Origin of the sequence: Pseudomonas sp. zfem001 (assembly GCF_032621725.1) — a bacterium.
In the GTDB taxonomy this organism is placed as follows: Bacteria; Pseudomonadota; Gammaproteobacteria; order Pseudomonadales; family Pseudomonadaceae; genus Aquipseudomonas; species Aquipseudomonas sediminis.
Genome location: NZ_JAVYJI010000003.1, coordinates 169043 through 226713, shown reverse-complemented (window position 1 = coordinate 226713; position 57671 = coordinate 169043). Strand labels below are relative to the sequence as shown.

The 57671-nt window shown below is 63.0% G+C and carries 47 protein-coding genes and 1 tRNA gene (2 of these 48 running past the window's edge); 21 read left to right on the top strand and 27 right to left on the bottom strand.

What is annotated here, in order from left to right:
• From RTH74_RS13165 to RTH74_RS13155, 3 genes are all read left to right on the top strand, one after another.
• Window positions 1-1691: the 3' portion of a phenylacyl-CoA dehydrogenase gene (locus tag RTH74_RS13165; RefSeq protein ID WP_316914951.1), read on the top strand. Its footprint begins 115 nt before the window's first position; only the last 1691 of its 1806 coding nucleotides appear in the window; its start codon lies beyond the left edge, outside the window; the stop codon is at window positions 1689-1691.
• 115 nt (window positions 1692-1806) lie between these two features.
• A complete protein-coding gene (locus tag RTH74_RS13160) occupies window positions 1807-3126 on the top strand; it encodes a GGDEF domain-containing protein (RefSeq protein WP_420713165.1) in 1320 nt (439 codons plus the stop codon).
• 165 nt (window positions 3127-3291) lie between these two features.
• The gene (locus RTH74_RS13155) at window positions 3292-5070 is read left to right on the top strand and encodes an acyl-CoA dehydrogenase C-terminal domain-containing protein (protein ID WP_316914950.1); all 1779 of its coding nucleotides are present in this window, start codon (window positions 3292-3294) and stop codon (window positions 5068-5070) included.
• A gap of 59 nt (window positions 5071-5129) precedes the next feature.
• On the opposite strand, the gene RTH74_RS13150 is transcribed toward RTH74_RS13155, so the two are convergent.
• A complete protein-coding gene (locus tag RTH74_RS13150; RefSeq protein WP_316914949.1) occupies window positions 5130-6434 on the bottom strand; it encodes an OprD family porin in 1305 nt (434 codons plus the stop codon).
• Window positions 6435-6701: 267 nt separating this feature from the next.
• Window positions 6702-7292 (bottom strand): HutD family protein, encoded by a 591-nt coding sequence (locus tag RTH74_RS13145; RefSeq protein ID WP_316914948.1) that lies wholly within the window; start codon window positions 7290-7292, stop codon window positions 6702-6704.
• Window positions 7293-7519: 227 nt separating this feature from the next.
• On the opposite strand from RTH74_RS13145, the gene hutI reads away from it, so the two are divergent.
• The 6 genes from hutI (at window position 7520) to hutC (ending at window position 15227) form a co-directional block, all read left to right on the top strand.
• A complete protein-coding gene (gene hutI, locus RTH74_RS13140) occupies window positions 7520-8737 on the top strand; it encodes an imidazolonepropionase (RefSeq protein ID WP_316914947.1) in 1218 nt (405 codons plus the stop codon).
• Complete coding sequence (hutG, locus tag RTH74_RS13135) at window positions 8727-9662, top strand: formimidoylglutamase (protein WP_316914946.1); 936 nt, start codon at window positions 8727-8729, stop codon at window positions 9660-9662. Before hutI ends, hutG begins: the two co-directional genes overlap by 11 nt.
• A gap of 86 nt (window positions 9663-9748) precedes the next feature.
• Entirely contained in the window at window positions 9749-11074 is a 1326-nt protein-coding gene (locus tag RTH74_RS13130) for a YjiH family protein (protein ID WP_316914945.1), read from the top strand.
• Window positions 11075-11112: 38 nt separating this feature from the next.
• Window positions 11113-12774 carry a urocanate hydratase gene (hutU, locus tag RTH74_RS13125; RefSeq protein WP_143499675.1) on the top strand — a complete coding sequence of 554 codons (1662 nt, stop codon included), beginning with the start codon at window positions 11113-11115 and terminating at the stop codon, window positions 12772-12774.
• Between the two features lie 115 nt (window positions 12775-12889).
• Window positions 12890-14425 (top strand): histidine ammonia-lyase, encoded by a 1536-nt coding sequence (gene hutH, locus RTH74_RS13120; RefSeq protein WP_316914944.1) that lies wholly within the window; start codon window positions 12890-12892, stop codon window positions 14423-14425.
• 88 nt (window positions 14426-14513) lie between these two features.
• Window positions 14514-15227, top strand: coding sequence for a histidine utilization repressor (gene hutC, locus RTH74_RS13115; RefSeq protein WP_106733253.1), 714 nt, complete (start codon window positions 14514-14516; stop codon window positions 15225-15227).
• A gap of 59 nt (window positions 15228-15286) precedes the next feature.
• Here hutC and RTH74_RS13110 read toward each other — a convergent pair whose 3' ends face one another.
• The 5 genes from RTH74_RS13110 to RTH74_RS13090 form a co-directional block, all read right to left on the bottom strand.
• Window positions 15287-15946, bottom strand: coding sequence for an endonuclease (locus RTH74_RS13110; RefSeq protein WP_316914943.1), 660 nt, complete (start codon window positions 15944-15946; stop codon window positions 15287-15289).
• Between the two features lie 383 nt (window positions 15947-16329).
• A complete protein-coding gene (locus tag RTH74_RS13105; protein WP_316914942.1) occupies window positions 16330-17208 on the bottom strand; it encodes an alpha/beta fold hydrolase in 879 nt (292 codons plus the stop codon).
• A gap of 1 nt (window position 17209) precedes the next feature.
• The gene (locus RTH74_RS13100) at window positions 17210-17785 is read right to left on the bottom strand and encodes a TetR/AcrR family transcriptional regulator (protein ID WP_316914941.1); all 576 of its coding nucleotides are present in this window, start codon (window positions 17783-17785) and stop codon (window positions 17210-17212) included.
• Between the two features lie 107 nt (window positions 17786-17892).
• Entirely contained in the window at window positions 17893-18447 is a 555-nt protein-coding gene (locus RTH74_RS13095; RefSeq protein WP_106733249.1) for an NADPH-dependent FMN reductase, read from the bottom strand.
• 55 nt (window positions 18448-18502) lie between these two features.
• Window positions 18503-19399, bottom strand: a complete 897-nt coding sequence (locus RTH74_RS13090) for a LysR family transcriptional regulator (RefSeq protein WP_316914940.1) — start codon at window positions 19397-19399, stop codon at window positions 18503-18505.
• 283 nt (window positions 19400-19682) lie between these two features.
• Here RTH74_RS13090 and RTH74_RS13085 point away from each other — a divergent pair, with 283 nt between their 5' ends.
• Both RTH74_RS13085 and speB read left to right on the top strand, forming a co-directional pair.
• Entirely contained in the window at window positions 19683-20756 is a 1074-nt protein-coding gene (locus RTH74_RS13085; protein ID WP_316914939.1) for an extracellular solute-binding protein, read from the top strand.
• Window positions 20757-20808: 52 nt separating this feature from the next.
• Window positions 20809-21774, top strand: coding sequence for an agmatinase (speB, locus tag RTH74_RS13080; RefSeq protein ID WP_316914938.1), 966 nt, complete (start codon window positions 20809-20811; stop codon window positions 21772-21774).
• Window positions 21775-21930: 156 nt separating this feature from the next.
• Here the strand turns inward: speB and RTH74_RS13075 are convergent, their stop codons facing one another.
• The 3 genes from RTH74_RS13075 to RTH74_RS13065 form a co-directional block, all read right to left on the bottom strand.
• Window positions 21931-23484: an acyl CoA:acetate/3-ketoacid CoA transferase gene (locus RTH74_RS13075; RefSeq protein WP_316914937.1), complete on the bottom strand. Its 1554-nt coding sequence runs from the start codon at window positions 23482-23484 to the stop codon at window positions 21931-21933.
• Between the two features lie 97 nt (window positions 23485-23581).
• Window positions 23582-24967, bottom strand: a complete 1386-nt coding sequence (locus tag RTH74_RS13070) for a GntP family permease (protein ID WP_316914936.1) — start codon at window positions 24965-24967, stop codon at window positions 23582-23584.
• A gap of 562 nt (window positions 24968-25529) precedes the next feature.
• On the bottom strand, window positions 25530-26990 hold the full coding sequence (locus RTH74_RS13065) for a sigma 54-interacting transcriptional regulator (RefSeq protein WP_316914935.1): 1461 nt from the start codon (window positions 26988-26990) through the stop codon (window positions 25530-25532).
• Between the two features lie 299 nt (window positions 26991-27289).
• Between RTH74_RS13065 and RTH74_RS13060 the strand changes: the two genes are divergently transcribed.
• The 4 genes from RTH74_RS13060 to RTH74_RS13045 all read left to right on the top strand — a co-directional run bounded on the left by RTH74_RS13060 (window position 27290) and on the right by RTH74_RS13045 (window position 31399).
• On the top strand, window positions 27290-28291 hold the full coding sequence (locus tag RTH74_RS13060) for a DctP family TRAP transporter solute-binding subunit (protein WP_099525858.1): 1002 nt from the start codon (window positions 27290-27292) through the stop codon (window positions 28289-28291).
• A 162-nt stretch (window positions 28292-28453) separates the two neighbouring features.
• Window positions 28454-28930, top strand: coding sequence for a TRAP transporter small permease (locus RTH74_RS13055; protein ID WP_106733241.1), 477 nt, complete (start codon window positions 28454-28456; stop codon window positions 28928-28930).
• Window positions 28920-30215 (top strand): TRAP transporter large permease, encoded by a 1296-nt coding sequence (locus tag RTH74_RS13050; RefSeq protein WP_106733240.1) that lies wholly within the window; start codon window positions 28920-28922, stop codon window positions 30213-30215. The genes RTH74_RS13055 and RTH74_RS13050 overlap by 11 nt, the downstream gene beginning before the upstream one ends.
• A gap of 83 nt (window positions 30216-30298) precedes the next feature.
• Window positions 30299-31399, top strand: coding sequence for a GGDEF domain-containing protein (locus RTH74_RS13045; RefSeq protein WP_125834858.1), 1101 nt, complete (start codon window positions 30299-30301; stop codon window positions 31397-31399).
• A gap of 7 nt (window positions 31400-31406) precedes the next feature.
• On the opposite strand, the gene RTH74_RS13040 is transcribed toward RTH74_RS13045, so the two are convergent.
• Window positions 31407-31775: a hypothetical protein gene (locus RTH74_RS13040; RefSeq protein ID WP_316914934.1), complete on the bottom strand. Its 369-nt coding sequence runs from the start codon at window positions 31773-31775 to the stop codon at window positions 31407-31409.
• 196 nt (window positions 31776-31971) lie between these two features.
• On the opposite strand from RTH74_RS13040, the gene RTH74_RS13035 reads away from it, so the two are divergent.
• Window positions 31972-33603, top strand: a complete 1632-nt coding sequence (locus RTH74_RS13035) for a hybrid sensor histidine kinase/response regulator (protein ID WP_316914933.1) — start codon at window positions 31972-31974, stop codon at window positions 33601-33603.
• A 3-nt stretch (window positions 33604-33606) separates the two neighbouring features.
• Here RTH74_RS13035 and RTH74_RS13030 read toward each other — a convergent pair whose 3' ends face one another.
• The gene (locus RTH74_RS13030) at window positions 33607-34242 is read right to left on the bottom strand and encodes a response regulator transcription factor (RefSeq protein ID WP_316914932.1); all 636 of its coding nucleotides are present in this window, start codon (window positions 34240-34242) and stop codon (window positions 33607-33609) included.
• Between the two features lie 160 nt (window positions 34243-34402).
• On the opposite strand from RTH74_RS13030, the gene RTH74_RS13025 reads away from it, so the two are divergent.
• Window positions 34403-34561 carry a YqaE/Pmp3 family membrane protein gene (locus tag RTH74_RS13025; RefSeq protein WP_003084988.1) on the top strand — a complete coding sequence of 53 codons (159 nt, stop codon included), beginning with the start codon at window positions 34403-34405 and terminating at the stop codon, window positions 34559-34561.
• Window positions 34562-34785: 224 nt separating this feature from the next.
• Here RTH74_RS13025 and egtD read toward each other — a convergent pair whose 3' ends face one another.
• Window positions 34786-35748 carry an L-histidine N(alpha)-methyltransferase gene (gene egtD / locus RTH74_RS13020; RefSeq protein ID WP_316914931.1) on the bottom strand — a complete coding sequence of 321 codons (963 nt, stop codon included), beginning with the start codon at window positions 35746-35748 and terminating at the stop codon, window positions 34786-34788.
• 2 nt (window positions 35749-35750) lie between these two features.
• Window positions 35751-37031, bottom strand: coding sequence for an ergothioneine biosynthesis protein EgtB (gene egtB, locus RTH74_RS13015; RefSeq protein WP_316914930.1), 1281 nt, complete (start codon window positions 37029-37031; stop codon window positions 35751-35753).
• A gap of 472 nt (window positions 37032-37503) precedes the next feature.
• Between egtB and RTH74_RS13010 the strand changes: the two genes are divergently transcribed.
• Window positions 37504-38664, top strand: a complete 1161-nt coding sequence (locus tag RTH74_RS13010; RefSeq protein WP_316915089.1) for a S8 family serine peptidase — start codon at window positions 37504-37506, stop codon at window positions 38662-38664.
• 137 nt (window positions 38665-38801) lie between these two features.
• Here the strand turns inward: RTH74_RS13010 and RTH74_RS13005 are convergent, their stop codons facing one another.
• The 9 genes from RTH74_RS13005 to rpsU all read right to left on the bottom strand — a co-directional run bounded on the left by RTH74_RS13005 (window position 38802) and on the right by rpsU (window position 51030).
• Complete coding sequence (locus RTH74_RS13005; protein ID WP_316914929.1) at window positions 38802-39470, bottom strand: HNH endonuclease; 669 nt, start codon at window positions 39468-39470, stop codon at window positions 38802-38804.
• 185 nt (window positions 39471-39655) lie between these two features.
• Complete coding sequence (locus tag RTH74_RS13000; protein ID WP_316914928.1) at window positions 39656-40786, bottom strand: Fic family protein; 1131 nt, start codon at window positions 40784-40786, stop codon at window positions 39656-39658.
• 125 nt (window positions 40787-40911) lie between these two features.
• On the bottom strand, window positions 40912-42246 hold the full coding sequence (locus RTH74_RS12995) for a type II toxin-antitoxin system HipA family toxin (RefSeq protein ID WP_106733230.1): 1335 nt from the start codon (window positions 42244-42246) through the stop codon (window positions 40912-40914).
• Window positions 42247-42248: 2 nt separating this feature from the next.
• Window positions 42249-42509, bottom strand: a complete 261-nt coding sequence (locus tag RTH74_RS12990) for a helix-turn-helix transcriptional regulator (RefSeq protein WP_099525845.1) — start codon at window positions 42507-42509, stop codon at window positions 42249-42251.
• A gap of 258 nt (window positions 42510-42767) precedes the next feature.
• Window positions 42768-42844: transfer RNA gene (locus RTH74_RS12985), tRNA-Ile, on the bottom strand.
• A gap of 16 nt (window positions 42845-42860) precedes the next feature.
• Entirely contained in the window at window positions 42861-46595 is a 3735-nt protein-coding gene (locus RTH74_RS12980) for an EAL domain-containing protein (RefSeq protein WP_316914927.1), read from the bottom strand.
• 156 nt (window positions 46596-46751) lie between these two features.
• Window positions 46752-48599, bottom strand: a complete 1848-nt coding sequence (rpoD, locus tag RTH74_RS12975; RefSeq protein ID WP_316914926.1) for an RNA polymerase sigma factor RpoD — start codon at window positions 48597-48599, stop codon at window positions 46752-46754.
• Between the two features lie 94 nt (window positions 48600-48693).
• A complete protein-coding gene (gene dnaG, locus RTH74_RS12970; RefSeq protein ID WP_106733211.1) occupies window positions 48694-50670 on the bottom strand; it encodes a DNA primase in 1977 nt (658 codons plus the stop codon).
• A gap of 144 nt (window positions 50671-50814) precedes the next feature.
• Window positions 50815-51030 carry a 30S ribosomal protein S21 gene (gene rpsU, locus RTH74_RS12965; RefSeq protein ID WP_003290642.1) on the bottom strand — a complete coding sequence of 72 codons (216 nt, stop codon included), beginning with the start codon at window positions 51028-51030 and terminating at the stop codon, window positions 50815-50817.
• Between the two features lie 204 nt (window positions 51031-51234).
• On the opposite strand from rpsU, the gene tsaD reads away from it, so the two are divergent.
• Entirely contained in the window at window positions 51235-52260 is a 1026-nt protein-coding gene (gene tsaD, locus RTH74_RS12960; protein WP_099525841.1) for a tRNA (adenosine(37)-N6)-threonylcarbamoyltransferase complex transferase subunit TsaD, read from the top strand.
• A gap of 93 nt (window positions 52261-52353) precedes the next feature.
• On the opposite strand, the gene plsY is transcribed toward tsaD, so the two are convergent.
• On the bottom strand, window positions 52354-52923 hold the full coding sequence (plsY, locus tag RTH74_RS12955; RefSeq protein WP_099525840.1) for a glycerol-3-phosphate 1-O-acyltransferase PlsY: 570 nt from the start codon (window positions 52921-52923) through the stop codon (window positions 52354-52356).
• A 74-nt stretch (window positions 52924-52997) separates the two neighbouring features.
• Between plsY and folB the strand changes: the two genes are divergently transcribed.
• Window positions 52998-53354 (top strand): dihydroneopterin aldolase, encoded by a 357-nt coding sequence (folB, locus tag RTH74_RS12950; RefSeq protein WP_316914925.1) that lies wholly within the window; start codon window positions 52998-53000, stop codon window positions 53352-53354.
• Window positions 53345-53878 (top strand): 2-amino-4-hydroxy-6-hydroxymethyldihydropteridine diphosphokinase, encoded by a 534-nt coding sequence (gene folK, locus RTH74_RS12945; protein WP_316914924.1) that lies wholly within the window; start codon window positions 53345-53347, stop codon window positions 53876-53878. The genes folB and folK overlap by 10 nt, the downstream gene beginning before the upstream one ends.
• 148 nt (window positions 53879-54026) lie before the next feature.
• Here folK and RTH74_RS12940 read toward each other — a convergent pair whose 3' ends face one another.
• The 3 genes from RTH74_RS12940 to RTH74_RS12930 form a co-directional block, all read right to left on the bottom strand.
• On the bottom strand, window positions 54027-55256 hold the full coding sequence (locus tag RTH74_RS12940) for a multifunctional CCA addition/repair protein (RefSeq protein WP_316914923.1): 1230 nt from the start codon (window positions 55254-55256) through the stop codon (window positions 54027-54029).
• Between the two features lie 120 nt (window positions 55257-55376).
• The gene (locus RTH74_RS12935) at window positions 55377-56942 is read right to left on the bottom strand and encodes a SpoVR family protein (RefSeq protein ID WP_316914922.1); all 1566 of its coding nucleotides are present in this window, start codon (window positions 56940-56942) and stop codon (window positions 55377-55379) included.
• 10 nt (window positions 56943-56952) lie between these two features.
• On the bottom strand, window positions 56953-57671 hold the 3' portion of the coding sequence (locus RTH74_RS12930; RefSeq protein ID WP_106733204.1) for a YeaH/YhbH family protein. 553 nt of this gene lie beyond the right edge of the window; the window shows 719 of its 1272 coding nt (coding positions 554-1272); the start codon falls outside the window, past its right edge — the gene reads right to left on this strand; its stop codon occupies window positions 56953-56955.

Below are 57671 nucleotides of genomic sequence, written 5' to 3'. Positions count from 1 at the left end.
TCGACGCCATCCTCGAAGAAGGCGCCAAGTTCTGCGAGCAGGTTCTGGCTCCGCTGAACCGTGTGGGTGACACCGAGGGCTGCACCTGGAGCGAATCCGGTGTGAAAACCCCGACTGGCTTCAAAGAGGCCTATCAGCAGTTCGTTGAAGGCGGCTGGCCGAGCCTGGCCCATGACGTCGAGCATGGCGGCCAAGGTCTGCCTGAGTCGCTCGGCCTGGCCGTCAGCGAGATGGTCGGTTCCGCCAACTGGTCCTGGGGCATGTACCCGGGCCTGTCTCATGGTGCGATGAACACCCTGAGCGAGCATGGTACCGACGAGCAGAAGCACACCTACCTGACCAAGCTGGTATCCGGCGAGTGGACTGGCACCATGTGCCTGACCGAGCCGCATTGCGGCACCGACCTGGGTATGCTGCGCACCAAGGCCGAACCCCAGGCTGATGGTACTTACAAGGTCTCCGGTACCAAGATCTTCATTTCTGCGGGCGAGCACGACATGGCCGATAACATCGTCCATATCGTTCTGGCTCGCCTGCCCGATGCTCCGGCCGGTACCAAGGGTATCTCGCTGTTCATCGTGCCGAAGTTCCTGCCGAACGCCGAAGGCGGCGTAGGCGAGCGTAACGCAGTGTCCTGTGGCTCCATCGAGCACAAGATGGGCATCCACGGCAACGCCACCTGTGTGATGAACTTCGACGGCGCCACAGGCTTCCTGATCGGCCCGGCCAACAAAGGCCTGAACTGCATGTTCACCTTTATGAACACCGCTCGTCTGGGTACCGCGCTGCAAGGCCTGGCCCACGCCGAAGTCGGTTTCCAGGGTGGCATCAAGTACGCCCGCGAGCGTCTGCAGATGCGTTCGCTGACTGGCCCGAAAGCACCGGAAAAAGCCGCTGACCCGATCATCGTGCATCCGGACGTACGTCGTATGCTGCTGACCATGAAGGCGTTCGCCGAAGGCAACCGCGCCATGGTCTACTTCACCGCCAAGCAGGTGGACATCGTCAAGTACAGCCAGAACGAAGAAGAGAAGAAAGCCGCCGACGAGCTGCTGGCGTTCCTCACTCCGATCGCCAAGGCCTTCATGACCGAAGTGGGCTTCGAAGCCGCTTCCCACGGCATGCAGATCTACGGTGGCCATGGCTTTATCGCCGAGTGGGGCATGGAGCAGAACGTTCGCGATTGCCGTATCTCGATGATGTATGAAGGCACCACCGGCATTCAGGCGCTCGACCTGCTGGGTCGTAAGGTTCTGATGACTCAGGGCGGCGCCCTGAAAAACTTCACCAAGATCGTCCACAAGTTCTGCCAGGCCAACGAAGGCAACGATTCCGTCAAGGAATTCGTCGAGCCGCTGGCCAAGCTGAATAAGGAGTGGGGCGATATCACCATGAAGATCGGCATGGCGGCGATGAAGGATCGCGAGGAAGTCGGTGCCGCTTCGGTGGACTACCTGATGTACTCTGGCTACGCCTGCCTGGCTTACTTCTGGGCCGACATGGCGCGCCTGGCTGCCGAGAAGCTGGCTGCCGGTACTGGCGACGAGGCTTTCTACAAGGCCAAGCTGCAGACCGCTCGCTTCTACTTCGCGCGCATCCTGCCGCGTACCCGCACGCATGTCGAAGCCATGCTGTCGGGCGCCAGCAACCTGATGGAAATGGATGAAGAGCACTTCGCGCTCGGCTTCTAAGACCTGATCGGTTGAACCACAACGCCGCCCCCTGGGGCGGCGTTGTCGTTTTTGCACCGGACACTGAAGGGAATGTCGCATCCTGTCGCTGTTTTCAAGAGTCGAAGCAGGCAGAATGCCTCCATCTCTCGCTCAGGATGTCAGCGTGATCCGTCTGGCCAATTTGCGCCTCAGTCACTTCTATTCGTCGTTGCCCTTGCTGGTCGGCGGGTTGGTGGCTGCACGCTTGCCGGTGCTGAGCGAGTTCTTCATCTCCCTGTTCAATGTATTGCCGACGTTGCTGTTGCTTCTCGGCGGTGCGTTCTGTCTGGTCTATGGCCGTCAGCGGGAAATTTTCCTGCTGCTGGTGCTGTATGTCGGCTACTTCCTGCTGGATATCCAGGTCGATCACTTTCGTGACAATGGCCAGATCCGCGACGATGCGGTTCTGGTCTTCCATCTGATCTGCCTGTTGCTACCGCTGCTCTATGCCCTCTACGGCTGCTGGGAGGAGCGTTCGCACCTGCTGCAGGACATGTTCGCCCGCGCCCTGATCTTGCTGGCAGTCAGCGCGGTGGCCTTTGGTTTGGCGCGCCGTTATCCGCAGGGTATTGCCGACTGGTTGGCTAAGATTCACTGGCCATCGTTGCATGGCGCCTGGATGAGCCTGGCGCAGTTGGTTTACGTGGCGTTCCTGGTCGCCTTCATCGCCCTGCTGGTGCAGTACCTGCGTCGGCCAAGGCCGCTGCATGCCGCGCAACTGGTGGGGTTGATCGGTTTGCTGTGGATGCTGCCGCAGGTGTTCATCCTGGCCAATGCGCTGCAGGTGATGATCAGCATGGTGATGCTCATGCTGGTCGCGGCGGTAGCGCACGAGGCCTACCAGATGGCCTTTCGTGACGAGCTCACCGGGCTGCCGGGACGGCGCGCGCTCAACGAGCGTCTGCAGCGCCTGGGGCGTGATTACGTGATTGCCATGGTCGATGTCGATCACTTCAAGAAATTCAACGATACCCACGGCCATGATGTGGGGGATCAGGTGTTGCGTCTGGTCGCCAGCCAGATGCGCAAGGTCGGTGGCGGTGGCAAGGCCTACCGCTATGGCGGTGAGGAGTTCACCTTGCTGTTTCCTGGCAAGACCGTGGAGCAATGCATGCCGCACATGGAAGCGGTGCGTATAGGCATCGAGCAGTACCGCATGCAACTGCGCGACTCGCAAAGCCGGCCGCGCGATGATCGTGAAGGCAAGCAGCGCCGGGCCGGCAAGACCGCCAGCGAGGTATCGGTGACCGTGAGCATGGGCGTCGCCGAGCGTCAGGCCGAGCAGCGCACTCCGCAGGAAGTGATCAAGGAGGCGGACAAGGCGCTGTACAGCGCCAAGGCCGCCGGGCGCAATTGCATCCGGAGCGCCGGTCAGCGTCGCGGCGCTGTGAAGCTGGCTGCCGGGCGCGAATAGCGGCGCTGGCAGACGAGCGGTCAGCAGGTTTTTTCCTCGCCCTTGGTCAATCAGATAGTTGGTGACCTTTTGTGAATTTATAGTCACAAAAAGACCCTATGTGTCTATAAAGTTGTTCAAGTAAACTCGGTCCTCTCACGTAAGTCCGTTTTTCGAGGATGTGTCATGGCCGATTACAAAGCCCCCCTGCGCGACATGCGCTTCGTGCTCAATGAAGTATTCGACGTCTCCACGCTCTGGGCAGAGCTGCCGGCCCTGGCCGAGGTGGTCGATGCCGAGACCGCCAGCGCCATCCTGGAAGAAGCTGGCAAGGTCACGGCGGGCAGCATCGCTCCGCTGAACCGTAGTGGTGACGAAGAAGGCTGCTCCTGGGACAACGGCTTGGTGAAAACCCCTGCCGGTTTCCCCGAGGCCTACCAGACCTACGCCGAGGGTGGCTGGGTCGGTGTTGGCGGTTCGCCGGAATTCGGCGGCATGGGCATGCCCAAGGTGATCGGCGCCCAGGTCGAGGAAATGGTCAACTCGGCCAACCTCTCCTTCGGCCTGTACCCGATGCTGACCGCCGGCGCCTGCCTGTCGATCCTCAACCACGCCAGCGAAGAGCTGAAGGCGCAGTACCTGCCGAACATGTACGCCGGCGTCTGGGCCGGTTCCATGTGCCTGACCGAGCCGCATGCCGGTACCGACCTGGGCATCATCCGCACCAAGGCCGAACCTCAGGCTGACGGCAGTTACAAGATCAGCGGTACCAAGATCTTCATCACTGGTGGCGAGCACGACCTGACCGAGAACATCATCCATCTGGTGCTGGCCAAGCTGCCGGACGCACCGGCTGGCCCGAAAGGCATCTCGCTGTTCATCGTGCCCAAGGTGATGGTCAATGCCGACGGCTCCCTCGGTGAGAACAACGCGCTGGGTTGCGGCTCCATCGAGCACAAGATGGGCATCAAGGCCTCGGCCACCTGCGTGATGAACTTCGACGGCGCCACCGGTTATCTGGTCGGTGAAGTGAACAAGGGCCTCAATGCCATGTTCACCATGATGAACTACGAGCGCCTGGGCGTTGGTATCCAGGGCCTGGCCCTGGGCGAGCGCAGCTACCAGAGCGCCATCGAGTACGCCCGCGAGCGTATTCAGAGCCGCGCGCCGACCGGCCCGGTGGCCAAGGACAAAGCCGCCGACCCGATCATCGTGCATCCGGACGTGCGTCGCATGCTGCTGACCATGAAAGCGCTGAACGAGGGCGGTCGCGCCTTCTCCAGCTACGTTGCCATGCAGCTCGACACCGCCAAATACAGCGAGGACAAGGCCACCGCCCAGCGCGCCGACGAACTGGTGGCGCTACTGACGCCGGTGGCAAAGGCCTTCCTCACCGACATGGCGCTGGAAACCACCGTGCATGGTCAGCAGATCTTCGGTGGCCATGGTTTTATTCGCGAGTGGGGCCAGGAGCAGCTGGTGCGCGACTGCCGCATCACCCAGATCTACGAAGGCACCAACGGTATCCAGTCGCTGGACCTGATGGGGCGCAAGATCGTTGGCAGCGGCGGCAGCTTCTACAAGCACCTGGCCGACGAGATCAAGGGCTTCGTCGCCTCGGCTGACGCCAACCTCGCCGAGTTCACCAAGCCGCTGGCGGCTGCCGTGCAGAACCTCGATGAGCTGACCGCCTGGGTGCTGGACCGTGCCAAGGGCAACCCCAACGAAATCGGTGCTGCTTCGGTGGAGTATCTGCACGTGTTCGGCTACACCGCCTATGCCTACATGTGGGCATTGATGGCGCGGGCTGCGATCGGCAAGGAAGGGCAGGACGAGTTCTACGCCAGCAAGCTGGGCACCGCGCGCTTCTACTTCGCTCGCCTGCTGCCGCGTATCCACTCGCTGAGTGCATCGGTCAAGGCCGGTAGCGAATCGCTGTATCTGCTGGACGCTGCGCAGTTCTGATTCAACGCGGTGCGTACACAAGCCCCGGCCTGAGTGCCGGGGCTTGTGCATTTACAGGGTCAGAAAATCTCGTACGGGAACTCTATGATCAGGCGAACCTGATCTGAGGACACGTCGGACTTGCCATTACCGATACGATGAGTGGCCTGACGTAGCTTGAAGGAAAGGTCCTTGGCCGGGCCGCTCTGCACCACATAGCCCACGGCGAGATCGCGTTCCCAGTGGTCTTCGCTGTCTGCGTAATAGGCATAGGGGCTGCTCGGGTCCATCTTGCTGCCATCGACGTCGGTACCGCGGATGTAGCGGGCGTGGAAGGTCAGGCCGGGCACGCCATAGCTGGCCATGTTGAGGTCGTAGAACAGGCCCCAGGAGCGCTCGTTCGGACCGTTGAAGTCCACCAGCTGCGAGGAGTTCGCCAGGTAGATGGAGTCGTGGAAGGTGCCTGGGCCCATGCCCAGGTAGTCGAACGGCTGGTCGCCGTTGATGCGCTGGTGGGTCACCTTGAAGGTGTGCGCGCCGACGGTATAGGAGGCGGCGAACGACCAGGCGGTGACGCCGATCTCGCCGGCCAGCTTGCGGCCTTCGTCATTCGAGCGATAGATGTTGAAGTCGAAGTTCAGGCTCTGGTCGTCACTCAGCGGGTAGGTGTAGTTGGTGTTGGCGTAGTACTGACGCCAGATGTCCTTGTACTCCGAGCCATAGAGGCTGACGCTGAGGTTGTCGGTGATGGCGTAGTTGCCGCCGACGAAGTCCACGGTATCGGTGCTGACGCCAGCATAGGATGCGTAGAAATCATCAGTGCTGTTGGTGCTGTTGAAGTCCTTGGAGGCGGTCATGTGTCCGGCTTCGAGGTCCAGGCCTGTCCACTCTGAGCTGGTCAGCCAAAAACCGGTAGCGGTTCCTGGAACCAGACGCGCATCGGCCGGTGCGAAAACCGGGTTGTAGGGACGCAGGTTGTTGCCATAACGCAGTTCGGTGTTGGACAGACGCATCTTCACCGAGGCGCCTGCAGAGCCTGCTGCGTCCTTGGTGCCTTCGCCATCCGGTACCAGTACGCCCGCCTGCCCAGAGTATCCACGACCGCCATCGAGCTTGATCGCCGAATAGGCGCTCAGGTCGACGCCGAAACCAACAGTGCCCTGGGTGTAGCCGGACGTGTAGTCGAGGCGAAAACCCTGACCCCATTCACGCCGGTCAGCAGCGCCGCCATGGCGGTCGTGATTCCAGTAGATGTTGCGAGTCATGAACTTCAGGTGACTGTCTTCGATGAAACCCTGGCTTTCGGCCTGATCGGCCAATGCCAGTGGTGCCCCCGTTGCGGTGCTGATGGCCAGGGCCAGTAGTGTTTTTCTGCGAAATGACATGGCTTGCTCTCCGTATGTTGTTAGACATCGTTGGCGGCAGAGAAAGGGGTGTCGCGTCCTCCCTTGGTAGGGCGAGAGTGTTGAAAGGGCCGGTGTGCTGGCCGTGAAGCAGCGAATCCCCCGAGTTCGCATGCGGCGAACCCGGGGGAGGGTACGGAGGTGACGGGTGAGGTAATGGGCGAGAGCGACGGTCAGCGATCAGATACCGACGTGATGGCGCATGGGCATCGGGTGGAGGTCGTTTTTGGCGTCCAGCGGTTCTGGCCCTCAGCCTCTGCGCATTCGGCCAACGTAGAGTGGTGATGGCTGATCACTTTCCAGTGTGAGGCGCCCCCGCTCGTTCTCCAGCAGCACACCGCTGTGTGCTGCCAGCACCTGCTGACCGCCCTCTGGCAGTTGATAGTGTAGAGCTTCGGGTGCGGCATTCCACAGCAGCAACAGCTCGGCGTCGTTCACCAGCACTTGCTCGCCCTGCAGCCGCACCAGGCGCAGCTCATGGCTCCAGACGCCGCGACGGGTCATCAGATTGAGGTCGGTGATCGGGCCGTCCAGCAAGTGCGCGCTGATCGCCTCTTCACCGCTGAACACCGCGATGGCGTCACCGCTAAGCAGCATTTCGCGCTGCCCGTCGGCGCGTTGCAGGCACACGCCGTTGCCGGCGAGCACGGCCAGGCTGCGGTCGATGCCCGGGAAGCTGGAGAAGGCACCATCCACTGCCACCTGAGCAGTGCTGATGCGCCAGGCGAAATCCTCCAGGCCGGCATCCACTGGCGAAATGGCCAACTCCACTGTGGTGCCGCCACCGTTCTTCCAGGGCATCGCGCGAGCGGTTGCGGGGTCTAGCAGGATGCAGGGCATGATCTCTCCAAATGTATATACATAGTGATTGAGCGACAAACGGTCTCGATCACCAGGTCGGTGAAGATGTCTTCAGATAGAGGCCGGTCAGGCTCTATTCAGGGCTATCAAGGCGTGCTGCATATGCCTTGCCTGGTCTTGTGATCATAGGGTCAGGCCGTTGCTCATGGCTTGACGCTGATTCGATCCACTCATATTGTATATACAAAACAAGCCGGGAGAATCCCATGTCGATGCATTCCACCTCGAAACAGCTCTGGCGCGATGTGCAGGTCTTCGATGGCCTGGCGCAGCTGGACGAGGCGATGAACCTGCTGGTCGAGGACGGTTGCATCGCCGGCCTGTGGCCGTCGCGCACCTTCGACGAGGCGCTGGCTCAGGGTGCAGTCGAAACTGGGCGTGGCGGCGTGATGACACCCGGTCTGGTCGATTGCCACACCCATCTGGTCTACGCCGGTGATCGTGCCGGTGAATTCGAGCAGCGCCTGGAAGGCGTCAGCTACGAAACCATCGCCCGCAACGGCGGCGGCATTCTCAGCAGCGTGCGCGCCACTCGCGCGGCAAGTGAAGACGAGCTGATCGCTGCCAGTCTGCCGCGTCTCGATGCGCTGCTGGCCGATGGCGTGACCACGCTAGAGATCAAGTCCGGCTACGGGCTGACCGTTGCCGACGAGCTGAAGATGCTGCGCGTGGCCCGCCGTCTCGGCGAACTGCGCCCGGTGCGGGTGATCACCACGCTGCTCGGCGCCCACGCCCTGCCGCCGGAATACGCCGGCCGCGCCGACGACTACGTGAGCCTGGTCTGTGACGAAATGATCCCGGCTGCTGCCCGTGAAGGGCTGGCCGATGCGGTGGATGTGTTCTGTGAGGGCATCGGCTTTTCTCCGGCGCAGTGCGAGCGCATCTACCAGGCAGCCCAGGCCCATGGTCTGGCGATCAAGGCGCACGCCGAGCAATTGTCCAACCTCGGCGGTAGTGCCCTGGCCGCACGCTACGGCGCGCTGTCCGCCGACCATATCGAATACCTGGATGAGCCCGGCGTGCGCGCCATGGCCGAAGCCGGCACCGTTGCCGTGCTGCTGCCCGGCGCCTTCCATGTGCTGCGCGAAACCCAGTTGCCGCCCATCGAACTGCTGCGCCAGTACGGCGTGCCGATGGCGGTGGCCAGCGACGCTAACCCCGGCACCTCGCCGATCTGCATGCCGACGCTGATGGCCAACCTGGCCTGCACCCTGTTTCGCCTCACCCCGCGCGAAGCCCTGGCCGGCATGACCGCCCATGGCGCCCGCGCCCTCGGCTTGCCAGATCTCGGCCGCATTGCTGTCGGCGCGCCAGCGGATCTGTGCCTGTGGGATATCCAGCAACCGGCCGAACTGGCCTACGCGGTACAGGCCGGGCGTCTGCGCCAGCGCGTGTTCAATGGAGTCGTGACCTATGCTCGCTGATCGTCACAGCATGGCCGCCTGGAGCGGCCGTACCGATCCGGAAACCGACAGCGCGCGCTGGCACCAGCGCATCCAGGCGCTGGCAGAAAACAGCCAGCCGGGCCTGGCCCTGCTCGGCTTCGCCTGCGACGAGGGTGTGCGCCGCAACCACGGTCGCGTTGGCGCCGCCGCTGCGCCACAAAGCGTGCGCAAGGCCCTGGCCAACCTGGCCTGGCATCGCCAGGCGCCGGCCTATGACGCCGGTGACGTGACTTGCGAGGACGGCGACCTGGAAGCCGCGCAGGCGCGCCTGGGCCATAACGTCTGCGCGCTGCTGGACGCCGGCCATCTGCCGCTGGTGATCGGTGGTGGGCATGAAGTGGCCTTCGGTAGCTGGTCTGGCCTGGCCGAGCACCTGAGCGGCCAAGCTGCCCCACGTATTGGCATCGTCAATTTTGACGCCCATTTCGACCTGCGCGACCCGGCCCATGTGCATTCCTCCGGCACACCCTTCGCGCAGATCGCCGAGCAGTGCGCTGCACGCGGCTGGCCGTTCCGCTATGCCTGCCTGGGCGTCAGCCGCGCCAGCAACACCCGCGCGCTGTTCGCCCGCGCCGCCGAGCTGAACGTGCTGGTACGCGAGGATCACGAAATTCGCGAGTCGACTCTCGATGCTATCGGCATAGAGCTGGACGCCTTCGCCGCCGAGTGCGACGCGCTGTACCTGACCATCGATATCGACGTGCTGCCGGCTTGCGAGGCGCCCGGCGTCAGCGCGCCAGCCGCCCGCGGCGTGCGCCTGGAGCTGCTGGAGCCGCTGCTCGAACGGCTCAAGGCCAGCGGCAAGCTGCGCCTGGCCGACCTGGCCGAGCTCAACCCCGAATACGACATCGACAACCGCACCGCCAAGGTGGCTGCGCGGCTGATCCATCTGCTCAGCCTCTGAGCCAAACGCCCGACGCTTCCCGCACAACAACAACTACGAGGAAACACCGATGTTCATCACCGCCCGCCGCGGCCAGGAGCCGTGTCATGTCTGAATCCCTGTCCTTGAGCAGCGGCGTATCGCGCCCACGCGCTCTGGCGCGCCTGCTGGGTTACAGCCTGATCGGCCTGCTGCTGTTCTTCGTGCCGTTCGAGATCGCCGGGCGCTCGACCATCCTTCTCGACCACGCGGCCAGCGCCTTGCAGCTGCATGCGCGACCCCTGGTGATCGGCGTGGCGCTGCTGTTCATGCTCTACGGCGCGCTGGCGCCCTGGCTCGACGGCAGTTGGCGGCGCAGCCTGACCCACAGCGTATTCAGTGTGCTCAAGGTGTTTGGTCTGCTGATCGGCGCCGCTTACCTGCTGCAGCTCGGCCCGCAGGCGCTGTACCAGCCGGACATGCTGCCGTTCCTGTTCGAGAAGCTGGTGCTCAGCCTGGCGCTGATCGTGCCGCTGGGTTCGCTGGCCCTGGTGTTCCTGATCGGCTTCGGCCTGCTGGAACTGATCGGCGTGCTGATGCAGCCGGTGATGCGGCCGATCTGGCGCACGCCGGGCAAGTCGGCCATCGACGCCGTGGCGTCCTTCGTCGGCAGCTACTCGGTGGGCCTGTTGATCACCGACCGCATGTACCAGCAGGGCCATTACAGCGTGCGCGAAGCGGCGATCATCGCTACCGGCTTCTCCACCGTGTCGGCGCCGTTCATGGTGATCATCGCCAAAACCCTGGGCCTGATGGGCCAGTGGAACCTGTATTTCTGGGGCGCCATGGCGGTGACCTTCGCCGTCACCGCGATCAGCGCGCGTATCTACCCGCTGTCGCGCCTGCCGTCCGAGTCCACGCCAGAGGCACAACTGCAACCCGGCGAAAGCCGCCTGGGCAGTGCCTGGCGCGCCGGCATGCAGCAGGCCAGCGTGGCACCATCGTTGGGCTCGGCGCTGCGCGAAACCTTCGTCGATGGCCTGCGCATGACCGCCGCCATCCTGCCGAGCATTCTCGCCGTCGGCCTGCTCGGCTTGCTCGCCGCCAAGTACACGCCGCTGTTCGACGCCCTCGGCGTGCTGCTCTACCCGCTGACCTGGCTGTTCGGCCTGGAAGAACCCATGCAGGTGGCCCGCGCCATGTCCGCCGGCCTTGCCGAGATGTTCCTGCCGGCGATGCTGCTAAAGGATGCCGACGTGCTGGTGAAGTTCGTCACCGCCATCGTTTCGGTCAGCAGCGTGCTGTTTCTCTCCGCCTCGATTCCCTGCGTGCTGGCCACGCGAATTCCGCTGAGCCTGGGCCACCTGCTGCTGATCTGGCTGCAGCGCACCTTGCTCAGCCTGCTGTTGGCCATTCCGCTGGCCTACCTCGCCCAATTTCTGGGTTGGCTCTGACCGCCCACCACTGACCCGTTCCCACAGGAGCCCGCAACATGACCAAGTTCCGCGACACCGAAATCCGCGCCCCGCGCGGCACCACGCTCACCGCCAAGAGCTGGCTGACCGAAGCGCCGCTGCGCATGCTGATGAACAACCTCGACCCGGACGTGGCCGAGAACCCCAAGGAGCTGGTGGTGTATGGCGGCATCGGCCGCGCCGCGCGCAACTGGGAGTGCTACGACAAGATCGTCGAGAGCCTGACCAACCTGAATGACGACGAGACCCTGCTGGTGCAGTCCGGCAAGCCCGTCGGCGTGTTCAAGACCCATAGCAACGCGCCGCGCGTGCTGATCGCCAACTCCAACCTGGTGCCGCACTGGGCGAGCTGGGAGCACTTCAACGAGCTCGACGCCAAGGGCCTGGCCATGTACGGCCAGATGACCGCCGGCAGCTGGATCTACATCGGCAGCCAGGGCATCGTTCAGGGCACCTACGAGACCTTCGTCGAAGCCGGTCGCCAGCACTACGCCGGCAACCTCAAGGGCCGTTGGGTGCTGACCGCAGGCCTGGGTGGCATGGGCGGTGCCCAGCCGCTGGCCGCCACCCTGGCCGGCGCCTGCTCGCTGAACATCGAATGCCAGCAGAGCAGCATCGATTTCCGCCTGCGCAGCCGTTACGTCGACGAGCAGGCCACTGATCTGGACGACGCCCTGGCGCGCATCGCCAAGTACACCGCCGAAGGCAAGGCTATCTCCGTCGCCCTGCTGGGCAACGCTGCCGAGATCCTGCCGGAGTTGGTGCGCCGTGGCGTGCGCCCGGATATGGTCACCGACCAGACCAGCGCCCACGACCCCCTCAATGGCTACCTGCCGATCGGCTGGAGCTGGGCCGAGTACAAGGACCGTGCAGCCACCGACCCGGCTGGCGTGGTCAAGGCTGCCAAGCAGTCCATGGCCGTGCATGTGCAGGCCATGCTCGACTTCCAGAAGATGGGCGTGCCGACCTTCGACTACGGCAACAACATCCGTCAGATGGCCAAGGAAGAGGGCGTGAGCAATGCCTTCGACTTCCCCGGCTTCGTCCCGGCCTATATCCGCCCGCTGTTCTGCCGCGGCATCGGCCCGTTCCGCTGGGCGGCGCTGTCCGGCAACCCCGAGGACATCTACAAGACCGACGCCAAGGTCAAGGAACTGATCCCGGACGATGCCCACCTGCACCGCTGGCTGGACATGGCCCGCGAGCGCATCGCCTTCCAGGGCCTGCCGGCGCGTATCTGCTGGGTCGGCCTGGGCCTGCGTGCCAAGCTTGGCCTGGCCTTCAACGAGATGGTGCGTTCGGGTGAGCTGAGTGCGCCCATCGTCATCGGCCGCGACCACCTGGACAGCGGCTCGGTGTCCAGCCCCAACCGCGAGACCGAGGCCATGCAGGACGGCTCCGATGCCGTGTCCGACTGGCCGCTGCTCAACGCCCTGCTCAATACCGCCAGCGGCGCCACCTGGGTGTCGCTGCACCACGGCGGCGGCGTGGGCATGGGTTTCTCCCAGCATTCGGGTATGGTCATCGTCTGTGATGGCACCGATGAAGCCGCCGCGCGCATTGCCCGCGTACTGACCAACGACCCGGGCACCGGCGTGATGCGTCATGCCGATGCCGGTTACCAGATCGCCATCGATTGCGCCAAGGAGCAGGGGCTGAACCTGCCGATGATCGGTTAATACACGTTCGACGCCGGCCCGCTGGGCCGGCGCATCAATCACTGCACGTATCGCGACTTCAGCCATTATTCGGCTCTGCTTCGCCAGGCGCGAACTCACCGTGGAAGAACAGAACATGAACACCCTGAACCTGAAACCCGGCCACCTGACCCTGGCCGACCTGCGCGCCGCCTACCAGGCCCCCGTGCACCTGACCCTGGACGCCAGCGCTCACGAAGCGATCGACGCCAGCGTCGCCTGCGTCAACCAGATCATCGCCGAGGGTCGCACCGCCTACGGCATCAACACCGGTTTCGGCCTGCTGGCCTCGACCCGCATCGCTAACGACGATCTGGAAAAGCTGCAGCGCTCGCTGGTGCTGTCCCATGCCGCCGGCATCGGCGAGCCGCTGAGCGACGCCATGGTGCGGCTGATCATGTTGCTCAAGATCAACAGCCTGGCGCGTGGCTTCTCCGGCATCCGCCGCCCGGTGATCGAGGCGCTGATCGCCCTGGTCAATGCCGAGGTCTACCCGCATATCCCGCTGAAAGGCTCGGTCGGCGCCTCCGGTGACCTGGCGCCGCTGGCGCATATGTCGCTGGTGCTGCTCGGCGAAAGCCAGGCGCGCCACAAGGGCCAATGGCTGCCCGCCAGCGAGGCGCTGGCCATCGCCGGCCTGGAGCCGATGACCCTGGCCGCCAAGGAAGGCCTGGCGCTGCTCAACGGCACCCAGGTATCCACCGCCTACGCCCTGCGTGGCCTGTTCGAAGGTGAAGACCTGTACGCCGCCGCCAGCGTCTGTGGTGCGCTCAGCGTCGAGGCGCTGCTGGGTTCGCGCTCGCCCTTCGATGCACGCATCCATGCCGCTCGTGGCCAGCGCGGGCAGATCGACGCGGCAGCGGCGTTCCGTCATCTGCTCGGCGACAGCAGCGAGATCGGCCGTTCCCACGCCGCCTGCGACAAGGTGCAGGACCCGTACTCGCTGCGCTGCCAGCCACAGGTCATGGGCGCCTGCCTGACCCAACTGCGCCAGGCTGCCGAAGTGCTCGGCGTCGAGGCCAACGCGGTCTCCGACAACCCGCTGGTGTTCGCCGCTGAAGGCGAGGTGATTTCCGGTGGCAACTTCCACGCCGAACCCGTGGCCATGGCTGCCGACAATATCGCCCTGGCCATCGCTGAAATCGGCGCGCTGTCCGAGCGCCGTATCTCGCTGATGATGGACAAGCACATGTCGCAACTGCCGCCGTTCCTAGTGGCCAATGGTGGGGTCAACTCCGGCTTCATGATCGCCCAGGTCACTGCTGCGGCATTGGCCAGCGAGAACAAGGCACTGGCCCACCCGCACAGCGTTGACAGCCTGCCGACTTCGGCCAACCAGGAAGACCACGTATCCATGGCGCCGGCCGCTGGCAAGCGCCTGTGGGACATGGCTGCCAACACCCGTGGCGTGCTGGCCGTGGAATGGCTGGGCGCCTGCCAGGGCCTGGACTTCCGCGAAGGGCTGAAGAGCACGCCGACGTTGGAACAGGCGCGTCAGGCGCTGCGCGCCAAGGTGCCGTACTACGTCGAAGACCGCTTCTTCGCGCCGGACATCGCCGCCGCTGACGCGCTGCTGGCCGAGCGCGTGCTGACGCCGCTGCTGCCGGCCGGCATGTTGCCGTCGGTAGGCTGATGCGCCTGGCTTGCGCCCGCGCCCGCAAGTGGGAGCGTGGCGCAAGCTCCGCTATCATCCGCGCACCGGGCATACCCAAGGAGCAGCCGTGACCAGTCCCACCCCGCGCTACAAGGCCATCGAGGATTTCCTCCTCGAGCGCATTCACGGCGGCGCCTATCCGGTCAATCACCAGATTCCGCCCGAGGAGCAATTGGCGCGGGATTTCTCCGTCAGCCGCATGACCGCCAACAAGGCGATCCAGAACCTGGTGCAAAAGGGTTATCTGGTGCGTCAGGCCGGGCTGGGCACCTTCGTCACCGACCGCAAGGCCGAGTCACCGCTGCACGAGGTGATGAACATCGCCAGCGAAGTGCGCGGTCGCGGTCACGAATACAGCAACGAAGTGGTGCGTTGCGAAGCCATCGCCGCCGATGACGAGGTGGCCCTGCGCCTGGGGCTGCGCCTGGGCGGCGAGGTATTTCACAGCATCCTCGTGCACCTGCAGGACGGCCTGCCGATCCAGCTCGAGGATCGTTTCGTCAACCCACGCTGGGTGCCGCATTACCTGCAGAGCGACTTCACTCAGGTCACGCCCAACGAGGTGCTGGTCGCCAGTTGCCCGATCTCGGATGTCGAGCATGTGGTGGAGGCGGTGCTGGCGGATGCGCGCACGGCCGAGCTGCTGCAGATCGACCCGGCCATGCCCTGCCTGAGCGTGATCCGCCGTACCTGGTCGGACGATCACCTGATCAGCTACGCGCGGCTGATCCATCCCGGTGACCGCTACAAGCTGCGCTCGCTGCACAAGCGCAGAGCGTAGGCTGTCCACCAACCGTAGGGCGATCCGCAGTGGTAAAGCCCCTCCCACAGTGATCGAAGTCAGTCGCTGATCAGCTGATCCACCAACGAAGGATCGTCGATAAAGCGATTGCGCGTGCCCTGCAGTACCTCGATCTTGTCGTTGCGCGCCTTCTCCTCGGCATCCGGCGGGTCCATGCGGTGCCAGGCCTTGTACATCGGCACCAGGCCGACGATGGGCAGGCCGTACTCGACATGCATGTAGAAGATCGCGCGGGCGATATTGCCCTTGGCTTCGCCCCGCGGCTCCACCAGTTGGAAGCTGGTTTTCAGGTCGCAGCCGATGTCGGCGAACTTGCTCGGCACGTCATCGCCCAGTTCGGCGAACTGGGCGTTGCGCCGTACCAGCTCGACGCGGGTCAGCGCCGGGTAGTAGTTGTGCAGGTCGGCGACGATGTACGGATAGCGCGGGTTCATGATGGTGCACTGGCGGTCGGTGACGCAGCGCATCGCGCTCTTGAGCTGCTTGCTGCTGTAGATCGGGCTGGCAGTCAGGGTGCCGCTTTCGCGGGCGAAGGTCTGGCCGCAATAGAGCGTGGTGCCACCACTGCCGTAGAGCTCCTGCCAGAACGCCTGATCGATGGCCTGTTTGGCATCGTCCAGTCGGGTCTGGCCGCTGGCCTGGGAGAAGGTACTGATGCCGGTTGCCAGGCAACCAAGAAGCAAGGTGACTGCGCGCATACTCGAGCCCCAGTGACCGCCGTTGTCGGGGTCTGTTGTTTTTGTAGGACAAACTGCAGTCTAGCAAGACGTACGTCACAAAAAACATGGCAAATGCGTTCTGCCAACACGAGAGGGTCGGGGCGAAGCGAGACGGCTGACAGGAAGCGGTTTCGTGTAAGCCATGGCTTACACGATGTGCCGAATATCGCCACTGTTGGTTGATCAGGTACGGGCGTACTCTGCCGCACATGGATTCAGCGCAGGAAGCGCCTAGACAAACAGGGACACGCTGGACAGCCGCCAGGATGGTGAGCAGATCAAGGATGTCAGGACTACAGTCTGCAAGGCCCCGCAATCGCGGGGTTTTCTTTTTTCTGGCCTAGAAATTTTCAGCAGCCTGCTCATGCCGCGCGTTGTTCGATGCGCAGTTGCTCGAACCAATCCAGCGTCTCGTCCCACAGGCGCTGCGCTGCCGGGCGGAAATACCCCATATGACCAATATTGCCCAGGCCTTCCGCCTGTGAGTCGAGCGTACGCGTCTGGTAGGGCGCGTTGACGTACGCAGCCATGAAGGCATCGCGTGAGGCAGGCGGTGCCCACAGGTCGTCCAGGCTGTTGAGCGCCACCATCGGCGTGTTCACCTGGGCGAAGCGCTCGGCCAGTCCCGGCATCTGTGGGTCGTCGAAGAAGTAGCGGGGGAAGCGGCACCAGCGTTTCCACTGGCGATAGACGCCCAGTGGCAGATCCTCGCCCATGCCCAGCTTGCTCCAGGCCAGATAGCCCTTGTAGCGCGTCATCAACGGGCCGATCACTCGCCACATGGCCAGCACGCGCACTTGCTCGGCCTTGGGCATCCAGCCGTGCCAGCCGGCGCCGGTGCCGAAGGTGTAGAAGCCGGCGACCTGATCATGATTGGGCAGCAGGCCGAAGGCATGGCCGCCGAAGGAGTGGCCGATCATGAACAGCGGGCGCTCGGCGTGCCGATGTTGATCCACCGCAGCGGCCAGATCGAGGTGCGCCCAGTCCAGATACTCCATCTCGAAGCCGCGCAGGCTGTCTGGCCTGGATTGGCCGATGCCACGGTAGTCCAGGGTCATAGTGTTGAAACCACGGCTGGCGGCATGTTCGGCAAAGCGCCGATAGAAACCTTGCGGCACGCCGGTAGCGCCGGCGATCAGCAATTGTGCCTGGGGGCGCTCTGCGTGGTAGCGCGTGGCGGCCAACGGATAGTCGTCGAGGGCCAGCAGGGGCTGGGTTTCGCGGCGAATGCTCGTGCTCATGTCAGGTAGGCTCCATGCGGTGCTGGCGGGTCAGGTGGAGCAGGGTGTCGACGGCCTGTTTCAGAGGCTCGCTGCTGCCGGCGACGCGGGCCTGCAGCAGGCCGCCTTCGTAGAGGGCGATGAACAAGGTGGCCAGGCCCTGCGGTTGCGGGTAGCCGTGACGCTGCAGTTGCTCCTGCAGGGCTGAACGGATGGCGCTGAAGGCATCGGCTAGCGCCTGGCGCACTTCGCTGTCTTCGGGGCCACTTTCCAGGGCGATGGCGGCTAACGGGCAACCGCGCTCGAAGACGCTGCCCTGCAATTGCTCGATGGCGCTCTGCAACCAGGTGGAGAAGGCTGCGAGCGGATCGGACTGAAGCTCGAATAGCTGGGCGAACCCCTGCGTGGCGCGCTGACCGACACGCTCGATGGCGGCCACGGCCAGCTCGGTCTTGCCGCCTGGAAAGTGGTGGTAGAGGCTGCCTTTAGGCGCTGCGGCGCTGGCCAGCAGCTCGGTCAGGCCGATGCCATGCAGGCCCTTGCGTTGCAGGGCGTCGATCATGGCGTCGATGAGTTTGTCGCGAGTGGTCTTGGTCATGGCCTGGATTATGTAGACCGGTCGGTCTAGTCGCCAGTGTCATTCAGGCCACGTATCAAGGCATATCGGCAGTGTGAAACGCCGCCCGGAATGGGCGGCGCAAGGCATCAGGCCTGCTTGGCCACCCACGCCGCATAGGCATCGATGAACTTCTGCAGGAAGGGTTTGATGCCGTCGCTGAGCACGCCGTTCTCGTCGAAGAAGTTGCCAGCGCCGCCGAGGTAGGCTTCCGGTTGCTGCAGCACGTGCACGTCGAGGAACACCAGGCACTGGCGCAGATGGTGGTTGGCGCCGAAGCCGCCGATAGCACCGGGCGAGGCGCTGAGCACGGCGCCCGGCTTGCCGCTGAAGCCGCTCTGGCCGTATGGGCGCGAGCCGACATCGATGGCGTTCTTCATCGCGCCGGGGATCGAACGGTTGTATTCGGGGGTGATGAACAGCACCGCGTCGGCTGCCTTGAGCTTGCTGCGAAACGGCGCGTAGGAGGCCGGAGCGCTGTCGCCGTCGGCGTCTTCGTTGTACAGCGGCAGGTCGCCGATCTCGAGGATTTCCAGATTCAGTGAGGCGGGCGCCAGATCGGCCAGCGCCAGGGCCAGTTTGCGGTTGATGGAGGCTTTGCGCAGGCTGCCGACCAGTACGGCGACGTTGTAAGTCTTGCTCATGTGTACTCCAGAAGGTGTGGTGAGGAAGGAACAACCACTATAGACCCCGGATGTTTCAGCAGGTGCTGAATGCATCCAGCAGATCTTCGCTGAAGGCCTTCTGCGCCTCGCTGGGCGGATGGCCGCGATGACTGGCCAGGCGAAACTGCACGGTGAAATCCCAGGTGCCGGGCAGCGCGCGCAGGCCGCCGCGGTTTACCCAGGGTTGGGCAATGTGCTCGGGCAGATAGCCCAGGTGCGCGCCGGAGAGGATGAATGCCAGGCTGCCCTCGACCTGCTCGCAACGGGCGCTGCTGCTACCGCCCTGCCAGGGCTCGTCGGCGGCGATGAAGCGATAGGGATGTACAACCCGGTCGCAGTCCTGCAGGTCGTCGGCGCTCAGCGTTTGTCGCTCGAACAGAGGATGTTGGCGGCCGCAGTACAGGCGCTGACGCTCGTCGAACAGCGGCTGATAGTCCAGCGCCGTCTGGCTGCCGGAAAAATAGCCGATGGCCAGTTGCAGCTGATCCTGCAGCAGGCGTCGTTCCAGCTCGGCGGGCATGGCGCTGAGCAGTTCGATCTGCACCGCCTGGTTGCGCTGGCGAAAACGTCCGACGGCCTTGCCGATACGCTCGATCACCTCGTCCGATAGCGCCTCCGATAGACCGATGCGCAGCTCGCCGAGCAGCTTGTCAGCCATGCCCTGGGCTTCGCCCTTGAAGGTCTCGATGGCGGCGAACAGCTTGCGTGTGGCAGCCAGCACCTGCTCGCCCTTGGGCGTCAGGCGAAAGCCGGCCTTGCCGCGCTCGCACAGGCGAAAGCCCAGGCGCGTTTCCAGCTTGGCCATCTGTGTGCTGATGGTCGACTGGCCGATGCCCAGCTCACCCTGCGCGGCGCTGAAGCCGCCGCTTTCCACCACAGTGACGAACAGGCGCAGCAGTTGCAGATCAAGGTCGCGCAATTGGCTGAGCATGTGGGCTCCATACATTGATGACTGTCGATGTTGGAGTAGAACACTTCGAATTTATCCGAAGCAACGCCGGGTGCAGGATGCCGGCATGCCCGGTTCTGTACGAAAAGTCGTCGAGCGAAGGTCAGGCGAGGCAAAAATGGGTGAGGAAGCGGAGTTTACGAGCTGTAAATGAGCATTCCGAACCCATTTTTAACGAAGCATCACCGAGCGCAGGCACTTTTCGTACAGAACCTAGCCTCCAGCAGAGAGGCACGGCCAACCGAATCTGCCCGAGGATAAAACCATGCGTCTTGCTGCAAGCCTGCTGCTTCTGGCTATCGCCACACCGCTGATGGCGGAGCCGAAACAGCTCAACCTGTACAACTGGGCCGACTACGTGGCACCGCAGGCGCTCGCGCGCTTTCAGACCGAAACCGGCATCCGGGTCAAATACGACACCTTCGACAGCACCGATGTGCTGGAGAGCAAGCTGATGACCGGGGGCAGTGGTTATGACGTGGTCTTTCCCGCGTCCAGCGGCCTGTCGCGGGCGATCCAGGCCAAGGCGCTGCAACCAGTGGGGGCGCTAAAAAACGCCAGCAACCTCGACCCCGAGCTGCTGGCCAAGCTGGCCAGCGTCGACCCCGGCAACCAGTACGGCGTGCCCTACACCTGGGGCACCGTAGGCCTGGCGATCAACAAACAGGCTGTCGAGCAGCGCCTACCCGGCGTGGCCCTGGACAGCCTCGACCTGCTGTTCAAGCCCGAGTACGCCAGCAAGCTGAAGGACTGCGGCATCTCTGTGCTCGACTCGCCGCAGGAGGTGATCGCCATCGCCCTCAATTACCTGGGCAAGCCGCCCTACAGTGCCAAGGCCGCTGATCTGGACGCAGCCAGCGCCTTGCTCGCCGCGCTGCAACCGAACCTGCGCTACATCGGCAATGCCCGGCAGATCGACGATCTGGCCAAGGGCGAAACCTGCCTGGCGCTGACCTACACCGGCGACGCCGGCATGGCCGCTGCGCGTGCTGCCGAGGCCGGGCAACCCTTCGAAGTGCTCTACCGCATTCCGCGCGAAGGCACGCTGATCTGGTTCGACACCATGGCCATTCCCGCCGATGCGCCGCACCCAGGCAATGCCCGCGCGTTCATCGACTTCATGCTGCAGCCAGAGGCCATTGCCGAACTGACCAACACCCTGTTCTTCGCCAACGCCAACCGCGCGGCCACGCCGCTGCTGGATGAGGCGGTGAGTGGCGACCCGGATATCTACCCGCCCGAAGCCGTGCGCGAGCGCCTGTTCGCCGAAGAAGTGCTGAGCCTGCGCGAGCAGCGTCAGCGCACCCGCCTGTGGACGGCCTTCCGCAGCCAGTACTGAGTCTGTAGGAGCGAGCTCTGCTCGCGAACATCACCGAAACGAGTACCCGACCATGGATCAAGCCTTCGATAACGACCAGGCCATCACCCGCGCCAGTCTCTACGGCACCGCCGCCGAGCCGACCTACGCCGGCATTACCAGCTTTATGCGTCGGCGCTACAGCCGTGACCTGACCGGCGTGGATCTGGCCATCAGCGGCGTGCCCTTCGACACCGCTACTACCAATCGCCCGGGCAGCCGCTTCGGCCCGCGGGCGATCCGCGCTGCCTCGATCCTGTCAGCCTGGGCGCGGCATTTTCCCTGGGAATTCGACCCCTTCGATGTGCTCGCCTGCGTCGACTATGGCGACTGCCTGTTCGACCACGGCACGCCGCAGGACACCCCGGCGGTGATCGAGGCGCACGCCACGCGCATTCTCGAGGCCGGCAGCGCGTTGCTGACCCTGGGCGGCGACCACTTCATCAGCTACCCGCTGCTCAAGGCTCATGCGAAAAAACACGGCACGCTGGCGCTGATCCACTTCGACGCACACAGCGACACCTGGCCGGACGAGGAGGGCAAACGCATCGACCACGGCACCATGTTCTATCACGCCGCGCGCGAAGGGCTGGTCGATCCGGCGCGCTCGGTGCAGGTCGGCCTGCGCACCACCAATGATGACGTGATGGGCTTCCAGGTGCTCGATGCGCGCGAGGTGCACCGCAGCACACCGGAGCAGATCGCCGAGCGCATTCGTGCGCGGGTGGGCGAGCATCCGGTGTACCTGACCTTCGACATCGACTGCCTCGATCCGGCTTTCGCCCCCGGCACCGGCACACCGGTGTGTGGCGGCCTTTCCAGCCATCAGGCGCTGGAGATCCTGCGCGGGCTGCGCGGCATCAATCTGGTCGGCATGGACGTGGTGGAAGTGGCGCCGCCCTACGACAACGCCGAGGTCACCGCGCTGGCCGGCGCCACCCTGGCGATGGAGATGGTCTGCCTATACGCCGCCCGGCATAAGCTGGGTGAAAGGACCTAGGGTGGGAATCGCGGTTTATTTCCACCTGGGGTATTCGCGCTGACTACTTAGGGTGGACCAGTGAAGCGTGGTCCACCCCACGATTCGCGCTGAGTTCCTGGCAAAAAAACGGGCCTGTTCAGGCCCGTAAGTTCACGCTCAAAGATTGTCCCGACGCTAGTCCAGGCACTGCGCCAGGCCGATGGGTTCGGGGCGGAACAGCCGTGCATCCATCAGCTTCGGTTCGCGCACGATGGGGGCGAAGTCCATGCGCGTGAGGATGTCGCGCTCGATGTCCACGCCCGGCGCCACTTCGATCAGTTCCAGCCCTTCGGTAGTCAGGCGCAGCACGCAGCGCTCGGTGACATAGAGCACCGGCTGGCCGCGCTCGGCGGCGAGGCGGCCGGCGAAGGTGCGATGCTCCACCTCGGCGACGAACTTGCGCACGTCGCCGTCCTCGATGATGCGCAACTGGCCACTCTCGATACGGATATCCTGCTTGCCGGCGCTGAAGGTGCCGACGAACACCACCTGCTTGGCGTTCTGGCTGATGTTGATAAAGCCGCCAGCCCCCGCCAGACGACTGCCGAACTTGGACACGTTGAGGTTGCCCGCGGCATCGGCCTGGGCCAGCCCAAGGAAGGCGATATCCAGGCCGCCGCCGTCATAGAAATCGAACTGATAAGGCTGATCGAGCAGGGCGCTGTGGTTGCTCGCCGCACCGAAGTCCAGGCCCGAGGCCGGTACGCCGCCGATCACGCCGGGCTCGGCGGTTAGCGTCAGGCGCTCGATCACACCCTCTTCGGCGGCCACCGCCGCCACACCCTCGGGCATGCCGATGCCGAGGTTGACCACCGCGTCCGCTTTCAGCTCCAGCGCCGCGCGGCGGGCGATCAGCTTGCGCACGTCCAGCGGCATGGGCGTCAGGCTGTCCACCGGCACGCGGGTCTCGGCGGCGAAGGCCGGGTTGTAGGCGGTGGCGAAGGTTTGCTGATGGTTGGCCGGTTCGGCCACCACCACGCAGTCCACCAGGATGCCGGGAATCTTCACCTGGCGTGGGTTGAGCGAGCCGCGCTCGACCACCCGCTCGACCTGGGCGATCACCAGACCGCCCGAATTGCGCGCGGCCATGGCGATGGCCAGACTCTCGATGGTCAGTGCTTCACGCTCGAAACTGAGGTTGCCGTCAGGGTCGGCGCTGGTGGCGCGGACGATGCCGACGTGGATCGGGAAGCTCGGGTAGAACAGGTAGTCCTCGCCATCGATGGGCATCAGCCGCACCAGATCGGCAGTGGTGCGCGCATTGAGCTTGCCGCCGCCATGGCGCGGGTCGACGTAGGTGCCCAGGCCGACGCGCGACAGCTGCCCAGGCTTGCCGGCGGCGATATCGCGAAACAGCTGGGAGATCACCCCCTGCGGCAGGTTGTAGGCCTCGATGCGGTTGTCCACCGCCAGCTTCTGCAACCTCGGCACCAGACCCCAGTGGCCACCGATCACCCGGCGCACCAGGCCTTCATGGGCCAGGTGGTTGAGGCCGCGACCCTTGCCGTCGCCTTGGCCGGCGGCATACACCAGGGTCAGATCGCGCGGCGCTTGTTCAGCCACGAAACGCTGTTCCAGGGAGATGGCGATCTGCTCGGCGAAACCGATGCCGACGAAGCCGCCGGTGGCCAGGTTGGCGTTGTCCGGGATGCGCGCCACGGCTTCGGCGGCGGTCATGATCTTGCTCATTGCGGGTACTCGTGAATTGCAGAGGGCTGTAGGAGCGGCCGGCGGCGCTCCGCTTCAGCCGCGAAGATCGCGGCTGAAGCCGCTCCTACAGAGAACGTCAGAAGCTTCCGAACATCGTGCCCAGGGTGATCACCACCACCAGCGCCACCAGCGGGAAGGCCACGGTGTTGACGAAGATGAACTTGTACGACTCACGGTGAGTGAGCTTGCAGATCGCCAGCAGCGATATCACCGCGCCGTTGTGCGGCAGGGTGTCCATGCAGCCCGAGGCCATGGCGGCGACACGGTGCAGCAGCTCGGGGCTGATGCCGGCGGCGTTGGCCATTTCCAAGTACTGCGCGCCGAGGGTCTTCAGCGCGATGGACATACCGCCGGAGGCGGAACCGGTGATACCGGCGAGGATGTTCACCGCCACTGCTTCGGAGACCAGCGGGTTGCTGGATACGCCCAGCACCAGGTCACGGATGATGACGAAGCCGGCCAGGGAGGCGATCACCGTGCCGTAACCCACCTCGGCGGCGGTGTTGAGGATAGGCAGCATGGAGCCGAAGGCGCCGTCGTTGACGCTCTTCTTCAAATCCATCCAGCGCTTCCAGTGCATGGCGATCAGCAGCACGATGGCGGCGCCCAGGGCGACGATGATCGACCAGATACCGATCAGCGATTTGGCATCCTGCAGACCGCCGTATTCCGGCTTGGCCAGGTAGCTGGTGTCGACGGCCGGCAGAATCTGCTTGGCCATCAGGAAGTTCAGCGCGATCACCACAAAGATCGGCAGCAGCGCCAGCCAGAAGCCGGGAATGTCACGGCGCTCTTCGACGACCGGGTCGTCGCGGTGCTCGCCGTAGCCTTCGCCTGCGGCCATCAGCTTGCGCGACTGCGCGGTGAGCCACCAGGTGCCGAGGCCGAACATGATCAGGCCGGCGATCACCCCCAGACCCGGCGCGGCGAAGGCGTCGGTGCCGAAGAAGGGGTTGGGGATGGCGTTCTGGATAGCCGGCGTGCCGGGCAGCGCGGTCATGGTGAAGGTGAACGAGCCGAGGGCGATGGCACCGGGGATCAGGCGCTTGGGAATGCCCGCCTCGCGGAACAGCGCGGCGCCGATCGGGTACACGGCGAAGGCCACCACGAACAGCGATACGCCGCCGTAGGTGAGGATGCCGCAGGCCAGTACGATGGCCAGGATGGCGCGCTCACTGCCGACCTTGGCAACGATGCCGTGGGCGATGGCGCGCGCTGATCCCGAGTCGTCCATTAACTTGCCGAACAGCGCGCCGAGCAGGAACAGCGGGAAGAACTGAATCACGTAGCCGCCCATGGCTTTCATGAACACCTGGGTGTAGGTGGGCAGCAGCAGGGCGATGTCGCCGGCGAACAGCAACGCCAGCAGGGCCAGCAGCGGGGCGAGGATCAGGACGTTGATGCCGCGATAGGCGAGGTACATCAACAATGCGAGGGAAATCAGAATACCGAGGGTACCCATGGGTGGTTCCTTTTGTTGTTGTTCTACCGGCTCAGGGCCGTTTATCGAGAAGGCGCGGATGCGGCAGTGCGCCTTTGCCGGATACAGAGCCAGAGTCGTGCCAGGGTGGGGTGAGACTTTGGTCGATAGTGCGGGAAGCCTTACTGGGCGGGCTTTTCAGGCCAGTTTGGGGATAGGCGTGGAGTCTGGGGTGGAGAATCGTTTGTCCATAAAATTGGAATTAATCCAGATTTGTGGATTTTCTGGTGGGCAACTTGTCCAGATTTCTAGACAACAAGAGCGTTTCGTAGGATGGAAATCGCTGTTCATTTCCACCGTTGCGTTCAGCGGTGTAGCCAATGGTGGATCGATAAAGCGTGATCCACCCTACGCCCGAACCGCAGCCCGGATGTAATCCGAGGTTTTGCGGCGCCTGATCCCCGGATTTCATCCTGGCTACGCAATTGTGGTGAGCGACGGTCTCTGTAGGAGCGGCTTTAGCCGCGAAGCGATTTCCGGTTCGGTGATAATCGCGGCTGAAGCGGAATGCCGCCCAGCCGTTCCCACGACCAGCGACCAGTGCTCAGCCCCTTCGCCCCAGCCCATGCTGCGCCAGCTTGGCGTAGAACCCGGCGCGGGAAATGCCCAGGCGCTCGGCGGCCAATTGGCGATTGCCATCGCAGGCCGCCAGTGCCGCCACCAATGCCTGGCGCTCGGCCTGCGCCAGCTGTTCGGCCAGCGTCTGCGCCGTGCTCATCATCACTGGCGCAGCGGGCATCGGTGTACTCGGCGTGACCGGGTCGACCAGCAAACCGCGCAAGGCCTCGCCATCCAACCGCCCATCGACTGCCAACTGCGCCCGCTCCAGCAGGTTGCGCAGTTCACGCACGTTGCCCTTCCACGGCTGCGCGCAGAGCAGGGCGAGGGCATCGTCCGTCAGCTCCATGGGCGCCAGGCCGGAGCGGTTGGCCAGGTCATCGAGCAGGTGTTCGATCAGCGCCGGAATGTCGCTGGCACGTTCTCGCAGTGGCGGCACGCGCAGGGCCAGCACGTTGAGGCGGTAGTAGAGATCATCGCGGAACTGCCCGGAGGCCACCTTGGCTTCCAGGTCGATATGGGTCGCCGCGATCACCCGCACGTTGAGCGGCTTGACCTGGTTGGAGCCGAGCGGCTCCACCTCCTGTTCCTGCAACACGCGCAGCAGCTTGGCCTGCAACGGCAGCGGCAGGTCGCCGATTTCATCGAGAAACAGGGTGCCGCCGTTGGCCACTTCGAACTTGCCGATGCGCGCCTTGCGGTCGGCGCCAGTAAAGGCGCCGGGCGCCGTACCGAACAGCTCGGCCTCGACCAGTGTCTCCGGAATCGCCGCGACGTTGACCGCGACGAATGGTCCGTTGGCGCGTGGCGACAGGTTGTGAATGCCCTGCGCCAGCAGCTCCTTGCCGGTGCCGGTTTCGCCGCGAATCAGCACCGTGGCATCGAGCTGCGCGGCGCGGCGAGCCTTGCGCTTCACTTCGCTGGCCGCCGCGCTGGCGCCGATAAAGCCGGCGATGGTGTAGCGCGCGCGGCGTGCCTTGGCCAGTTCGTGCTGGGTGGCGAGCAGTTGCGTCTGCAGGTTGTTGTACTTGGCCATCAGCGGCTTGAGATGGCGGGCGCGGTCGAACAGGACGAAGCCCAGCGCGCCGACCAGGGTGCCGTCCTCGTCGCGCAGCGGAATGCGGGTCACCACGAAGTGCTCGCTGCCGAAGGCCATCAGATCGAGCATGCTCGGCTGGCCGCTTTCCACCACCTCACGCAGGCGGCTGGCCGGTAGCACTTCCTCGATTTCCTTGCCCAGCGCCGTGCGTGCATCGGCGATGCCGACCTTCTGCGCGTACTTGTCGTTGATCCAGACGATACGCGCCTGGCGATTGACCGCGATGGTGCCCTCGCACTGCGCGTCGAGGTGATCGAACAACAGCGGCATGGCCACCGCGCGAAAGCGCTCGGGCGACACGCCGATGATCAGACCATGCTGGTCGAGGTCGTCGCGGGAGATGGCCATGGGCGAGGGTCCGGAAATGAGATGCCGGTGATTATGGGCAGCGCGGATCGGGGCGGGCAACGTCAACAGTCATCAGACAATGGCATTCGCCGCGCGCTTCTGGAATAGTTGGGCGGCTGCGCGTAACCCGCCGGCACCTGCCGATCGCCCACAAGGCCTGCCCGGCAGTCGTGACACCTGCCGTGTCCCTTTTGCGTGCCGACCAGGCGCGCCAGGCGAGCCACCCGCTCGCCGCTGGATCCGCACCGCTTTGCCGGTGCCACAACGACAATGACCAAGATCCATACAAGGACGCCCCGATGAAACTCAAGCGACTCTTCTCCGCGCTCGCCGCTGGCGCTGCGCTGACCGCCCTGTGCGCCACCGCGCACGCGCGTGAATACTCCGTTTCCACCGTACTTTCGGACGCCTTCCCCTGGGGCCAGGCCGCGCAGAAGTGGGCCGATCTGGTCAACGAGCGCTCCGAAGGGCGCATTACCCTGCGCGTGTATCCCAATGCGCAACTGGTCGCTGGCGACCAGACCAAGGAATTTTCCGCCATGCGCTCCGGCCTGATCGACATGGCCGTGGGCTCGACCATCAACTGGTCGCCGCAGGTGCCGGAGCTCAACCTGTTTTCCCTGCCGTTCTTGATGAAGAACGACGCCGACCTCGACGCCATCACCCAGGGTGAGGCTGGCAAGCTGGCCTTCGCCGCCATCGAGCAGCGCGGCATCGTGCCGCTGGCCTGGGGCGAGAACGGCTTCCGCCAGCTGTCCAACTCGGCCAAGCCGGTACGCAGCCCGGCTGACATGGCTGGCCTGAAGATTCGTGTGGTCGGTTCGCCGCTGTTCCAGGACACCTTCAATGCCCTCGGCGCCAACCCCACGCAAATGAGCTGGGCCGACGCCAAACCGGCGCTGACCACCGGCGCGGTGGACGGCCAGGAAAACCCGCTGTCGGTCTTCGATGTGGCGCGTGTCGACCAGGTCGGCCAGAAGTACCTGACCCTGTGGGACTACATGGCCGACCCGCTGGTGTTCGCCGTCAACCAGCGCGTATGGCAATCCCTGCCTGAGGAAGATCGCGAGCTGCTCAGCCAGGCCGCCATCGACGCTGGCAAGTGGGAGATCGAACTGTCGCGCGGCGCCCAGGCGCAGCGTCTGGTCGACGTGCGTGAGCGCGGTGTGGAAGTGATCGAACTGAGCGACGCCGAGCGTGCCGCCTTCGTCGAGGCCACTACCAGCGTGCATGAGAAATGGGCACCGCGCATTGGCGATAAGCTGATGGACGCCGCACGCAAGGCCGTGGCCCAGCCCTGATTCGTTTCATCTGACCGGAAATCCAAGGGTTTCGGGCGTGATGCTGCCAGTTTGTAGCGCGACACCGATCCGCTCCCCTCTCCCATTTATGGGAGAGGGGCTGGGGGAGAGGSCCMGCGGCACTTGCGCGGAACAACGCCAAGTCGGTCATTCGAGGTTTTTATGAGCAAGCAAGTCGACGCGCCGCTGGAGCGCGTGCTCGCCACACTGGCCCTGGTGATCATCAGCCTGATCAGCCTGGCCAACGTCGTGGTGCGTTATTTCACCGATGCCTCTTTCGCCTTCACCGAGGAAATCTCGGTGTTCCTGCTGGTCATCCTCACCTTCGCCGGTGCTTCGGTGGCCATGCGCAGCAACCGACATATTCGTATCGGCCTGCTCGAGCGCCTGTTCCCGCGCCTGCGCACGCCGTTGATCCTGCTGCAGTGGCTGGCTGGTGCGCTGGTGCTGGGGCTGGTGTGCTGGTACGGCGGTCAATTCGCCTGGGAGGAATTCCAGTGGGATTCCGAGTCGCCAGGTTTGGGCCTGCCCAACTGGTGGTACGTTATCTGGCTACCGATTCTGGCGCTGCTGGTATTCGTGCGCCTGACCCAGGTCACCCTGGATCGTCTGCGCGGGAGAATCAGCGATGAGCCCTGATCTCTGGCTGATCTTCAGCTTCGTCGTACTGCTCGCGCTCGGTGTGCCGGTGGCCTTTGCCCTCGGCCTGTCCGGCGCCATCGGCATCATTGCCGGCCTGTCGCCGGACATGCTCGCCACCCTGGGCACCAACACCTACAACGGCGTCGCCAAGTACCCGCTGATCGCCATTCCGCTGTTCATCCTCACCGGCCTGGTGTTCGAGAAAGCCGGCGTGGCGCTGCGACTGGTGCGCTTCGCTCAGGCGCTGATCGGGCCGCGTCACGGTGGCCTGGCCATGGTCGCGGTGCTGGTCTGTCTGATCATGGGCGGCATGAGCGGCTCCGGCCCGGCCGATGCCGCTGCCGTGGCCATGGTTATGCTGCCGAGCATGACCAAGGCGGGCTATCCCAAGCCGTTCTCCGCCACGCTGATCGCCGCTTCGGCTTCGACGGCGATCCTGATTCCGCCGTCCATCGCGCTGATTCTCTACTCCATCGTGGTGCCAGGTGTCGATCTGCGTGCGCTGTTTGCCGCCGGCCTGTTCCCCGGCATTCTCGCCGGCCTGGTGCTGTTGCTGCCGGCCTGGCTGCTGTCGCGCCGCTATGGTTGGGAGTCCCCGGAGCAGGGCGAGCGCCCGCCGCTGGGTGAGAGCTTCAAGCAGGCGCTGCCGGCGCTGTTCGCTCCGATACTGATCCTCGGCGGCCTGCGCAGCGGCCTGTTCACTCCCACGGAGGCCGCTGTGGTCGGCGTGGCCTATGGCGTGCTGGTCGGCCTGTTCGTCACCCGCGAGCTGGACTGGCGCAGCCTCTGGCGCCTGTGCGGTGAGGCGGGGGTGATCTCCGGCGTGGTCATGCTGATCATCGCCCTGGCCGGCATCTTCGCCTGGGCCGGCACCATGCTTGGCACTTTCCGCCATATGGCCGAATGGCTGATCTCGCTGTCGGATAATGGCTGGGTGTTGCTGGCTCTGGTGATGCTCGCCGTGCTGCTGGCTGGCATGCTGCTCGACGCCATCTCCATCTACCTGATCCTGATGCCTATCCTGATTCCGGTCATGCAGCACTTCGGCTGGAACCCGGTGTGGTTCGGCATCCTGCTGGCGATGAACATCGCCATCGGCCAGTTCACCCCACCGGTGGCGATCAACCTGATGGTCACGGCCGAGGTCGCCAAGATACGCCTGGAACAAACCGTCGGCTGGGCCGCGCTGTTCGTCGTGGTGATGTCCAGTGCCCTGCTGTTGGTGGCGATATTCCCGGAAATCGCCCTGTGGCTGCCGCGTGTGCTGGGTTATGCGGTGTAAAACAGGCAAGGCCGTCTATAGTTGCCTGATGGTGCGCAGCGGGGGGCTGCGCACTGCTGAGGGCGGCGGCGCTGGGCAATAAAATGGGCGACGGCAACTATAACGATCACAGGGACGTAGGCGCGGGGCACTGCGAAGGGCTGCGCGAATCAGGCAAGCGTGCGCTGATGCGCACCATCCTGCTCGCCACCGGCCTGACCCTGGGAGGCTTTGCCGTGCTGCAGGCCCTGGCTGGCAACTATCCGTTCGCCATCCTCGAAGTGCTGTGCACCGCCTTGCTACTGTTCGGCGCCTGGCGCATCGAGCGCGCCCGCCATCTGTACCTGTGGATCTACCTGTACCTGATCCCGACCTTCTGCTTCATCCTCTACATCATCGTCATGCCGGATGCCTCATCAGCGGCATTCGTCTGGCTGTACATGATCCCGCTGCTGGCTTACCTGCTGCTGGGCAAGCAGCGCGCCTTCCTGCTCACCGCGCCGTTCATGCTCGCCGGGCTTTTGCTGTACTTCGCCGACAATCACCTGACCCTGGACACCCGCGGCCTGATCGACCTGGGCAACGCCGCCCTGTGCGGCGTGCTGATCCTGGTGTTCGTGCACATCTACGACGGCTTGCGCATGCAGGCCTACGAGGAGCTTGAGCGCCTGGCGCAGACCGACTCACTTACCGGCGTGGCCAGCCGCGGCAGCTTTCAGCACGCGCTGCAACGCAGCATTCAGGAGGCTGAACGCAGTAGCGGGCATCTGGTTCTGGTGCTGCTCGATGTCGACCACTTCAAGCAGGTCAACGACCAATGGGGGCACGAGGCGGGTGATATGGCGCTGCAACACATCTGCCAGATCCTCCAGCAGCGTCTGCGCGTGACCGACTTTCTCGGTCGCCTGGGTGGGGAAGAGTTCGGTCTGCTGCTCAGTCACACCGACAACACCGGTGCTGACCCGCTGGTAGATAAGTTGCGCAAGCAGATTGCCGAACAGCCGCTGGAGTACGACGGCGAGCAGATCACGCTGTCCGCCACCTTTGGTCTGGCCACCTGGCCCAGGGACGGTCGCAGCGCCGCCGAGCTTTACCGCGCCGCTGACCGCCGCCTGTACAGCGGCAAGCAGCGCGGCCGCAATCAACTGGTCAGCAGCGACATACCGACCGAGCTGCTACTGGACAAATTCGACGTGCGGCTGTGAGTGCCAGCTAGCGTGCTGCGCTGGCCGGTGCGGCTGGCGCGCAGGGCTGCTGGCCGGCACCGGCCAGGTTTTCGATGTTATTCAGCACATTGTTGCCCTGGTTGACCTTCTGCGCGTTCTCCGCCACTTCCATGCGTTTCGCATAGGTCGCCGAGTTGCCATTGAAGCTCTGCTGAGTTTCCAGCACGGTATTGGCCATATCCAACAGGCTGCGTCCGGTGGCGATCAGGTTGCTGGTGGCGCTCGGCGCGCATGGGTCGTTAGCCAGTTGGGTGTTTTGCAGTCCCTGGGTTTGCGTGTTCTGCGCCAGGCAGCCGCTCAGCGAGGCCAGCACGGTGGCGCTCATGAGGACGCCCAGGGCTCCTTTGATGTTCATCAGATATTCCCTTCAATGACCGGTCCTCGACCCAGTGCCGAGGCGTTGCCCGGATTTTAGGAAGGGGTGGGACCGTGCGAAATAGTGCGGGTGTACTAGTGTCGCTGTGCCTGCCAACCAGTTCCTTGCGCCGGTTGCAGGCTCCGGCCTAAGGTGCCGGCAGCACAACATGAGCTGTAATCAGCAGGGAAACGTCATGTCCGGGACCGCTACCACCGCTTACGACACCGAACGCGCCCAGGCCGGGGTGCGGCTGATCTTCATGTCGGTCGCGGCCTGCTACATCGTGATCCTCTACTATTTCTCGCTGATCAACCCGGCGCTGGTATGGAAGATCTTCGTCTTGGAGTGCGTCTTCAGCGTTGTTGCCACGCTGATCTGGTTCGATATCAGGCGGCGTCCTGGCAACTATCGTGGGCGTCGGCTGATCACCATGCTCACCGACTATGCCGGTATCACGGTGGTCCTGACATGCGGCGGCACGGCCATGCTGCCGGTCTACGCGATTCTGCTTTGGGTCACCATCGGCTATGGCTTGCGCTACGGTTCCGGCTACTTGCTGCTGGCCACCCTGATGGCGTTGCTGTCGCTGACGCTGGTCGCCAGCCTGTCGGCGTACTGGCAGTCCCAGCCCTACCTGATCGTCACGCTGCTGCTCACCACCCTGATGGCGCCGACCTATATGCATGTCCTGCTCAAACGCTCGCGCCAGGCGGCCGAGGCCGAGCAGGCCGCCAACCGCGCCAAGTCGCAGTTTCTCGCCCAGGCCAGCCATGACCTGCGGCAACCCATTCATTCCATTAGCCTGTTCACCGCCTGCCTGCGCGACAGCAGTCTGGGCACCGAGCAGCGGCGCCTAGTGGAGAACATCGACAAATCGCTGCACAGCGTCGCACGCCTGTTCCGCACCATTCTCGATATGTACTCGCTCGACAGCGGTAAGGTGGTGCCGCATCTGGAGTCGCTGGAGCTGCGCAGCCTGCTGCAGCAGCTCATCCAGCAAAACGCCGAAGCGGCGCGCTGGGCCGGGGTCGAGATGCGCCTGCGCTGCCCGCCGCTGTACGTGCGTGCCGACCCGGTGCTGCTCACCACCATGCTGCAGAACCTGCTGTCCAACGCCCTGAAATATGCGCCGGGTAAACCGCTGTTGATCGCCTGTCGGCGTCGTGGGCCAGGCGTCGCCATCGAGGTCTACGACAAGGGGCGCGGCATCGCCGCCGGCCATCTCGACAGCGTCTTCGAGGAGTTCTACCGCGTGCGTCAGCAGCGCGACAGCGACGTCGAGGGAATGGGCCTGGGCCTGGCCATCGTCAGACGCCTGGGCGCGCTGATGGACATGCGCGTCAGCATTCGCTCCGTGGAGAAACGCGGTACGCGGGCGGTCATCGACGGCCTGCAGCGCGTCGAGGCGCCGAGCGAGCCGTCCTCCGCCAAACGCAGCACCCTGCAGGCGCCGCGCATGCTCGATGGCTTGCGTGTGTGCCTGATCGAGGATGACCAGAACGTTCTGCTGGCCACCGCTACCTTGCTGCAGAAATGGGGCTGCGAAGTTGCCACCTTCAGCACGCTGCCCGACGCCTCTGCGCATTTCGATCTGGTGGTGACGGATTTCGACCTCGGCACCGAGGCTTCGGGCGCCGACTGCATCCAGCACGTGCGGCGCAGCAGTGGGCGTAAGGTGCCTGCGATCATCATGACCGGGCACGATGTGCGCCGCGTGCAGGAGCAGGTGGGCGACAGCGATATCCCGATTCTGTCGAAACCGGTACAGCCCGCCGAGCTGCGTTCGCTGTTGGTGGCATTGAAACTTAAGCTCAAGGCCGCGTGATGCTCACACCAGCCCGGCCTTGGCGCCCTTGGCGGCGGCCGCTGCGCGGGTGCTGACATCCAGCGTGCGCAGCAGCGAGGACACGTGGATGCGCACGGTAAAGGGCGAGATCGCCAGCTCGCGGGCGATTTCCTTGTTCGACAGGCCGCGCACCACCAGCAGCAAGACCTCCTGCTGACGCGGCGTCAGTTGTTCCAGCAGATGACGGTCCTCGGCGAAGGCCGGCACGCCGGACGGGCCCAGGGTCAGGACGAACTCGCCAGCGCGCACGGCCAGTAACGCATCGGCGATTTCATCCGGCGGCGTCGCCTTGCCGATGAAACCGTCCGCACCTGCGCTCATCACTTCATCGATCAACTCGCGGTTGTCGACCATCGACACGATCACGATCGAGCTGCGCGCAAAGGTCTGGCGCAACGCGCTGATGGCCTGCGGTGATTGGCCGGGGAACAGCAGATCGAGCATGAACAGGCTTGGCGCCGTGCTGGCTTGCGCCAGGCTTAGCACTTCATCCATGTCACCGGCTTCGAGAATGCACGCCATAGGAAAGACGCGCTGGGCGATACGACACAGGCCATCGCGGAAAACCGGGTGGTCGTCGGCGACGATGATGCGTTCTTGTTGTGATTGTTCAGGCATGTGGGGCGCTTCCATCTTGGCGCCAGACTAAAGTCATATCCCTGGCGACGCCAGCGTCTGGTTCTCAGTATTGCCGCTGACTTGCTCGCCGCGAATGAACTGCCAGGCGCTGCTCAGAGTCTATTCAGGTACCCCGTTATGGAATGTAAAGGAGTACCGCATGGACCTTATTCGTATCCTCATCGCTATCCTGCTGCCGCCGCTGGGCGTGTTCCTCCAGGTCGGTTTCGGCGGCGCCTTCTGGCTCAACATCCTGCTCACCTTGCTCGGCTACATCCCTGGCATCGTGCACGCGGTGTATATCATCGCCAAACGCTGAGGCCTGTCCCGAGCGCGCTCGCCTACTAATGTCGAACGCGCTTTGCTCCCCTCTCCCATTCATGGGGCTACAGCGGAAACAGCGAAGCAACGCTTCGCCCGCTGTTGCGACCTGAGCTCTGCGAAGGGCTGGGGCACAGGGTGGGGGAGAGGGCAGAAGATCACGCAGCAATTTGCTTACTCCTCCCCTGGCGACGGTTCGCCATTTCTCCCTGACGAATCCCCTCACTCCCTCCGCAAGAAATGCACGCTGAACAGCTGCGCCGGGTCGCGCCACATGGCGACCGAGGCGAAGCCGCATTCGTCTGCCAACTCACGAAAGCCGCTCGGCGTGTACTTGTAGGAATTCTCAGAGTGCAGGGTTTCGCCAGCGGCGAAGTCGAACACGCGATCCTCGATGCGCACCCGCTGCGCCTGCCGGCTGACCAGGTGCATCTCGATGCGTGACTCGGCTTCGTTGTAAAAGGCCCGGTGCTGAAAAAGGCGCGGGTCGATATCGCTATGCAGCTCGTTGCGAATGCGCTCGAGCAGGTTGTGGTTGAACAGTGCAGTCACCCCGGCCTGGTCGTTGTAGGCGCGCTCCAGCACCTGGCGGTCCTTGACCAGATCAACGCCGATCAGCAGGCCACTGCCGGCCGGCAGCGCCCGATGCAGGTTGCGCAAAAAGGCGCGAGCTTCATCCGGATCGAAATTGCCGATGCTGGAGCCAGGGAAGAACGCCAGCGGCCTTTGCCCAAGTGCCTCGGCGGGCAGCTTCAACGGCTGGCTGAAGTCGGCGCACAGGGCGTGCACGTCGAGCCAGCGATAATCCGCCGCGAGTCGACGCGTGCAGACCTGCAAAAACTCACGGGAGATATCGATGCCCAGGTAACGTGCCGGGCGCAGGGCTTCGAGCAACAGACGGATCTTGCGGCTGGCGCCGCTGCCCAGTTCCACCAGGCTGGCATTACGCCCGGCCAGCTCGGCGATGTCGTTGGCCGCCAGGCGCAGGATGGTTTCCTCGGTGCGCGTCGGGTAGTACTCCGGTTGCTGACAGATCAGCTCGAACAGCTGCGAGCCGCGATGATCGTAAAAGAACTTCGGTGACATCGTCTTCGGGCTGGCCGCGAAGCCGCGCAGCGCTTCTTCGCGCAGGCTTTCCTGTTCCGGGGTCAGGGATTGTTCGTGGGTACGTATTGCCAATGCCATGCTCAGAGCTCCTTGGCCAGGCGCAGGCCGGAGAACTGCCAGCGCATGGTGGGGTAGAAGAAGTTGCGATAGGTGGGGCGCACGTGGTCTTCAGGCGTGGCGCAGCTGCCGCCACGCAACACCATCTGCCCGGACATGAACTTGCCGTTGTACTCACCCAGGCTGCCGCCCAGCGGCCGAAAGCCGGGGTAGGGGCGGTAGGCGCTGGCGGTCCATTCCCAGACATCGCCATAGAGCTGCTGCAGGCCATCACCCGCGCCCGCAGCCACCGGCTGCAGGTGATCGTTCTCGACGAAATTGCCCCACAGCGGATCGTCCTGCGCGGCCACTTCCCATTCCTCTTCGCGTGGCAAACGCGCCTGCGCCCAGGTGGCGAAAGCCTCGGCCTCGAAGTAGCTCAGGTGACACACCGGTGCATGCAGATCCAGCTCGCGCGGGCCGCCTAGGGTCAGCTCCAGCCAGTCGTCGCCCTCGCGCAGCCAGTACAGCGGCGCCTGCCAGCCGGCGCGCTGGATATGGTCCCAACCGTCCGCCAGCCACAGCGCCGTGCTGCGATAACCGCCATCGTGGATGAATTGCAGATACTCGCCGTTGCTCACCGGCCGGCTGGCCAGTTGGAAGGCCTCGACGAACACCCGGTGGCGCGGCCGCTCGCAATCGAAGGCAAAGCCATCGCCGCTATGGCCGACATGCCGCAGCCCGGCGGGGAACTGAATCCAGCGCAGCTCGCTTGCGTCAGCGCCGCCTGGCTTGAGGTCATGCCGGTAAACCGGTCGCAACGGGTTCTGCGCCAGGATGTGCTTGATATCCATCAGCAGCAGCTCCTGATGCTGCTGCTCATGCTCCAGCCCCAGCTCGACCCGCTGCAGAACCTCGTCGGCAAGTTCACTGCCTGACTGGAGCAACTGCGCCATGGCCAGATCGACATGGCTGCGATAGGCGTACACCTCGCTTACCGTCGGCCGCGACAACAACCCGCGCTGCGACCGCTCGAAGGGCGTGCCGTGGGTCTTGTAGTAGGAATTGAACAGATGGTCGTAGCGCTCATCCAGCGGGCGATAACCCGGCAGAAAGGGCTGCAGCACGAAGGCCTCGAAGAACCAGGTGACATGCGCCAGATGCCACTTCGGCGGGCTGACATCCGCCATGCTCTGGATCACATAATCCTCGGCCTCCAGCGGCTCACAGAGCCGCTCACTGGCAGCACGCACCCGCTGGTAACGCTGCCATAGCTGTTCGAGGTGCGGCGGTGAAACGGCGATCCTGCTGGTGCGGTCTCGCATAACACGCATCCTTTGCTGGCGCCGCGGAGCGCGACGGTACTTAAAGCCGACTGGGCAATAAGGGCAAAGGTTCAGGGAAAAATGAGGAACTGTGACGCGCAGCTAGCGGGGCTGAGAAATACAAAAGCCGCGCAATACGAGGCTTTAAAGGTGGTGGGCCCATACGGACTCGAGCCGTGGACCCGAGGATTATGAGTTGCCTAGAAACGCTGCAAACCCAGTGAAATCGTGCGTAGCTTAGCGCAGGTACAGTTAGCTGAAAGTAGCGTGGTTGCTGGTGTTGAGCGTAATTTTGAGAAGGCTACATAAGCTGAGCAATGTACTGTGATTGTACTGATTTTGTAGATGACCTCCCACCCTAGGCTCGATGGCTTGCAAAGGTTAGGACTCGACCTTCTGCCGTATGCCCCTCTGTTCAAACTTCGAAAAACCTTCCATGTGAGAGCCTGTCTGGCCTTGCGAACGATGAAGCCTGCCTGCTGGCCACCTGCCTAGTAAGGGGTTCAGCCAATCAGAAGACCAGCATGACGTTGTTTTCGTTCTGCCATCCGGAAATTTAGATGGGGAAACGCTTAGAGGGCATTGGCCTGATGGGCCTGATAATTGTTTAAAGTTTCTGGCTGAGTATAGTTCTCAAGGGCGAGATAAGATCTTTCAGCCCGCAGATAGCGTACGTTCTATTACTGTTGGGGCATTAGATCCAGCCTCTAAGGCGGGTGAGTTAAAGCCATCTAGATACTCGCGTCGTGGTCCAGGTCCTTCGCTGGGTGCTAAGCCTGATGTTGCACATATAGGCGGAAGCTATGACGAGGGGCATGGCCTGTTTTCTATAACTCCCAAAGGCGGGCTCTCAGGGAACTGCGGTACGAGCTTTGCCTCTCCATTGGTTGCGAAGACCTTGGCAGTGTTTGACCACTCAATAGAGGATTACACTCCTAGAGAGACCTTGACGGCTCTTTTATTACATAACTCCGTTGTTCCCAAATGGCTGGCTCACAAAAAATTGAGCAAAATCGCAAAGGATTTTGTGGGTGCAGGAGTTCCTACGCCAACATTGCCAAGTTTGGTTATCGATGATAGCGAAATCACGCTTGTATTTAACGGTGTTTTGCATCAGCGACAAGAGTTAACGTTCGATTTTTCTTGGCCCTCCAGCCTCGTTAGGAATGGTAATTGTTCAGGCAAGGTCAAAATTACGACAGTCTACAGACCGCCCATTGATCGTGATTTTGGTGCAGAGTTTGTTCTTGTTAATGTGGATACTTGGTTGCGTCAAGAGGTTCTAGATAAGAAAACAGGTGAGGTGTCTTTTAAAAATAAGCTTAAGAATGATGCAGATAAAAGTATTGAAAAGGAAAGAATTGCGCAAGGTGCTAAATGGTGGCCTGTTAAAAAATTCGAGCAGAAATTTCGAGGCGTAGGCGAGTCTTCTAGGTGGAGGTTGGTGTTAGAGTCGTTGTGTCGGAGTGGTTATGATTTTCCTAATGAGGGGATTCCGTTTTCAACAATAATAACAATTAGCGACCCTGCAAATGGTGGAAAAGTATTCAATGAAATGCGTCAACAGCTTCAGGCCGATGGTGTAGAACTCTCAGATATAAGAACGGCAATCAATTCTCGATTGCGCCCTTGATCTATTTAATAGGTCGCGCCTTATCGTGGTGGCCTGCTAAGCTCTAGCCAGATCAACTCGCGGTGAGGCACTACAGAGTAATTTTCCAGAAGCGTAATGTTCACAGCATGCAGCAGGGTTGTTTGGTTTCCGGGCATTCAGGTGGATTGGCTTCTGAGTCTAAGCCGCTCTGCATACTCTGCTGCTTGCCCGCTATCAATGAATTCGAATGCGAACTCTTTTGCATACAGTACACTTTCGTACTGCTTTTTCCCTTGCACATTGTCAACAATGAGTTTGCAACCAGCAGGCTCAAGAGCAACCGCCAACTTAAATCCTCGGTATTTTATCGTGTAGCGCCCGCCATCTATCTCCCATTTGGATGAAGACAGGAACCGTCTGAGCCGACCTAAGCGTCTTCTTGCCTCTGTAGCGTCCCGCGTTCCTGTCAGAGCATCACAACAGTTGGTGCCAACCCCCATCTGCTCCCAGTGCTCGTGCAGCACATAGTGAACGTATCGGATCGCTGTACCGCAAAGCTCACAATTCCCCGTGAGATCGCCTAGGTCATCCTCGCCAACATATTCCCATCCGGAGTCAGGACGTATCTCCCCATGTTCGCGTGCATGACAGCCACGACACAGAGTTTCGCAATCAGAGTAGTCATATTGCCAAGGCTTTCGCCCACTGATGTACTGCTTGTGGTGAACCTGTAGGGCGACACCATCCGGCCGCCCACGGCCACACTCGATACAGACGCTACCATCCAGTTCTATCACCCGCTCCCTGAATGCAGCCCATTTCTTGTCGGCATAAAGATTCGCCATCACAAGTTCTCCAGTCCCTGCCCGTATCAGCCCCTGAGCGGATCGCGTCCCATATTCAAAGGCTTGATGAACCTACACAACTTCTCCCTGCGCGGCTTTAGGTCGGGAGTGCTTTAGTCCTGCACATGGTTTTCTACAATAGCCAGTTTGCGAGTGATGATGTTGTATCGCTTGTTCAGGCCAGCCTAGTTGGCTGCGTCGCTAACTTGATAACGGGTGCTACGCCCACCGCCGGGCAGTCGAATGATGCAGCCCTTTTCCAGCAGGTCGCCCAGGTGACGGGTCGCGGTAGCTTTGGAAACCCTGGCTACGGCCTGGTACTGGGCGGCGCTAATGCCGTTCTCGAAGCCGCGTTCGCCGCCATCAAGTAGGCGGTTGAGCACTTTGACTTGCTCGGCTGACAGGACATGGCCACGGTGCGCCTGCCAGAAGCGCGCCTTGACCAGCACGCGGTCTATACGAGTAAGGGCCTGCTCCAGGCTATTGAGCAATGTTTCGAGAAACCACTGCAGCCAGGTGGTGATATCCAGCCCACCTTTCTGGCTGGCTTCCAGGATGCGGTAATAGCCGGCGCGATCGTCGAGGATGCTCGCCGACATGGCGTAAAAACGGATGGCCTGCTGTTCGCCCTGGGCCAGTGCAAGGTCGGTAATGGCGCGAGTGAGGCGGCCGTTGCCGTCATCGAATGGGTGCAGGGTGACGAACCAGAAATGGGCGATGCCGGCACGCAGAAAGGGGTCGAGGCTGGCATCGCTGCGGCTGCTCTCGAGCCAGGCGAGAAAGTCCGCCAGCTGCGCTTCCAGCCCTGCGCGAGGAGGGGCTTCGAAATGTACGGTAGGGCGGTCGATGCGACCTGAAACCACCTGCATGGGTTCTTCGCCGCGCAGCTCGCCGATGTGTAATGGTCGAGCCAGCAGTTGGTCGTCGCTGGGAAATAGCCAGCGGTGCCAGGTGAACAATCGTTGTTCATCTAGCGGTTCTTGATGTGCGTGAGTGGCATCGAGCAGCAGCTCTGCCAGGCCTTCGGAGCGCGAGGTGGTACGGCCTTCTTCATTCAGCCCCAAGCGCCGCGCCAGTGATGAGCGCACCGAACCGACATTCAGTTGCTCACCCTCGATGGCTGAGGAGGTGACGATGTTCTGCAGCATGGCATCCAGGCTGCTCTGCACTTCGGTGTCACTGCCCACTGCGCCGAGCATTCCCAACAAACGACCCTGAGCCTGGCTGCAGGCTCGCAACAGCGGGGCGAGCGCTTCGGCTTGCCAACTGAAGTGCGGCCAGTCGGGCTGTTGCCAGATCCATAGGGGGTCATTCATAAGGGTTGTTCATCTGTGAGCCGATTAGTGAGCCTATTCGGCTCATTCAGTGAGCCGATAATGCCGGCTATTCGGCTCACTGTCTAATTGCCTGATGTTCGTTGGGCTGTCGTGTCGCTTGCTGGTCAGCGCTTCTTCGCCAGCAATTCGGAGCGGCCAATCACTTCTCTGCTGCGCTCAGGTTTGCGTGGGCCGGAGAAGCCGGCGTCTTCGATGGCGCTATCCAGGCCACGGAAGTGTGCGGCGGCTTTGGGGCTGCGGACTGTTTCCATGCCTTCGTTCCAGGCATGCACCATATGCTTGGCTACGTCGCGCCAGGCGGGCTCGTTCTTCGCGGCTTCGATCACTTCGTTGCCGACCTCTATGGCGGACTCGCAGAGTTGCTCGAGCATGGCTGCGTATTTGCTCGGGGCAATGCCCAGTACGGCCTTGAAGAAAGTTTCCAGGGATCGACCCGGTGTCCAGGTTTGCCTGCCTCCAACGGACAGGCCTGGCGGGTTGCTGGCAAAGCGCGGGTAGGCCTGAGTGGTCACCAGGTCATAGACCGGCGTGAAGCCCACGTCAGATAGGGAGGAGTAGAACAGCGCGATGTTCTTCGCGTGGCAGTCGGCATTGCGTACCACGTAGTTGGTGAGCAGATGCCAGCCCAGGTGCTCGCGCTGCGCTTGCAGGCGGTCAGCGGGGATGTAGGCGCGTGTGGCATTCCAAACCCGCTCGGTGGTGGGAGCGTACTTTTCATGGGGCGGTAAACCCAGCAGCCCGCAGGCATCCTCAACGCCATAGCGGGGGATGCCGTGTTCGTCCACGTCGAAGCGATCCACTACCAGGACCTTGCCGTCGTCAGACATGCGGCAGGCAGCGACCGGCACGACGTTCAGTCGCTCCAGTACGCGCATGGTGTAGAACTCGTTGAAGCCCAGAAAAGGGGTGGTTTCGTCAGAGCCCTTGATGATGTGAAAGCCGGTGCGCAGGGTCGGCTTGCCCAGCGGCTCACGAGGGTCGATGGCGTCAGTGGCAATGAATTTTGGCACGACCCCCGATACGGCGACCCGAGCGTATTGCCGCACCAGTGCGGCGAACCGTTCGCTGGTGTTTTCCGCTTTGAGCAGGTGTTCTATCTCCAGCGGCGCCATTTCGACGCCGGGCTCAACACCCTCTGGCGTGACCGAGACTCTGCCGATGCCGGTGCCGCCCACCACGCCCAGCAGGGACAGGTCGGTACCATCGAGCAGCGGGCCAAATTCTTCGCGGATAACGCCCAGCAGATACCCCTCGGGCAGGTTCTGCCGGAAGAACGGGAAGAGGTCGCGCGGCCAGCGCCAAGCTTCTTCCCGTACCGGCATCGTCAGGCTGACAAAGTCTTCCGCTGCTGTGCCCGGCAGGTACTTCAGCACATATTCATCGCGCTCCCGATAGAGCTTGGCCACCCGCCGTGAGCTGACGTGGACGTCGAGGATCATGCTCAAGCACTCCCTGAGCGTTGCTCGTCGAGGATGTCTTCGACCGTGCGTTGGTGTCCGGCCTTGACCAGCTTCAGGTCGTAACCTGCCGCTTCCAATAGCCGAACCAGCGCCGAGACACTCATATCGCCTTTGGCCAGGGTTTCCATACGGGCTACGGTGGTGCGCGAGACGCCAGCACGACTGGCCAGCGCTTCCTGGCTCAGTTTTGCGTCACCGCGCGCCTGTTTCAGCATTTCGGAAACGTCGTGGAGAGAGGTCATTTGTAGCCCCTGGGCATCAAAAATACAGGTAATGCAGAAAAATGTAGCTCGTGGGCTACAGCTATACAAGCAGCCTGATTCATTTTTGTGTCTTTTGGGCTACAAGATACGCCTACTAATCGTTTTTTGTGGCTCTTGGGCTACATGTTGGGATGTAGGCAATAGCTTCGCAGCTTTCCCGGGGGCTGGGTGGCTGCCGGCGTATTACATATGAGATGTGCAGAAACACGAAAGCCGCGCAATGCGCGGCTTTGAAGGTGGTGGGCCCACACGGACTCGAACCGTGGACCAAAGGATTATGAGTCCTCTGCTCTAACCAACTGAGCTATAGGCCCCCAGAAGGCCGGCGGATTATACCGGCGCGTTCTCGCCAGCGCCAACCGCTTGACCTGGCGGGAGAAATTTCCGGGTGAAGGCCTCGGCGGAAAGCGGGCAACTGACCACGTAGCCCTGGATTTGCAGGCAGCCTTCGGCAGCCAGGCAGAGTTCCTGGGCCTTGGTCTCCACGCCTTCGGCGATCACCGTCAGTTGCATGCTGTTGCCCAGGGCGATGATGGCGCGGGTGATCGCCAGGTCGTGTGGGTCGTCCGGCAGGCCACGGACGAAGGACTGGTCGATCTTCAGTACGTCCAGCGGCAGGCGCTTGAGGTAGCTGAGCGAGGAGTAACCGGTGCCGAAGTCGTCGATGGCCAGTTGCACGCCGAGTTGTTTGAGGCGGTGGAGGATGTCCAGCGCTTCGCCAGCCTGGTTCATGATGAAGTTTTCGGTGATCTCCAGTTGCAGCAGTTCCGGTGCCAGGTTGTAGCGCTGCAGCAGGGCGCTGATGCGCGGTAGCAGGCTGGGCTGGTGCAGCTGGGCGCCGGCGAGGTTGACCGAGAGGGTGCCGAAGCCGCGGCCACTTTCCTGCCAGTCCTGCAGTTGGCGGCAGGCTTGTTCCAGTACCCAGTCGCCCAGCGGCAGGATCAGCCCGCTTTCTTCGGCGACGGGAATGAAGCGATCCGGCGGGATGTCACCGAACACCGGGTGCGGCCAGCGCACCAGCGCTTCGGCGCCGACCAGGCTCTGGCTGCGCAGGCAGAACTTGGGTTGGTAGTACAGGCACAGTTCGTCGCGTTCCAGGGCGCGGCGCAGTTCCTGTTCCATGGCCATGCGTTCGTTGACCTGGAAGGTCAGCGAGCGGGTATAGAACTCGCTGCGGTTACGGCCCTTGGCTTTGGATTGGTACATGGCCGCGTCGGCGTTCTTGACCAGGGTGGCGACGTCGAGGCCGTCCTTGGGGTAGAGGCTGATGCCGATGCTGGCGCTGATGAAGAACTCGTGGTTATCGAGCTGGAACGGCGCACCGAAGCATTCGAGCAGTTTCTGTGCGACCTGTTCGGCGTCCTGCGGCTGTTGCAGGCCGGGCAGCAGGATGATGAATTCGTCGCCACCGAGCCGGGCCACGGTGTCGATATCGCGCAGTTGCAGTTTCAGGCGCGCGGCGATGGCCTTGAGCAACTGGTCGCCGACTGGGTGGCCGAGGCTGTCGTTGATCTGCTTGAAGCGGTCGAGGTCGAGAAACAGCACGGCGCCCAGTTGGTCGTCGGCGCGTGAGCCATCCAGCGCACTGCGCAGGCGATTCTCGAACAGCAGGCGGTTGGGCAGGCCGGTCAGCGGGTCATGGTGGGCCTGGTGGTCGAGGCGTGCCTGAGCGTGCTTGAGGCTGGAGATGTCGGCGAACACACCGACGAAGTGGGTGGTCTGGTTATCGCTGTTGCGCACGGCGCTGATGGTCAGCCACTCGGGGTACAGTTCGCCGTTCTTGCGCCGGTTCCAGATTTCCCCCTGCCAGTGACCGTTGGCCGCCAGGCTATGCCACATGGCGGCGTAGAAGGCCTGGTCGTGCTGCCCAGAGGCGAGCAGGCTGGGGCGCTGGCCGAGGGCTTCGGCCTCGCTGTAACCGGTGATCTGGGTGAACGCACGATTGACCGCGGTGATGCGCTGCTCGAGGTCGGTGATCATCACGCCTTCGGCGGTGCTTTCGAAAACGGTGGCGGCTTGCTGCAGTTCTTCCTGCATCTGCTGGCGTTCGGTGATGTCGCGGGCGATGGTCAGCAGGCATTCTTCGCCGCCGATGGGTAGCGGCTGCGCGGAGAGTTCGCAGAGGCGCAGGTGGCCGCTCTTGGTCCGCACCGGGGCGATCAGGTCGCGCACGCTGCCTTGCTCGCGAATGCGTTGCACCAGGCGTTCACGATCTTTCGGGTCGGCCCAGATGTTCAGGCTGAGGGTGCTTTGTTCGGCTATCTCGTCGAGGCTGTAGCCGGTGATGTGGCTGAATCCTTCGTTGGCCTCCACCAGCATGCCGTCACGCAAGCGGGTGATCAGCAGGCCGTCAGGCGAAGCGTGGAAGGCTTTGGCGAACTTCTCCTCGGATATCTGCAGCTTGTGCTGGGTGGTCTTCAACTGGCTGATGTCGCGTACCACCACGACCAGTGCGGGGGTGTTGTCGAGCACGAAGGGGCTGGCGGAAAGCAGGCCGGTGAACAGGCTGCCGTCGGCGCGGCGGAAGGGCATCTCCAGGTTGCGCAGGCTTTCGTCCTGCAGGCGCAGTAGCAGGCTCGGGCCAATGCCGGGCACGCCCCACAGGTCGAGTTCGGTGGCGGTCTTGCCAATGGCCTGCTCGACGCTGATGCCGGTCTGCTCGACGAAGGTGCTGTTGACCTCCAGCAGTACGCCGTCGACACGGCGGGTGATGATCAGGATGTCCGGGCACTGCTGGAACACCGAGGCGAACTTCTGTTCTGACAGGCGCAGCGCCTGCTCGGTCTGCTTGGCGTCGCTGATGTCGACCATCAGGCCGCGAATCACCTGGCGGTCGTCGCGCTGCAGCAGGGTAACGATATCGCGCACCCACACCGTGCGCCCGTCGGCGGCCAGCAGGCGGTACTCCAGGGCATGGTCGTTACCACTTGCGCATTGTTCCAGGCAGTTGCGCAGGGTGCGCTGGTGATCGTCCGGGTGCAGATGGCGTTGCCAGAAACCGGGCTCCAGCCATTCGTGCAGGGGATAGCCCAGCAGTTTTTCCGCATGGGGCGAGACGTAGGTGTAGGTGAGCCCGCTGGACTCGGTCTCCCAGGTAATGGCCGAGAGGCTTTCGACCATGTCGCGAAAGTGCTGCTCGCGGTTGTGCAGCTCCTGCTCCAGCGCTTCGCGGTTGCGCATCTCGCGTTTCAGGCGGCGGTTGATGCGCAGGATGATGGCGATGATCGCCAGCAGGCCAAGCACAGCGGGCAGGCTGTAGAGCAGGGTTTCGTGCCAGACGTTGCGTTTGTCCAGCACGCTGCCGACCCAGGGTTCCTGCAGGTCGGCGATTTCTTCGGCGCTGAGTTCGGCGAAGAGGCGGTCGAGAATGCCGACCAACATGGTCTGCCCGCTGGGTACGGCCATTGCCAACTGATAGCGATAGGGCGTCTCGCCGCTGATATAGAGGCCGTCGAGCTTGAGCTGGCGCAGGCTCCAGACGCTGGAGGCGAGGTCACCGACCATCGCATCAGCCTCGTTGGTCGCCAGCGCCTGCAGCGCTGCGGCGACATTGCGCAGCGGCAGCAGGTTGAGGTCAGGGTGTTGCTGGCGCAGCAGTTCGTGCGGGGCGTAATCGCTGACGACGGCGACTTTGAGGCCGTAGAGGTCTTTGAGCTGCTTGGGCTGTGGTCCGCCAGTGCGGGCCAGGATGATGATGGGGAAGTCCAGGTAGGGGCGGGTGAAGGTCAGGTATTCCTGGCGTTCGGGTGTCGACATCACACCGGGAAGCAGGTCGACCTGGCCCCTGCGTGCCCGTTCCAGTATCGCGCTCCAGTTGCTGGGCTCGACGGGTTGCAGCTCGACGCCAAGGCGTTCTTCGATCAGGCGCACGTAGTTGGCGGTCAGGCCGTGGTAGTTGCCCTGTTCGTCACGAAATTCGAAGGGTGGCCAGGATGCATCGACACCCAGGCGTAGTTCGGGGTGGGCTGCCAGCCAGGTGCGCTCGTCCTCGTTGAGTGTCAGGGCTAGGGCCGGGGTCATCCAATACGCCAGGCACAACAGCACAATGGCCGGCAAGCGGGGCATAGCAGCCTCGTTTTGAGATCAGTATCGCCCTAGTGTAGATCGGCTATTGCCGGGATGGCAGTTTGATTGCAGTGCCCGTGCTTGCCTGTGGCTGGCGAGTGATCGGGCACACTGCCCAGAAAGCAAAACCCCCGGCCTGGGCCGGGGGTTCTGGTATCACTCGTCGAGGAAGGAGCGCAGATGCTCGCTTCGCGTCGGGTGGCGCAGTTTGCGCAGCGCCTTGGCTTCGATCTGACGAATACGCTCACGGGTGACATCGAACTGCTTGCCCACTTCCTCGAGGGTGTGGTCGGTGTTCATGTCGATACCGAAGCGCATGCGCAGGACCTTGGCTTCACGGGCAGTGAGGCCGGCCAACACTTCGCGAGTGGCTTCCTTGAGGCTTTCGACCGTGGCTACGTCGATCGGGGACTGCATGGTGCTGTCCTCGATGAAGTCGCCCAGGTGCGAATCTTCGTCGTCGCCAATCGGGGTTTCCATGGAGATCGGCTCTTTGGCGATCTTCAATACCTTGCGGATCTTGTCCTCAGGCATTTCCATGCGCTCACCCAGCTCTTCCGGAGTGGGCTCACGACCCATTTCCTGCAGCATCTGACGGGAGATGCGGTTGAGCTTGTTGATGGTCTCGATCATGTGCACCGGAATACGGATGGTGCGCGCCTGGTCGGCGATCGAGCGGGTGATCGCCTGGCGAATCCACCAGGTGGCGTAGGTCGAGAACTTGTAGCCGCGACGGTATTCGAACTTGTCCACCGCCTTCATCAGGCCGATGTTGCCTTCCTGGATCAGGTCGAGGAATTGCAGGCCGCGGTTGGTGTACTTCTTGGCGATGGAGATCACCAGACGCAGGTTGGCCTCTACCATTTCCTTCTTGGCGCGGCGAGCTTTCGCTTCACCGATGGACATGCGACGGTTGATGTCCTTGATCTCGGCCAGGCTCAGGCTGCACTCGGCTTCCAGGTCAGCCAGTTTCTGCTGGCAGCGCTGGATATCGGCTTGCAGGTTGCCCAGGGCTTCGGCGTATTTCGCCTTGCCTTTGGCCAGGTCGGCGGACCAGTCCATGTCGATTTCGTTGCCCGGGAACAGGCGCAGGAAGTCGGCACGCGGCATGCGCGCATCACGTACGCACAGCTGCATGATGGCGCGCTCTTGCGCACGCAGGCGGTCGAGAGCATCGCGCACCTGGGTGACCAGGGCGTCGTATTGCTTGGGCACCAGCTTGATCGGCATGAACAGCTCGGCCAGGGTGGCCAGCTCTTCGGTGGCCTGCTTGCTGCCACGGCCGTGCTTTTTCAGCGCTTTCTGGACTTTGTCCTGCTGCTCGGAGACGGCACCAAAGCGGCGTGCGGCTTCTTCCGGGTCCGGACCGCCGTCGCCTTCTTCTTCCTCGTCGTCGCTGTCGCCGTCTTCCTCGTCGTCGTCGCTTTCTTCAGCGGCGGCGCCATCCTTTACCGGCACGGGAGCGGCGGCTTCGTCAGGCACGCTGCCGTCATCCGGGTCGATGTAGCCACTGAGGACTTCGGCCAGGCGGCCGCCCTCGGTGGTGACGCGGGTGTACTCGGCGAGGATGCCGTCGACGGTGCCGGGAAAGTGAGCGATGGCGCTCATGACTTCGCGGATGCCTTCCTCGATGCGTTTGGCGATTTCGATCTCGCCTTCGCGGGTCAGCAGTTCCACGGTGCCCATTTCACGCATGTACATGCGCACTGGGTCAGTGGTGCGGCCGATATCGGTCTCGACAGCGGCGAGGGCGGCAGCGGCTTCTTCGGCTGCAGCCTCGTCGGTGTCGGCATCGGCCAGCATCAGGGCGTCTGCATCCGGAGCACTCTCGTGTACCGGGATCCCCATGTCATTGATCATGCGGATGATGTCTTCCACCTGCTCAGGATCTGAAATGTCCTCAGGCAAGTGGTCGTTGACCTCTGCGTAAGTCAGATACTTCTGCTCACGACCCAGGGTGATCAACTCTTTGATACGAGATTGCTGCTGCGCTTTTACGGACATAACACCCTATCCACTGAAGGTCTTGGCGGGCTGAAAACAAGCCGAGGATTATACCTCGGTTTTGGCTTTAGGCGCCAGTTGGGGACTTGCTGCTCTAGGAGGAGGCCAGGCTGTAGTGCTCTCTGAGCAATGTCTTTTCCTCGTCTGTGAGCTCGCTGGGGCTTTTATGAATGATGCTGCGGAGCGCCTTTTCACGCCGCCTCTGCGATTGACTGTTTGCAAGTGTAGTAATGGTGTCGAAAAACTGCTGTTCAAGGTTGTCGCCCTGGATCAGCCATTCCTTCTCCGCCAGTGCCCGCAGCAGACGGCCTTGCTCGGTGCCGTGCCAGCGGGCGATCAGTTGCAGTGAACGCAGGTTGGGCGTTTTCTGCAGGGCACCGACCAAGGCCACGAGAAGCTGAGCGTAGGTGTCGTCTTCGTCGGCGAAATGGCTGACATCTTCGACCTTTTGCGCCAGCTGCGGATGGTGCAGCAGCGTGCGCAGGGCGATCAGGTGCGGTGATTCGACGCTCACCGCGGTGCGCGGGGCACGTGGCGCGAAATCGCCTTTGCCCTTCTTGCTCCACTTGCCGCCGCCGTCTTTCTTCCAGCCGCCTTTGCCGCCTTCGTTGTTGCGCTCGTAGTGCTGTTGGTGAGGCGGGGCGGGCTGCTCGTAGCCGCCGACGTCTGGCAGGTTGTCGTAGTAGGCGCTGTCGGGGATGTCGCCGTAATCCGGGTAGTCGCTGCTGGGCGCCTGGCTGGTGGTGCTCGGCGCATGACTGCGCGGTGCGCTGGCGACCTGGCTCAGTGCTTCACCGGAAAGGCCGGTGATCTCGCTCAGGCGCTGGCGCATCAGGGCGCGCAGGTTGTTGCCGGGGATCTTGTCGATCAGCGGTGCGGCCAGGGTCACCAGATGCGCCTTGCCTTCCAGCGAGCGCGGGTCGGCTTCTTCGCACAGTTGCTGGAAGAAGTAGTCGGCCAGCGGTTGTGCGTGCTGGTTGATGCGCGCGCGGAAGGCGTCGGTGCCTTCGGCGCGTACCAGGGTATCCGGGTCTTCGCCGTCGGGCAGGAACAGAAAACGCGCGCGGCGGCCGTCCTGCAGGCTCGACAGCGTGGACTCCAGGGCGCGCCAGGCGGCGTTGCGGCCAGCGGCGTCGCCGTCGAAGCAGAACAGTACGCTGGGCACGATACGGAACAGGCGCTTGAGGTGTTCTTCGCTGGTGGCCGTGCCCAGGGTCGCCACGGCATTGCGCAGGCCCTGCTGAGCCAGGGCGATGACGTCCATGTAGCCTTCGACCACCATGATCTCGTCGAGATCGCGGTTGTGCTTGCGTGCCTCGTACAGGCCGTAGAGTTCCTGGCCCTTGTGGAACACCGGGGTTTCCGGCGAGTTGAGGTACTTGGGCTTGTCGTCACCGAGTACGCGGCCACCGAAGGCGATCACCCGGCCGCGGCTGTCGCGGATGGGGAACATGATGCGGTCGCGGAAGCGATCGTAGCGCCTGCCGTTCTCGGCGTTCTCGATCAGCAGGCCGGCGTCGATCATGACTTTCTGCTGCAGGGCGTCGGCGCCCAGTTGCTTGAGCAGATTGTCCCAGCCGGGCGGGGCGAAGCCGATGCCGAAGTCGCGGGCTATTTCGCCCGTCAGGCCGCGGCCCTTGAGGTAGTCCACCGCGTATTTGCGCTGCGGGTGGCTTTTCAGTGCCTGGCGATAGTGCTCGGCAGCGGCATTGAGCAGCGGGTAGAGCGGTGAGTCGACTGGCTGTCTGGGTTTGTGCCCGCGGCCACTCTCTTCGCGCGGCACATCCATGCCGGCGCGTTTGGCCAGCTCCTCGATCGCCTGGGGGAACTCCAGTTGATCGTGGTCCATGACGAAGCCGAGCGCGTTGCCGCCGGCGCCGCAGCCGAAGCAGTAGTAGAACTGCTTGTCGGGGCTGACGGTGAAGGAGGGGGTCTTTTCCTTGTGGAAAGGACAGCAGGCGCTGTAGTTCTTGCCGGTCTTCTTCAGCTGGATGCGCGAACTCACCACATCGATGATGTCGGTGCGGTTGAGCAAGTCATCGATGAAGGATTGCGGGATCAGGCCGGCCATAGGCGCTCAGCATACTGCCCGGCGCGAGCGCGGGACAACGATTGGTAGAAAAGCAAAAACTCCGCTTACTCGCTGAGGCGCGAGGCGGAGTCTTTCAAATGCAATGCCCGGCCAGGGCCGGGCATTCGGGCGTTGCTGTACGGATTAGTACAGACGAACGCTGCGACGCTGCTCGCGCTGCACTTTCTTGGCGTGACGCTTAACAGCGGCAGCGGCTTTGCGCTTACGCTCAGCGGTCGGCTTTTCGTAGAATTCGCGGCTACGGACTTCAGCCAGTACGCCGGCTTTTTCGCAGGAGCGCTTGAAACGACGCAGGGCTACGTCGAAGGGTTCGTTCTCTTTAACTTTGACGGCTGGCATCCAGGTCGTACCTTCGTTTAATTACCGGTGTTCGACGCGCTCCCGGCAAATGGCTCAGGTTGCGTCGGTTTTTAAGGGTTGCGGATGTTACCCCCTCGAGCCGAGGAATGCAAAGGCCTCTGATCGAAAAGCGCTGGCCGCTCCGCCGGGCGGCGCTTATCATGCGCGCCTTTGTTCCACGCGGCAAATCAAGGCTCAAGCTCCATGCTCGTACTGGGATTGGAAACCTCCTGCGATGAAACCGGCGTCGCGCTCTATGACAGTGAGCGTGGCCTGCTGGCTGACGCCCTGTTCAGCCAGATCGACCTGCATCGTGTCTACGGCGGCGTAGTGCCCGAATTGGCCTCGCGCGATCACGTCAAACGCATGCTGCCGCTGATTCGCCAGGTGCTGGATGAGGCTGGCAAACAGGCCAGCGACATCGACGCACTGGCTTACACGGCAGGCCCCGGCCTGGTCGGCGCGCTGCTGGTGGGCGCGTCCTGCGCTCAGGCGCTGGCCTTTGCCTGGGGCGTGCCGGCCGTCGGTGTACACCATATGGAAGGTCACTTGCTGGCACCGATGCTGGAAGAGCAGCCGCCGGCCTTTCCGTTCGTCGCTTTGTTGGTTTCCGGCGGGCACACTCAATTGGTGCGCGTCGATGGCATCGGCCAGTACCAGTTGCTCGGCGAGTCCCTGGACGACGCTGCCGGTGAAGCTTTCGACAAGACCGCCAAGCTGATGGGGCTGAATTACCCGGGCGGTCCGGAAATCGCCAAGCTGGCCGAGCAAGGCACGCCGGGGCGCTTCGTCTTCCCGCGGCCGATGACCGATCGCCCGGGTCTGGATTTCAGCTTCAGCGGTCTGAAGACCTTTGCGCTCAATACCTGGCAGCAATGCCGTAACAGTGACGACGACCTCGACCAAGCCCGTCGCGACATCGCGCTGGCCTTCCAGCAGGCGGTGGTTGAGACTCTGACCATCAAGTGCAAGCGCGCACTCAAGCAGGCAGGGCTGAACAGCCTGGTGATCGCTGGTGGCGTGAGTGCCAACAAGGCGCTGCGTGAGCATCTGGAGCGCATGTTGGGCGAGATGAAGGGCAAGGTGTTCTATGCGCGGCCGCGTTTCTGCACCGACAACGGCGCGATGATCGCCTATGCCGGTTGCCAGCGTTTGCTGGCCGGGCAGCATGAGGATCTGGCGATCAAAGTGCAGGCGCGCTGGCCGATGGAGTCGCTGCCGGCGATTTGAGTTCTCGTTGGAATTTACGCGTAGGAGCGAGCTCTGCTCGCGAAGCTTTTCGGTTCGCGAGCAGAGCTCGCTCCTACAGGTTTTGTTTTTCAGTCAAAAACGCCGTTCGCGTCCGGCGAAAAGGTCGCGCAGATTGTGACGGTGGCGCCAGACGATCAGCCCGGTCAGCACACAGGCTGGCAGCAAGGCAGCCGGTTGTTGCCAGGCCAGCAGCGGCAGCGTCAGCGGCGTGGCGATCAGCGAGGCCAGTGAGCTGGTGCGGGTCAGCAGAAATACCAGCGCCCAGGCCGCCAGAGCGAGCAGCGCCGCCGGTGGATAGAGGCCAAGCAGCATGCCGGCGGCAGTGGCTACGCCCTTGCCGCCGCGGAAGCGGAAGTACAGCGGGTAGAGGTGGCCGACCACGGCAGCCAGGCCGATCCAGGCTTGCTGGTGCAGGCTCAGGCCAAGCAGCTTGGCGATCAGGATGGGTAGCAGGCCCTTGAGCAGGTCGCCGATCAGCGTCATCACGGCGAGCTTTTTGCCGGCGACGCGCAGCATGTTGGTGGCGCCGGGGTTGCCCGAACCACTGGCGCGCGGGTCTGGCCCGCCTGCAAGTCGGCTGAGCAGGATGGCGAAGGACAACGAACCGAGCAGGTAGGCAAGGATTGCCAGAAGCCAGAACATGGTGGCCATTCCAGGGCATGGGGTGGGCCGATTCTAACGAGGTGCAGCGCCCTTGTCGTGGCGCGGAGAGTGCGGTGGACAGAGTATTTATCGAGGGGCTGGAAGTCGACACGGTGATCGGCGCCTACGATTGGGAGCGCGACATTCGCCAGTGCCTGCGTCTGGACCTGCAGATGGGCTGGGATAACCGCCCAGCGGCAGCCGGCGACGACCTCAACCTGGCGCTCGACTACGCCAGCGTCTCCACGCGCATCCAGGCCTTCGCGGCCGAGTCGCAGTTCATCTTGGTCGAGACTTTCGCTGAACGTCTGGTGCAGACCCTGATGGACGAGTTCGACATTCCCTGGATGCGTCTGAAACTGACCAAGCCCGGCGCGGTGCCAGCCGCACGCGGCGGCGTAGGCGTGGAGATCGAGCGCGGATGCATCTGACACGCGTCTTTCTCGGCCTCGGCAGCAATATCGAGCGCGAGGCTCACCTGGTTGCGGGCCTCGACGCGTTGGCGGGGCTGCTCAGCGACATGCGCTGCTCGCCGGTATTCGAGAGCCATGCGGTGGGCATCAAGAGCGGTAACTTCTTCAATCTGGTGGTGGTCGGCGAGACGGAGCTGCCGCTGCTGGAGCTGGACCGCCGGCTGAAATTCATCGAGGCCGACAATGGCCGCTACGCGCCGGACCGCAAGGGTTTGCCGCTGGACATCGACGTGCTGCTGTATGGCGGGCAGGTCGGCAATTTCAACGGCCTGATCCTGCCGCGCGCGGAAATTCTCAAGAACGCCTTCGTGCTCTGGCCGCTGGCCTTGCTGGCGCCGGACGTGTGCCACCCAGTCGATGGTCGTTCGTTCGCACAGTTGTGGGCTTCGGCGCAGATCGATCAACAGCTGTGGCCTGCTGCTTTTCAGTGGCGTGGCGCCGAGCTGACGCCGGCTGAGTTGCTGCAGACGCGCCCTTCGTAGCCCGGATGCAATCCGGGAGAACGGACGCTGGGAATGTCCCGGATTGCATCCGGGCTACGGTTTGGCGTTGATCGGTAGGAGCGGATTTATCCGCGAAAAGGCGGGCCGCGGAGTTTCGCGGCTGAAACGAAATGCCGCCCAGCCGCTCCTACGAGGCGTGCTTCTCTTTGTAGGCCTTGAGCGCTTGAAGGCGCTCGCGATTGAGCGCTTCGCCCAACTCTGCACCTTTGAATCCCTTCTCCAGCAGCGGTTTGACCGGTACCTGCCGTGCCGCCTCGGCGGCGCCCAGCAGGTAAGCGGCCTGTGGATAGTCGCGTTGCTCCAGGCCCAGGCGCCCGCGGGCATCCATCTCGCACGCCGCGACGAACTCGGCGAAACGTTGCGGGCGGCGGAACACGTCGAAGCGTTGCAACAGCTCCAGCAACGTCGACGGGCGCAGCTCCAGCGCGCGGTGGCCGTGGGTGTGGAACTCGCCGACCAGCAGTGCCAGCTCGGCGCAGTCACGGGGTGCCTTGCAGCGTTCATTGATCGCCTGGATCAGCGGCAGCCCCTTGTGCTCATGGGCAATATGCCGTGGCCACTCGTCCTCGGGCGTCAGACCTTTACCCACGTCATGCAGCAGGCTGGCCCAGCGCACATTCAGCGGCTGGTCATGCTCCGCGCATCGACGTAACACGCTCAACACGTGAGCGCCGGTATCGATCTCCGGGTGATGAGCTTGCGGTTGCGGTACGCCGAACAGAGCGTCCACTTCAGGCAGCAGGGCGGCCAGTGCGCCGCAGTCGCGCAGCACCTGGACGAACACGTCCGGGCGCGGCTCCATCAATGCGCGGGATATTTCCTTCCAGCTGCGCTCGGCAGTGAGGTGGCTCAGTTCGCCGGACTCGGCCAGCTGGCGCATCAGCTCAAGGGTCTCCGGCGCCACGCTGAAACCAAGCGGCGCATAGCGCGCGGCGAAGCGGGCGACGCGCAGGACACGCAACGGATCTTCGGCGAATGCCGGGGAAACGTGGCGCAGGATGCGGGCCTCGAGGTCTTGCTGGCCGCCATAGGGATCGATCAGGTTGCCGTGATCGTCCTCGGCCATGGCATTGACGGTCAGGTCGCGACGGATAAGGTCCTGTTCCAGGGTGACGTCGGGGCTGGCATGGAAGGTGAAACCGCCATAGCCACGCCCACTCTTGCGCTCGGTGCGGGCCAGGGCGTATTCCTCGCCCGTTTGCGGGTGCAGGAACACCGGAAAGTCGGCGCCCACCGGGCGATAGCCGAGTTCGAGCATCTGTTCGGCGCTGGCGCCGACCACGACCCAGTCCACTTCACTGATGGGACGGCCGAGCAGGCGATCACGTACCGCGCCGCCGACTGTGTAGATCTGCATGTGTGTTCCTCCACTGAGCGCAGAGGATACCGAAGATCGAGATGGGGCGCGTCGTGTGCACAGGCTTATCGCGCCAAGGTGTGCCCATGGTCGCAGCTGAGCGTGCGCTCCAGCTGCCGATCAAATAGGGGGAATGATCAGATCCAGCCGTGGGTATTCGCTGTCGCCCTCCGAGCTGCCGCGTGGTGGCACATGCTGGGTGGTGATCAACTGGTCGCCCTGGCAGACCTCCAGATGAATATCGAAGCCCCATAGCCGATGCAGGTGCTTGAGCACCTCGCCGGTGGAGTCGCCCAGTGGTTTGCGGTCGTGCTGCTGATGGCGCAGGGTCAGCGAACGATCACCGCGGCGGTCGATGTTCCAGATCTGCACGTTGGGCTCGCGGTTGCCCAGGTTGTACTGAGCAGCGAGTAGCTCGCGGATGGTGCGGTAGCCGGGTTCGTCATGAATGGCCGGCACCAGCAGTTCGTCCTTCTGGTCATCGTCGAGAATGCCGAACAGCTTGAAGTCGCGAATCACCTTGGGCGAGAGGAACTGCAGGATGAAGCTCTCATCCTTGAAGCTGTTCATGGCGAACTTGAGCGTGGTCAGCCAGTCGCTGCCAGCGATGTCGGGGAACCAATGCTTGTCCTCCTCGGTGGGCTCCTCGCAGATACGACGGATGTCGCGGTACATGGCGAAGCCCAGCGCGTAGGGGTTGATACCGCTGTAGTAGGGGCTGTCGAACGGCGGCTGGTAGACCACGCTGGTGTGCGACTGCAGGAACTCCATCATGAAGCCGTCGGTGACCAGGCCCTCGTCGTACAGGTCGTTCATCAGCGTGTAGTGCCAGAACGTTGCCCAGCCTTCGTTCATCACCTGGGTCTGGCGTTGCGGGTAGAAGTATTGGGCGATCTTGCGCACGATGCGGATTACTTCGCGCTGCCAGGGCTCCAGCAAAGGCGCGTGTTTTTCCAGGAAGTAGAGGATGTTTTCCTGCGGTTCGGCGGGGAAGCGCTTGGTGTCTTTCTCGCTGCCCTTGTCGGCGTTCCTAGGGATGGTGCGCCACAGGTCGTTGATCTGCTTCTGCAGGTGCTCCTCGCGCTCCTTCTGGCGCCGGCGCTCCTCCTCGGCGGAGATAGGGTAGGGGCGCTTGTAGCGGTCGACGCCGTAGTTCATCAGGGCGTGGCAGGAGTCGAGCAGCTCTTCCACCGCGTCGATGCCGTAACGCTCTTCGCACTGCATGATGTACTGCTTGGCGAACACCAGGTAATCGATGATCGAGCTGGCGTCGGTCCAGGTGCGGAACAGGTAATTGCCCTTGAAGAAGCTGTTGTGGCCGTAGCAGGCGTGGGCGATCACCAGCGCCTGCATGCAGATGGTGTTCTCCTCCATCAGGTAGGCGATGCATGGGTCGGAGTTGATCACGATCTCGTAGGCCAGACCCATCTGCCCGCGCTTGTAGCCTTTTTCGGTGGACAGGAAATGCTTGCCGTATGACCAGTGGTGGTAGCCCAGCGGCATGCCGACCGAGGCGTAGGCATCCATCATCTGCTCGGCGGTGATCACCTCGATCTGGTTGGGGTAGGTGTCTAGCGCATAGCGCTCGGCGATGCGCGCGATCTCCTTGTCGTACTGGCGGATCAGGTCGAAGGTCCATTCCGAGCCGGTGGAGATCGGTTCGCGCTTTCTCGTGCTGGCATTCATGGCTTGGCCCTCAGCTCACCAGGCGACGCTGGAACAGTTCGCGGAACACCGGGTAGATGTCCGCGGCGGACACCAGTTGCTGCTGGGCGAAGCTGTCGGCGAAGGCCTCGGCCACCTGTTCGTACTCGAACCACAGCGCCTGGTGCTCACGTGGGGTGATCTCGACGTAGGTGAAGTACTGCACGAACGGCATGATCTGGTTGATCAATATATCCCGGCATACCGGTGAGTCGTCGTTCCAGTTGTCGCCGTCCGACGCCTGGGCGGCGTAGATGTTCCACTCGTTGATCGGGTAGCGCTCGGCCATCACTTCCTGCATCAGTTTCAGGGCGCTGGAAACGATGGTGCCGCCGGTCTCGCGGGAGTAGAAGAATTCCTCCTCGTCTACCTCCTTGGCGCTGGTGTGGTGGCGGATGAACACCACGTCGATCTTGTCGTAGTTCCGCTTGAGGAACAGGTACAGGAGGATGAAGAAGCGCTTGGCCACGTCCTTGGTGGCTTGCGTCATTGAGCCGGACACGTCCATCAGGCAGAACATCACTGCCTTGGAGCTGGGGTTGGGCTGTTTGGTCAGCAGGTTGTACTTGAGGTCGAAGGTGTCGAGAAAGGGCACACGATGAATGCGCGCGCTGAGTCGTTCAATTTCCTCCTGAATTGCCTGGATGTCGCCGAAGTTGTCTGGCTCTTCACGTCGCAGTCGCTCCAGTTCGGCTTTGGCTTCGCGCAACT

What these genes read in the sequence shown, in the direction of transcription:
- tsaD (WP_099525841.1), top strand. Translation starts at nt 51,235, where the DNA reads ATGCTCGTACTGGGATTGGAAACCTCCTGCGATGAAACCGGCGTCGCG.
- RTH74_RS13100 (WP_316914941.1), bottom strand. Translation starts at nt 17,785, where the DNA reads ATGACCAAGACCACTCGCGACAAACTCATCGACGCCATGATCGACGCC.
- RTH74_RS13050 (WP_106733240.1), top strand. Translation starts at nt 28,920, where the DNA reads ATGAGCCCTGATCTCTGGCTGATCTTCAGCTTCGTCGTACTGCTCGCG.
- RTH74_RS13040 (WP_316914934.1), bottom strand. Translation starts at nt 31,775, where the DNA reads ATGAACATCAAAGGAGCCCTGGGCGTCCTCATGAGCGCCACCGTGCTG.
- egtB (WP_316914930.1), bottom strand. Translation starts at nt 37,031, where the DNA reads ATGCGAGACCGCACCAGCAGGATCGCCGTTTCACCGCCGCACCTCGAA.
- RTH74_RS13075 (WP_316914937.1), bottom strand. Translation starts at nt 23,484, where the DNA reads ATGAGCAAGATCATGACCGCCGCCGAAGCCGTGGCGCGCATCCCGGAC.
- RTH74_RS13000 (WP_316914928.1), bottom strand. Translation starts at nt 40,786, where the DNA reads ATGAATGACCCCCTATGGATCTGGCAACAGCCCGACTGGCCGCACTTC.
- RTH74_RS12935 (WP_316914922.1), bottom strand. Translation starts at nt 56,942, where the DNA reads ATGAATGCCAGCACGAGAAAGCGCGAACCGATCTCCACCGGCTCGGAA.
- RTH74_RS13030 (WP_316914932.1), bottom strand. Translation starts at nt 34,242, where the DNA reads ATGCCTGAACAATCACAACAAGAACGCATCATCGTCGCCGACGACCAC.
- RTH74_RS13070 (WP_316914936.1), bottom strand. Translation starts at nt 24,967, where the DNA reads ATGGGTACCCTCGGTATTCTGATTTCCCTCGCATTGTTGATGTACCTC.
- RTH74_RS13145 (WP_316914948.1), bottom strand. Translation starts at nt 7,292, where the DNA reads ATGCCCTGCATCCTGCTAGACCCCGCAACCGCTCGCGCGATGCCCTGG.
- hutU (WP_143499675.1), top strand. Translation starts at nt 11,113, where the DNA reads ATGACCAAGTTCCGCGACACCGAAATCCGCGCCCCGCGCGGCACCACG.
- rpsU (WP_003290642.1), bottom strand. Translation starts at nt 51,030, where the DNA reads ATGCCAGCCGTCAAAGTTAAAGAGAACGAACCCTTCGACGTAGCCCTG.
- speB (WP_316914938.1), top strand. Translation starts at nt 20,809, where the DNA reads ATGGATCAAGCCTTCGATAACGACCAGGCCATCACCCGCGCCAGTCTC.
- RTH74_RS13085 (WP_316914939.1), top strand. Translation starts at nt 19,683, where the DNA reads ATGCGTCTTGCTGCAAGCCTGCTGCTTCTGGCTATCGCCACACCGCTG.
- folK (WP_316914924.1), top strand. Translation starts at nt 53,345, where the DNA reads ATGCATCTGACACGCGTCTTTCTCGGCCTCGGCAGCAATATCGAGCGC.
- RTH74_RS13130 (WP_316914945.1), top strand. Translation starts at nt 9,749, where the DNA reads ATGTCTGAATCCCTGTCCTTGAGCAGCGGCGTATCGCGCCCACGCGCT.
- RTH74_RS12995 (WP_106733230.1), bottom strand. Translation starts at nt 42,246, where the DNA reads ATGATCCTCGACGTCCACGTCAGCTCACGGCGGGTGGCCAAGCTCTAT.
- RTH74_RS13045 (WP_125834858.1), top strand. Translation starts at nt 30,299, where the DNA reads ATGGGCGACGGCAACTATAACGATCACAGGGACGTAGGCGCGGGGCAC.
- egtD (WP_316914931.1), bottom strand. Translation starts at nt 35,748, where the DNA reads ATGGCATTGGCAATACGTACCCACGAACAATCCCTGACCCCGGAACAG.
- RTH74_RS13035 (WP_316914933.1), top strand. Translation starts at nt 31,972, where the DNA reads ATGTCCGGGACCGCTACCACCGCTTACGACACCGAACGCGCCCAGGCC.
- RTH74_RS12940 (WP_316914923.1), bottom strand. Translation starts at nt 55,256, where the DNA reads ATGCAGATCTACACAGTCGGCGGCGCGGTACGTGATCGCCTGCTCGGC.
- rpoD (WP_316914926.1), bottom strand. Translation starts at nt 48,599, where the DNA reads ATGTCCGTAAAAGCGCAGCAGCAATCTCGTATCAAAGAGTTGATCACC.
- RTH74_RS13025 (WP_003084988.1), top strand. Translation starts at nt 34,403, where the DNA reads ATGGACCTTATTCGTATCCTCATCGCTATCCTGCTGCCGCCGCTGGGC.
- RTH74_RS13160 (WP_420713165.1), top strand. Translation starts at nt 1,807, where the DNA reads ATGCCTCCATCTCTCGCTCAGGATGTCAGCGTGATCCGTCTGGCCAAT.
- hutI (WP_316914947.1), top strand. Translation starts at nt 7,520, where the DNA reads ATGTCGATGCATTCCACCTCGAAACAGCTCTGGCGCGATGTGCAGGTC.
- dnaG (WP_106733211.1), bottom strand. Translation starts at nt 50,670, where the DNA reads ATGGCCGGCCTGATCCCGCAATCCTTCATCGATGACTTGCTCAACCGC.
- hutH (WP_316914944.1), top strand. Translation starts at nt 12,890, where the DNA reads ATGAACACCCTGAACCTGAAACCCGGCCACCTGACCCTGGCCGACCTG.
- plsY (WP_099525840.1), bottom strand. Translation starts at nt 52,923, where the DNA reads ATGTTCTGGCTTCTGGCAATCCTTGCCTACCTGCTCGGTTCGTTGTCC.
- RTH74_RS13090 (WP_316914940.1), bottom strand. Translation starts at nt 19,399, where the DNA reads ATGCTCAGCCAATTGCGCGACCTTGATCTGCAACTGCTGCGCCTGTTC.
- hutG (WP_316914946.1), top strand. Translation starts at nt 8,727, where the DNA reads ATGCTCGCTGATCGTCACAGCATGGCCGCCTGGAGCGGCCGTACCGAT.
- RTH74_RS13155 (WP_316914950.1), top strand. Translation starts at nt 3,292, where the DNA reads ATGGCCGATTACAAAGCCCCCCTGCGCGACATGCGCTTCGTGCTCAAT.
- RTH74_RS13150 (WP_316914949.1), bottom strand. Translation starts at nt 6,434, where the DNA reads ATGTCATTTCGCAGAAAAACACTACTGGCCCTGGCCATCAGCACCGCA.
- RTH74_RS13055 (WP_106733241.1), top strand. Translation starts at nt 28,454, where the DNA reads ATGAGCAAGCAAGTCGACGCGCCGCTGGAGCGCGTGCTCGCCACACTG.
- RTH74_RS13105 (WP_316914942.1), bottom strand. Translation starts at nt 17,208, where the DNA reads ATGAGCACGAGCATTCGCCGCGAAACCCAGCCCCTGCTGGCCCTCGAC.
- RTH74_RS13095 (WP_106733249.1), bottom strand. Translation starts at nt 18,447, where the DNA reads ATGAGCAAGACTTACAACGTCGCCGTACTGGTCGGCAGCCTGCGCAAA.
- RTH74_RS13065 (WP_316914935.1), bottom strand. Translation starts at nt 26,990, where the DNA reads ATGGCCATCTCCCGCGACGACCTCGACCAGCATGGTCTGATCATCGGC.
- RTH74_RS13110 (WP_316914943.1), bottom strand. Translation starts at nt 15,946, where the DNA reads ATGCGCGCAGTCACCTTGCTTCTTGGTTGCCTGGCAACCGGCATCAGT.
- RTH74_RS13060 (WP_099525858.1), top strand. Translation starts at nt 27,290, where the DNA reads ATGAAACTCAAGCGACTCTTCTCCGCGCTCGCCGCTGGCGCTGCGCTG.
- RTH74_RS12990 (WP_099525845.1), bottom strand. Translation starts at nt 42,509, where the DNA reads ATGACCTCTCTCCACGACGTTTCCGAAATGCTGAAACAGGCGCGCGGT.
- RTH74_RS13005 (WP_316914929.1), bottom strand. Translation starts at nt 39,470, where the DNA reads ATGGCGAATCTTTATGCCGACAAGAAATGGGCTGCATTCAGGGAGCGG.
- RTH74_RS12980 (WP_316914927.1), bottom strand. Translation starts at nt 46,595, where the DNA reads ATGCCCCGCTTGCCGGCCATTGTGCTGTTGTGCCTGGCGTATTGGATG.